This is a genomic window from Amycolatopsis marina (genome assembly GCF_900111885.1).
GTDB classification, from domain to species: domain Bacteria; phylum Actinomycetota; class Actinomycetes; order Mycobacteriales; family Pseudonocardiaceae; genus Amycolatopsis; species Amycolatopsis marina.
Genome location: NZ_FOKG01000010.1, coordinates 115,344 through 173,014, shown reverse-complemented (window position 1 = coordinate 173,014; position 57,671 = coordinate 115,344). Strand labels below are relative to the sequence as shown.

Genomic DNA, 57,671 nt, shown 5'->3' with positions numbered 1-57,671 from the left:
TGTGCACCTCGTCAGGCCCGTCGCCGATCCGTAACGTCCGCTGAAATGCCCACATCGCCGCGAGCGGGAAGTCTCCGGACACTCCCCCGCCTCCGTGGACTTGAATCGCTCGATCGAGGACTCGCAGCGCCATATGTGGTGCGGCGACCTTGATTGCAGCGATCTCGACTCGAGCATCCTTGTTACCCGTGGTGTCCACCAACCACGCCGTCTTGAGAATCAGCAACCGCACCATCTCGATTTCCACGCGCGACTCCGCGATCCAGTCTTGAATGTTGGCGTTGTCGGAGACCAGACGGCCGAATGTGGTTCGGGATGTCGCACGAGCGCACATGAGCTCGAGCGCCCGTTCGGCCGTGCCCACCGCCCTCATGCAGTGATGAATACGGCCCGGGCCAAGTCGGGCCTGGCCCATTTCGAATCCTTGACCGGGTACGCCGACCAGGTTGTCGATCGGAACACGTACATCATTGAACTCCACTTCCCCGTGCCCCTCCTGATCCTGGTAGCCGAAGACGCTGAGGCCACGAAGTACCTTGACTCCTGGGCTGTCGATCGGCACGATGACAATGCTCTGTCTCCGGTGTCTCGGCGCATCCGGATCGGTCTGTCCCAAGACGAGCAGCACTCGGCAGTTCGGATGGAGAACATTGCTGGACCACCACTTCCGGCCGTTGATCACGTACTCGTCGCCGACACGTTCGATACTGGTCCGAATGTTGGTGGCGTCCGAACTGGCCACGTCGGGTTCTGTCATGCAGAACGCGGAGCGGATCTCGCCTGCCAATAGCGGTTCCAGCCAGGCCAGTTGTTGCGCCTGAGAACCGAAGCGACTGAGGATCTCCATGTTCCCCGTGTCCGGTGCCGAGCAGTTGCAAGCCTCGGGGGCGATGGAGCTTCGACCCATCACCTCGGCCAGGTAGGCATAATCCACGTTGGACAGACCCGATCCCCATCTGGGGTCAGGGTGGAAAAGGTTCCACAAACCCCGTTCGCGGGCTTCCGCCTTGAGCTTCTCCATGATCGGCGGCTGAAGGTTCGGGTCTCCCGACCTGAGGATCTGCTCTTTATACACGGCCTCCGACGGGTAGATCCACTCCTCCATGAACTGGGTCAAGCGTTCGAGAAACGTCTGGCCACGCGAGGATATCGCGAGTTGCATGACATACCCTTTCCTGTTTCGGCATGATTCGGTCTATGGGCTTCCTTATGGGGACTTAGCGAGGAACCACGACGCCGGCGGCCTCACTGTCCCAGGTGTACGAGGAATTGCCACGCTCGCGAAGTTCGACCTTGCGAGTGCGAAAGGTCGCCTCGGTACGGGGGAGGTCATCAACGAACTCCACGAATCGGGGAAGCATGAACCGCGGCATCCGTGGGATCAGCCAGTTCACCAACTGCGCCGGCGTCAGTTTGCTGCCGTCCACCCGCACGACGACAACCTTCACCTCATCCTCACCCAGTTCGGACGGCGCTGCCACGGCAGCGGTGGCGGCCACGTCGGGATGTTCGTTGACGTAGGCCTCCACCTCGAAGCTGGAGATGTTCTCGCCACGCCTGCGTATGGCGTCTTTCAACCGGTCGACGAAGTAGTAGTTGCCTGCCTCGTCGACACGGAAAGCGTCACCGGTGTGAAACCACCCGTTGAGCCACGCGCCGGCAGTCCGATCCGCCATTCCGTAATAGCCAACATTCATAATCCACGGGTGATGACTGCGGATGATCAGCTCGCCAACCTGACCGGGCGCGACCGGGTAGTCGTGATCGTCCACCACGCGAACTTCATAAAAGTCGTCCCGGAGTGCGCCACAGCTGTCAAGATTTGCGAGATCGATACCGTCGGACGCGAATGGCAAGCCGACCTCGGTCATCCCGTAGAACGTGTTCGCACCTTCGAGCCCGAAGCGCCGGAGGAAGTCGGGCAGGTGGTCCGACACCGGCGCTGTGCCGATTCGCCGCAGCGAATTGTCCACATCGTCCGCCTGAGGTGCAGCGTTCAACAGCATCCGCAGCATCGGTTCGAATAGAACCGCATGACTGACTTCGTAGTCTCGAACATCTGACCAGAACCTCGATACACTAAACGTTTCCCGCATCACCATGGGGATATCGTGCAGAACAGCACCGTAGTACAGCACCTTCCCGCTGTTGTGATGCGGCGGAAGAAAATGATAGGTCTTATCCCCATTTTCGACCACGCCGCTGAGAACATGACAGAAGCTGTACATCTCCGCCCAAGGAACCAACACCCCTTTCGACGGCCCGGTCGTACCCGACGTCCAGATCATGCAGCAGACGTCCCACGGAGCCGGTTCGTGAACACCAGCGGGTAAGGATGGGGCGACGCCGGAGCAGAGATCGGCGGAACGAATCAGCCGTTGCGGCAACGTCGGCAGGCTGACGTCGTCAGAGCCGACCACGATTATGGTCCGCAAGGACGGCAACTCATCCGTCACCTCGCCGACCCTCCCCAACAGATGAGCAGGAACGATGAGCAGTTTGGCGTCTGCGGTGCCGATCGTGTAGCTCAGCATTCGCCCGCGATAGTCGGGGCTGAGGCTCACTTCGACGGCGCCGAGCCAGGAGAGGCCCACCCAGATGTGGTAACTGTCCGGGCTGTTGGGAAGCAGGCTCAGCACGTTCTCCCCGGCGGTCACCCCGACTCCCCGCAGGGCATTCGCCCACAGGAGGCTCGCCTCATAGGACTCCCGGTAGGTCAGCGACGTGCCGTCGACGTGCCGCAGGTACACCCGGTCGGGGCTTTCCTCGGCCCGACGTCGCAGAATGTGCGGGAGCAAGTCGTTCCGCTGAATCCACGTCATCGAGTCCATTGCCTGACCCCTCCTGGTGCTCTGGATACCGCAGCACCGCCAGGGCCGATCACGCCGATTGGCGGCGTGGCCAGTGCCCCACCATCGATCACCATGGTGTGCCCTGTCATCCACGCCGACGCCGCGCTGGAAAGGAACAGCACAGAAGCGGCGATGTCGCGCGCAGCTCCCAACCTTCCCAGCGGCAGGGCAGAGGCGATGCTGTCCTCCCGGTCTTCCCACAGAGTTCGGGACAACTCGGTCTTGACCAGCCCCGGAGCCACCGCGTTCACCCGGACCCCGGGGCCCAACTCGGCCGCGAACTGCCGGGTGAGGTGGATGAGCGCCGCTTTGGTCGCCGCGTACATGCCGGCGCCCTGTTCCACGATGAATGGGCCGATGGATGCCACGTTGATGACCACACCACCGTGCTCACGCATCCATGCGCTCCATGCCTGCTGGATCCAGAGAATCGGCCCTAGCATGTTCACCTGTGCGGTTTTCTCCGCACGCGGCATGTCCAGTCCCGACATCGGCCCGTAGTACGGGTTGGTCGCGGCATTGTTGACCAGGATGTCGATCCTGCCCAGATCCGCCATAACCCGGCCGATTGTGTCGTCCACCTGGTCGGCGCTGCCCGCGTTGCACGAGTACTTGTGCACGCGATCCGCACCGGCGATCGCGGTCAGCTTCTCCGCCGCCAGAGCCAGCCGTCCCTCGTCCCTGGCTACCAGTACGACGCGGGCGCCGGCTTCGGCCAGCAGCGCCGCACTCGCCAAGCCGATGCCACGAGATGCCCCGGTGACGAGTGCTACATGCCCACTGAGGTCGAACAGTTCGGGAAGGGTGGAGGCCGCGATGTCGTCGGAGTTGAATTTCCTCATGGACGGTGGGCCTCTCGAAGCTCGACGACGCTTCCGATGAAACTGTCCAGCTGGAGTTGCCCGGCCGAGCCGGAGGACCACGTTTCGAACGAGCCCAGCTGAGTCTCATAGCCCAGGTCGCGTACGAGTTTCGCCCACTTTTCGTGCGTCTCGACAACACCTGCGACGACCGCCTCGCCGTCGTCCTTCTCGCCTCTGACCGAGTCGATGACGGCACTCTGGTGTGCGAGCATCCTCTCCCGTAGATCATCCCGCCACGAGTGGAACTGCACTCCCGCATCGGCGGCCTGCGACATCGTCTCGGCGACATCGTTGAGGTATCCCTCGGTGATCGCGGGGAGGTACGCCTCCCCCGCGGTGTCCCAGAGCACGCGCTGGGCCTCCACAGGCAAGGTGTCCCATGTGGACTTCGACATGGACAGGTGGAACGAAGAGAAGCCGCTGAAGCCGGCCTGCTGGTCCAGCATCCAGTGGTCGATCACGTCCACCAGACCGAGATCGCGAACATCCTGCGGGGACATCACCGCACAATCGACAATGCCGCGCTGCACGGCCTCGTACAGCTCAGCATTGGTCGTGGCGGTAGGTGTCATGCCCAACGCGGTCGCCTCCGTGCCGTGATGCTCGCTCGGTACTCGGACGCGGATCCCCTCAGCCTCAGCGAGAGAGCGCACCGGCTCATCTCCGCAGACGAGTTGCATCGACGAGATCATGGCGGCCGGCACGAGAAGTGGCTTGAGCCCCTGTGCCGCGAACTGATCCTCCGCCCAGCCGCCCAGCGCGAACTCCGTCTGCGCTCCGAGGCCTTGCAGCGTACCGAGTGGAGCAGGCTCGACCAGGGAATTCAACCGCTGAACGGTACTGTCGTGCGGAAACTCGGCAGGGCTGTAAGCGGGAACGTGCGTTGCGATGTCGACCAGACCTGACGAAAGCGCCTCCTCAACCTCGTCAAGCGGCGCCAAAGCCCCGGCGTAGAACATCTCGAAGGTCAAGCGTCCATCTGTCGCCTCTTCGACCGCTTCCTGCCAGACGGTGAATGCCCTACTCGGCGCCGTGTCCGGAGCATTCGCCGACTGGACCCGCAGTGTCATCTCAGGTATGTCGGCGAACCGGTCGGCGCCGGAGCCGCGATCGGCGCCCCCCGTTGAGCAGGCAGCCATCATGACGGTCATGACGACGGCGACGATATACAGCTTCTTCCCAGCACGTGCCGGAGAACTCGCTACTCTCATTTGATGCTCCTTCCTAGAGTGCGTTGCCGTTCTATCAGGAACAGTTGAGCGGTAACCTGCGCACGACACCTTCCGCATGGCAGATACTTACTGCCCCGACATTCGCGGGATAATCTCCGCGATCTCGGGTACAAAAATCAGCAGCACGAGCACCGCGATTGATATCGGAATAAACCACAATGTCCCGGCATAGATTTCGCCGAGTTTGATCTCGCGGTTTATGCCGATATCCTTGGCTTGGGTTATCTTGTGCACAACAAAAGTCAACATTCCAACTGGCGGAGTGACAACCGCAAGTTCGCCCAGTAGTACAACGAACACGCCGAACCAGATGAGACTGACATCCAGCGACTGAAGTATCGGCAGCAGGATCGGTACGGTGACCAGTATCATGGTCAGTGAGTCGAGAAACATGCCGAGTATCAAATACATGGCGAGCAGCGCAAAGAGGAATTGGTACCGACTGAGGTCCAGATCGCTGACCGTTCTCACCATCCATGAGGCAACACCGCTCAAGGTGAGAAACCGGCTCAGAACCGTGGCGCCTATAATCAACGCGAAGATCGCCCCACAGGTCTTCACGGTATCGCCGAGGGCCTTCCCGACCGCCGATCGGATACCAGTCCGGCGCAATGTCGCGACAAGCAAGGCGCCAGCCGCGCCGAAGGCTCCGGCTTCAGTTGCCGTGAAGAACCCCAGATAGAGACCGCCGAGCATGCCAATCGCAAGCACGAACAACGGCCACACTCGACCCAGCGACGCCCAACGCTGAAGCCAGGACGAGCGGATGGCGCCCCTGTCGGTCTCGGGGAATCTTCCGACCAGGCGCGGGGCGGCGACTCCGATGGTCACCAGCAGGATCCCATATACCAGGGTGAGAATTATCCCAGGGAGTAGACCGGCCAGTAACTGGACGCCTACCGGAACGGATGCGATACCCGCGTAGATCACCAGCAGGATACTGGGGGGAATGAGCTGCCCACCAGTACCCGCCATCAGTATCGTCGCTGTGGCCAAGCGGGGGTCATAGCTGTGGCGTAGCATTTCCGGAATACCGATCCGGCCCAGCGCATAGGTGACGCCGAGGGTGGATCCGCTGATGGAGGCCAGACCCGCGCCGGCGAAGTTGGTACCCACGGCAAGGCCCCCCGGGAGCCACCCGAGCCAATGTCGGGAAGCATCGTAGAGGCGCTCCGTGGCTCCCGAACGCCACAGCAACAATCCCATGAAGACGAACATGGGAACTACACTCAATGGCCAGCTGGCGACACTGGAGAACGGTACGGTACGAAATGTCGATCCCAGGACATCCAACCCCGTCAGCGCCCAGATGCCGACACCGCCAGACGCGATCATGGCGATCGCGACAGGTATTTTCATCACCAGCAACCACAGCATCAGCCCCAGCCCGAGTGCGCCGATCGTCTCACGACGCTGGTCCTGGAACATGAGAACGGTGACCAGGCAAGGGAGTCCGTAGTTCAACAGCCTGAGCATCCACTCGCCGGTTTTTGATTTCCGGCCATCTGCCACCTGTCCTGATGAGATGTTTTCATCGGACCGCGACACGTGTTGCCGAACGAGGAGGCCAGCGGCGATCTCGATGACGCAGGCGGCCGCTCCCAGCGGCACGAGAAAGCGTGCCGGCCAGAGCACCACACCAGCGGCCGCACCACGTTCACCGATTTCCCACTGCCGTACGGCCTCCTCCCAGCCCCACACGGCGATGGCGATCATTACCACCGCGAACAGCACCTTGGCGATCACGATCAGTTCGCGCCGGATCGGTCCCGGCAGTCGGTCAAAGACGATTGGGGCGTCGATGTGTTCGCCGTGGCGCTCGGCTAGCGCGAGCCCCAGGAAGCCGATGGCCGTCATGTACCAGAAGGAGACGTACTCGATCGTCCCCGGCAACGGCTTGCTGAAAGCGAACCGTAGCGTCACGTCGACGAGCACGGTCGTCAGCAGGAGCACCACGGCGACTCCGCCGAGCAGTCCGGTCAGCTGCCCAAGCCAGCCGAGCCGTCTCGCCGCCAAGATCCTCCCGCGCATATCTCGCTGCCCTTCTTGGCTGGCGTCAGTTCCGATCTGCTGTGATCGCGGCGAGAAGCTACCCCGACACTGAATTCGAGTTCAATGCGCCGACGGCACGACCCCTGGGGTACTGCGCGTTGACGACAGCGGAGTTCGTTCACACGAAAGACGGTCGACTGTGGCGGCTGGTGTCCTAGTGCGACACGCCATAGGAGGAAGCATGCAAACGTGGAAGCACAACCTCACGCCCGGAGCCAAGGCCGGCGACGTGGACGGACAGAGCTCGCCATCGGGTCGCCGGGCATTTCTGAAGGCGGGTGCCACCGCGGCCGTGGGCCTGGCACTACCGCCACTGATCACCGGAGCCGCGGCTACCGCGGCACCTCGGCCGATAGGTGGTCAACAAGAGCCCTTCCGAGGACCGATCGACGACCAGCCGATCTCGCTTGAGTTCGCCCAGCGGCGATGGAACGAGCTGGGCATCGGTGACGAACGCGGCGCTCTACGCGAGATCACTCCCGAGAAGACGACCAACGCCCTTCGAATGCTCCACAAGGGAACGGCGCACGTATACGACCTGGGCGACAAAATGTTCCCTGGAGTTCCGGCTTTTCCCTCCGCGCCACCGCGTCGCTGGGACATGTACATCACTTGGTACGACCTGGGTGGCGAGAACCGGCTGACCGGCTTGGAGGAACGCTTCGCGGCGATGACGTTCCAAGTGGGAACGCAGATCGACAATCTGAATCACATCGGCATCGACGATCACTACTACGGTGGATTCACCCGAGATGATCTGCTACCGATGCCCGAGCTCGTCGACCCCGCATCGCGCGCGGCGAAGGCGACTCAGGACTCGCAGGCCGACCACCACGGCCCTGGCAGCATACTGCGCGGGTGCCCGCATCTTGGGGCCGAGCACATCGGACCAATCGTGACACGCGGGGTATTGGTCGACGTACTCGCCTACATGCAGTGTCATGGGAGGCACGAGGCGCTCTCCGAAGGTCGGGACACACTGGCTCCCAACTACCGGATCACCATCCAGGATATCGAGGCAACACTGGGCTGGGAGGGAATCAGCAGACTGGATCCCGGCGATGTGGTCATCTTCCGCACCGGTTGGAACAAGCTCTGGGCGGACTCGGCACTGTGGAGCCGATACCTCAGTAGCGAGCCCGGCATCTGGCTGGCGGAGGCACGCTGGCTCGCGCAGTTCCGGCCGGCGATCGTCGGAGGTGATACCTGGGGATTGGAGGTGTTCCCGTCACCGGTACCAACCAGGTTCGGTGAGCCACACCAGCTACTGCTCGCACAGGAAGGGATCCGGATCGGCGAAGGCTACGTCACCGATGGGCTCTCGGAGGCCGGGAAGTACGAGTTCGTCTTCATCGACACTCCGCAGCACGCTGTCGGGGCGACCGCGACACACAACGGCCCGGCCGCCATCGCCACGAGCTGATGATCGTCACCGGTCGGCCTCCCGGGATTCCCGGCGAACCTGTCGCGGTTGGACCCCGTAACGACCGCGGAACGCGACGGTGAACGCACTCGCTGACGAGAAGCCGACGGAATTGCCGAGTCGGGCGATGGTCCAGTCGTCGTAGCGCGGATCTTGCAACCGCTCCCGTGCCACCCGAAGCCGCTCGTCTCGGACCACGTCTCGCAGCGTCGTTCCCGACCGCTGCAACGCGTTCTGAACAGTTCGAAGTGACCAACCCAGGGCACGTGCGACGGTCTCTCCGCTCAATCCGGGATCGGCGATGTGTTCCCTGACATAGCGGCGGACCATTGTCGCGATGACCGGCCTGGTGCTGTCGCCCGGCCGGTCATCGCCTGTCGCCAGCATGCACAGCAGTTCGACCACCTTGTCGCACACGGCATCGAACTGCGCACCGGTGAGTTGCTGTCGCTGGCTGAACGCGCCCATCACCATCATGCGCACCACATCTCCCAGACCGGAAGCCATGTCGACTACCAGGGTGGCGGGGTCCGAAGTGCGCAGGCGGTGTTCGATCTCAGTCCGCGGTATGGTCAGCACCAACCCGCGATGATCGGAACTCTGCCACAGGTCGAACGGTTGCTCCAATGTCAGCAGTGTCGCAGAACCAGGATGTAAGGCCTTCTCCTCCGCACGTTGTCGGACGACAACCCGGCCGTTCACCGGCAGTACCAGTCGGTAATCGCCATCCGGGTCCGACTTGATCTGCGAGGCCGTCCGGTGGATCCACTGTTCGCGCGCTTGCCAGGCGACGAGCTGGTAAGTCGGGCTGCGCTGCAGAACTGTCCGGCCAGAGAAGCCTTGCGGGTTCGCGAAGTCGTAGGCGAACTGGCACTGGTAAGAATTGATCACCTCTCGCCAGTAGTCCGTTCGCTCTCGCGGATCCACGGTGTCCGTCGAGCTGCTTGTCACGACGTATCCAGCTGGTGCCATCGAGACCACCTTCACAGGGCGCAGTTCGAGACTAGGTGCAGTCACGGTAGTTCAGCTGAGTTCGTTGAGGTAGACACGATTGTGTCACCTAGCGAGCCCCGCTCCCTGAGACCGGCGGCGACCGGGTGGTGCCCCGGCCGGTGCGCGAGAAACACCACGCACCGGCCGGGAGGTCAATCGTGCGTCAACCAGTGGGCCGACGCACGGTGCAGCACTGTGGTGCGACACGCTGCGCGAAGGCGGGCTCACGCTCGTCACACCCCGGGCACACCGGCAGTTCGGCGAGATACCCGGCTCCAGCGGGGACACAGGCGGCCCCACACGCGGCGCGGTAGGCGATGCCGTCGCGGTATCGAACCGGCTCCGCGCCGATCGAAACCCAGTGCGAACACCGGCGGCCCTTCTCGGCAACACCGCCGAGCATGACGTGACCGGAGGTAACCGCGGGTAGGTCAGTTCCACCTGACGTGGACGACGTGGTTCGGATGGTCGCTGTCATGGTTGTTCACCCGCCACGGCATCTCCGCCTAGTACGGCGAAAGCGGCGGCGAGCAGATCGAGCACCGTGTCCCCCGGCAGGATCAGTTCTGTAGGGGTGCCGGGATCGAAGCACAGGGTGTGCCCTGGGCCCGGCCAGTTGGCCAGCACGGCGAGAAACGAGACCTCGACCCAGTGTGGATCCTTCCTGGCGGCCCGTCGCAGTGCGGTCGTGGAACTGAACAACGGGACGAGCGGGGACTCGTCGTCACCGACGATCCGCCACGGAAAGTCCTCGTCGTGAATGTGGTCCGGGTCGGACACCGCGCGCTCGGTCAGCACGACCACATTGGAGCTGAGGAGCGTGAGCAGGAACGCGTCATGGTCCTCTTTGGCCAATGCCTCCCGCAACTGTTCCTCCAGGTCGTTGACCGGTTCCGTGTCGGCGGGGTCCGGCTCACCGCCGAGACCCGTCTGGCATTGTCGACGAATTCGCGCCACCGCCTCAGCTGCTATCGCATCCTGCACATCGTCGATGGCGACCAGTGACCGTTTTTCCCGTGCGAGGTCGACCACCGCATCGATCGGCAGAAACACGCCGATCGGAGCACCCGGATTGACGGCGAGGTGATAGTCGCTGTCCTGCCACAGTTCCCACAGCGATCCGAAGTCGATCTCCCGGTACTCCGCCGCCGCCGCGCCGAGCGACCAGGACAGCGAGCCGGGAGAGGTGAACGTGAGCACGTGTTCCCGTTGCAGCGGGAGCTCCCTGGCCAGAGCGCGCCGCTGCTCGGTGTCGGGATCCGGCAGCGTCGGAACGTACAGTGGCGCCTCCATCAGCAAACGCGCGTAACGCGAACCGTCTCCGGCGGTCAATGCCTCGGCCATCGCACGCTCGACGTCGTTGTCCGGCTGCCACTCGGCTCGCACGGTGATCACCTCCTCCCATTCCATGAAACCTCCCGGGTGCAACGGGTGTCGTCCTGCTTCGCCACCGGTGCGGGTACGGGTATGGTCACCTTCGATGGCACGCACCCTTTTCGTCGCACCCGGACAGCGCGGGGCGCTTGGCAGCATCGGCGAGGCGCTGGACGCCGCCGATGACGGCGCCACGATCTCGCTGGCGCCCGGTGAGTACAGCGAGACAGTCGACCTACGCGACCGCAGCATCACGATCACCGCCGCCGAACCGGGCACGGTGACGATCAGCTCGTCCTCCCGCGACGCCCCGCTGCTGCGGGCGACCCGGTGCAGGCTCGAACTCCACGGGCTCGTCCTGCGCGCCACCGACGAACCCGGGATTGAGGTGCGCGGTGGCCGGGCGAAGATCACCGGCTGCGAGGTGAGCACCGAGCAGGCCGCGGCGATCAGCATCGTCGACGGGGCCGATGTGGAGCTGAGCGGCACGAAGGTGACCGGTGGTCGCTACGGACTGGTGATCGAGGAGTCCGACGGAGTCGTGGACCGCTGCGAGTTCCGCGACATCGCCGATGACGGCGTGATCCTGCGGCTCGGAACCCGCGCGACCGTCCGCAACTCGACGCTGGCCGGGTGCGGTTTCCGGGGGATCTACCTCTACCAGGCGGGCAACTCCGGCGTCGAGCGCTGCGAGATCTCGCAGACCGGCGACGCCGGGATCTCCGTGGCCGACCAGACCTCTCCCACCATCAGCGAATGCTGGATACATGACACGCAGGGGGTGGGGATCAGCGTCGGCCGCGGCTGCGGCGGTGTGGTGGACAGCTGCCGGGTCGAGAACACGGCACCACCAGGCGTTCTTCTCGCTGACGGCGCCCGTACCGAGGTCAGGGAGGGCGAACCGGATGCGGCCACTCCCCATGTCGGCGCCGCCGCGGCGACCAGCGGCAGGCAGGACCTCGAACAGGTGGAGAAGCTGCTGGCCGAGCTCGACGGGATGATCGGGCTCGCGGGCGTCAAACACGAGGTCCGCGGATTGATCGACGAGTTGCAGGTCAACGAGTGGCGGCGCAGCGAAGGGCTCAGCGTCGGCACGGTCAGCAATCACCTGGTCTTCGCCGGGGCACCGGGCACCGGCAAGACCACGGTCGCCCGTACCTATGGGGAGCTGCTCCGGGCCCTCGGGGTGCTGCCCAACGGCAAGTTCCGCGAGGTGTCGCGGCGGGACCTGGTCGGCCAGTACATCGGGCACACCGCGGAGAAGGCGGCGTCGGCGTTCGACGAGGCGCGCGGTGGGGTCCTGTTCATCGACGAGGCGTACGCGTTGTCCCGCTCCAGTGCCGGCAGCGCCGACTTCGGCCAGGAGGCCATCGACACCCTGGTGAAGCTGATGGAGGACCACCGCGACGAGATCGCGGTGATCGTCGCCGGGTACACCGGGGAGATGGTGGAGTTCCTCGACGCGAACCCCGGACTGGCGTCCCGGTTCGCGAAGACGATCGAGTTCGAGAACTACTCGCCGGAGCAGCTGGTGCAGATCAGCCGCCATATCGCCAAGGGCGAGGACTACGTGCTCGACGACGACGTGGACTCCGCGCTGCTGGAGTGGTTCGCGCACATCGAGCGGGACGAGAACTTCGGCAACGCAAGGGAAGCGCGCAAACTGCTGGAACGGATGCGCAAGTCCCAGTCCTCCAGGCTGCGCTCCCTCGGTCACCGGCCCAGCCGTACCGACCTGCGCACCCTCACCCTCGACGATCTGCTCGACGCAGTACGCAGCGAAGGCTAGGGCGCCGAGTGGCGAACAGCCAGCTCGATGGCGGAGTCCAGCCGCATCAGGTCCCGGTAGGCGTGCAGGAGGCGTTGCACCATCGCGCCCTGGTCGTCGACCTGGCCCGCGTACTCGGCGACCACATCGGCGCTGAGTTTGGTCTGGTTCTTGCCACCGCGTCTGCGCAGCTCGGTCTCCGTTTCGGTCCGGTGGGCCGAACGCGGGTTCCGGTTCGCCGCGACCGCTGCTTCGGCTGAGGTTCCCATCGCCCAGACCAGCGCGAGGTTGATCCGCCGCCGCACCACTTCCCTGTCGGCACGCCGCTGTTCCTCGGCGGTGCCGGTGTTGTCGTGGTCGATCAGGTACGACCCCAGCGCGGTGCTGGCGGCCAGGTATGCCGCCGCCGCGGACACCGTGGTGACACCGGCGGCCCTGACGTACTCGCTGGTGTCAGCGGCCGCGGCCGCCTGACTGCCCTCTCGCTCGGTCACCTCCACCAGCCTGCTCGCCACCGCGAGCACGCGCTCCTCGGCGGGCGCGGTCATGTCGAGCAGGACCTTGTAGGTGTGATCGGCGTACTCGCGGCCGTCGATGGAGGACAGGGTCGCCGCCGGCATTCCGGCCGGTGGCGCGTACACGGGCTCGAACTCGATGTGGGCACTGCGATCGTTCGACAGGTCGAGCCGCCAGCCGTTGTTCTTCATCGCGGTCGCACGTCGGATACCGAGCCGGATCCACAGCGCGGTCTCTGGATTGTCCGGCACGGTTCCACGCGGGCGCTCCATCAACCGGTCGATATCGCGCATCACCTCACCGAAGTCCGGACCTCGGAGGTCGGTGTGAATCCCCTCCGCCTGCGCGACAAGATCGGCCCGGACATCCGGATCGGCGATCGTCTCCGCCTTGCGCAGGACCTCATTGAGCGTCCGCCGCAGCGTGGCCCTGGTTCGTTCCAGGACGTCGATCCCCGCGTCCTGCCTGGTCTCCAGGACGTCCCGGGTGATCGTGTCGCGCAGACGTGCGGGAACGACGTCGTTCGCGGCCAGCGCCGGGTTGCCGTACTTCCGCTCCCGCTTGGTATGACTGGAAAGGGCGCTGGTCAACGCTCTGACCAGCGGCGATGACGATCCGCTTCCGGCGGCCATCCCGTCGGTCATGGACAGCAGGAGCGTGGCCAGCGGGAGCCGGACCGCCCCGCCCCACACACCGCTCCTGCTCTGGTCCGCGACCTGCCGAACCGCGTTGTCGAAGCGCGTCGTCTGCACCGGGATCGTGTTCAACATCTTTTCCACCACCCGGTCGAGGCCCTGGACAGAACCCGCTCCGGCATCCCGGTCGACGACGACCGTGACCCCGTGCGGGTTCTGCCCCACCACTTCGGCCTCGTTCTGCCGCGCGAACTGCCGTGCGGCGTCTTCGATCAGCACCAGCCGTACCGTGCCCGCGGCGAGCCCGTCGCGCAGCGTGCCGAACCGGGCGGTGATCACCACCCGCCGAATGCCGTCCGAGCCGGGCCGCAGCAGGTTCACCGGCTCGTCGGCCGTCCCGCTCAGTGCGGCGTCGCTGTCGATCCGCACACCACCCGCGCGGTGCTCCCGGCCGAACACCGCACCATGCCGTTCGTTGAGCAGCGGATCGTCCACGTCGATGGGGCGGACGTCGATCTCGAGGTGGTCCCGGACCCGTGCGGGCAATCCCGACTGCCGCCGCAGGCCGTGCCACACTCCCGCCGCGACATGTGCCGCGACCGCCGCGAACGAGTCGTCGCTCACCGTTGCCGCATGGTCCGGGGCGGCCAGCGCCTCGTCGATGGCCGCCGACGCCCGGAGCATGGCCGCGTGCGCACTCGCCAGGAAACGTGCCGTGTCCTTGACGAACCGCGCGTCGGGAATCTGGCCCTGTGGGAAACGTCTGCCCTCCTCGTGCGCCTTCTTGGCCTGCTCGGCGCGCGGTTCGAAGCCGAGGTTCGCGGCGAACTCGGTGACCGCGCGGGTGGCGGCGTTGATCGCACCGCCCGGCGCGAATGGCGAGCCGACCGTGAACGCCTGCACGCCGGCCGCTCCCAGACCGGTGGCACCACGCATACCCGCCCACAGCGCCTGGTTTCCCAGCTTGTGCACTCCGCGGAAATAGCTCTGCCGGATCTTGACGGCCTCCTTGACCAGTGCGGCCAGCACCTCGCCGCGGTCCGCCCGCCCGGCGACGTCCTCGGGCACCAGCACGCGGATCCCGCGCCCCGTATGGAACACCTCGGACTTGGCGACGACGTCGGCCGCCCGGTCGCCAGGCTCGATCGCGCGCCGTCCCGGTGGCGCCGCCACGAACTCGATGTCGAGCTGTGCGGCACCGCGCATCCGCCTGCTGACCGGCACACCAGTGGCCCTGCGGTCCTTCGGGTCCTTCCAGTGCGCCACGGTGAGTCGCGGATTGGGCGGCGGGTCGATCGTCTCGTTCGTTGCGGGAAGGATGCGGGTGTCGGCCCGGTCGCGGACCGCGGTGACACGGGCCGGCCCGAGCACTGTTCCCCGCTGGACCTCCGCCACCGCCGAACGGAGCCAGCCGATCGCCGACGCGCGGCGGCGCGGATCGGACGGCGCACCCTGTTCCGGCGGCGGGGCGGGCGGCTGCGCGGTGACGTCGTAGCCGCCCATGGCCGCCCCACTCACCACGCCCCGGTCGCCGAGTTCCTCGTGCAGGCGGCGGGCACGAGCACCGACATCGGTCGCGTCCCCGTGGATGTCCGCTTCGGACAGTTGCGCATAGGGCCGACCCGGTCGGTTCGCGGCGATTTCCCGCGCCTGCGCGTGCCGATTGATCAGCCCGCTCGACTGCAGCCTGCCGATATACAACGGGCTGGTGATGGTGTGCAGCAGCGAGCTGAGCAGGGCGCCGGACATCGCGACCGCGGGCAGGACCTCGATCTTCGTCGTGGCGATCAGCAGGTGAGCCAGCCCCGAGTCGGGCAAGGTCGCCATGGCCACGCCTGCGGCGACGGTGGCCACCGCCGCGGGGATGGCCTCCTTGGCGTACAGCTCGATGAGCTTGACGGTCTGCGCCGGGTTCTCCCGCAACGCCAGCGCGTGCAGCTCGCGCAGCTTGACGTCGATCGCTCGCTGGACGTCTTCCGCGCGCACGTCGGTCAGCGCCCGCTCGTTGATCCACAGCACATAGTGGCCTCTGCTGAGCCACTCGTGGGCGACCGGCTCACCGTGCGGGAACAGTTCGGCACGCCGATGTGGCTCCGGTGTGTGCAGTTCCACCGAGAAGCCCTCCCAGACCGCGCGGGCCCAGCGCAGCGGCGGGCGGAACCGGTACAGCGGACGCATCAGTCGCGCTGGGTCACGGTCCGCGGGCCGCTGGACGTCGGTGATGTCGGCCGGTGCGAGCCGTACCGCGGGCATGGATTCCTGTGCCACGGCAAGGTTGTCCACATCCGCTCCCGCGACCGCGCGTTCCACTGTGCGCAACCACGGGTTCACCAGGTCGTCCGGGTCCGACGCGTCGTCCAGCAGTCGCCGCGCGGTCGGCGAGAGCTCCGCGACGAGTCGCCGGTACGCCCCCGGCGGTAGTTGCGTGGCCGACAGTGCGGGGTCGACGAGCCGGGTGGCGAGCGTGTGCGCGAGTTCCCGCTGCCGGTCGCGGTCCGCCACTGATTCGGTGGCCGCCTGCCGAGTCGCGTGCTCGTGCAACGCCGCCAGGTACTCCACGCGCGCGATCTCGACCAGGTCCTGAGGGGACAATCGACCATGCTGCCGGCCGCCGGACACGGTCCGCACCCGTGGGTCGAGCACACCGCGCGGCCCCGGCCGGTCGGACATCCCGAGCCGAGCGCGCGGGCCCGCTTCGGCGAGGCCGATCCGCCGGGCCAATAGTTCGGCCACCCGGACGAGCGCCTCCGGAGTGAGCGGGCCGCCCGCATGCCGGCCCAGCGCCTTGAGTACTTCGGGAGCCAGTGCGAGCAGATCGATCCGGCGTGGTTTGCCCCGTCCGTTCACCGGCCGCACTTCCAGTGTCGCCTGCTCGGTGACTCGTGCCAGCACCGGGCCGAACCGGCCCGCCAGATCCGTGTCCGGATCCACGGCGGTGGCCCGGAGCATGGCGGCGACCTCGGTCACGGCCGAGAGCACCCAGCGCTCGCCGCGACGCAGCGACACTCCGTCCCGGGTTCGAATGGTGTTGTCGATGGCGTCCAGATCGGCGTCGCGGGGCACCGGTCGAGTCAGGACCCCGGACCGCTTCGGCTCGGGTGTTGCCGGGAACGGGCCGAACCGGTGGCCTGAGCGCGCCGTCACGACCTCGTCGACCAGCACGCGCACCTCGGGACCGAGAATCCGTGCCCAGAATGGGCGCAGCCGCGCGCCGTCCGGATCCACCAGCCCGGCCCGGTACGCCTGCTCAGCCACCCGATCGGCCACCCGGGCACGCTCGCGGACGAGATGATCGATTCCGGGAAGGTCCTCGCGACGACGGGCAAGCCCCAGTTCGTCGACGAGGTGCCGGTCCAGCGCCGCCAGCGCGGTGAGCTCGACCGCGACCTCCCGATCACCGTCCGGCAGCTGGGCATGCGCCAGTTTCTCGGCGGCCAGCGCCGGGGCAATGCGTTCGATCGCCGCGGTCACATCGCGGTCCCTGCGCCACGTCTTGCTCCGGCCCGCGACCTCGGGCACCGAGGCGAAGGCGGGGACGCTCAGGTGTCGCCCGCCCGACGACCGGAGTCGTCCGTCGCCGTCGAGCGTCACCCCGCGCGCCAGGCCGGCCCGATCCGCGTGCAGTGCGGCCAGTGCGCGGTGCACGGCGGCGTGCTCTCGCGGGGACACCCGAGGGGTCCTGCCGGTGAGGCGGTCGTACAGCACCTGCGCCGGACCGGGCAGCTGGTCCGCGTCGACGGGCTGCCGATCGGCGAGCATGTCGCGAAGCAGCACCACGACGCGGCGCCGGGTCGCGGTTTCGCCGATCTCGTGCGCCGCGGCCAGCACCCGGAACCGGGCGGTGGTCTGGTCCAGCCCGTCCCGTGCGGCCACGGCGTCCGCGATGTCCGTCAGCACTCCCAGCGGATCGGCGCGCAGCCACGCGTGCACATCCGTGTGCACCCGCGCGGTACTCGCGATCAGCGGTTCGGTGCCCGCCGCGACGACCACCTGGTGGGTGCCGTCCCCCGCGTCGACCACGTGTACCGCGGCGGCCAGGTCCGCCCCCTGCACGGCCGGGGTGAGCACGTCGCGGGCGATCGCACGGGTCAGCGCGACCTCCACGGCGGGCAAGAGCCGGTCGATCACAGCGGGAGACAGGGCTCGGCGCAGCGCGAGCATGGTGCCCATGTCCGTCGAACCATGGTCGGTGAAGGCGTTGTGCAGGCGTGCCAGCGCCGTGCCGACAGCGAGGTGCGGCGCGGTGCCGGCCGCCTCGGCGAGGACCCGCGCGTGCTCCTCGGCGAGCCGGACCACCTCGCCCGCGGCGTGCTCGACCTGCTCCGCGCTCAGCGCGGTGTCGACGGCGGGGATGTCGAACCGCCAGGCCTGCGCGTCCAGGGCGGTCGTACCGTCCTGTCCCGGCCGCGGTGTGCCGGGCGCGACGATCTCGCCGAGCACGTCACCGACCTGTCGTACCCGGTCCCCGCGCACCGAACCGACCGCTACTGCCGGTGTCGCCGTTGTCTCGATGGAAGGCTGGGTGTTGCCGGCGGCCAGCGGGCGACGAGCGGCGAACCGGCTGTCCGCGTTGGCTTCCCTGCGCGCCTGGCGGACGAGGCGGACCAGCGAGCGGTCGGCCAGTTCGCCGCGCAGCACCTCGAACCGCCTGCGCGAGCGCAGGGCCCCCGCCTCGTCGAGTGCGGTGCGCACTCGCTGCCAGCTCCGCCGCAGTTCCGCCGATTCCGTGTCACCGTGGGGGCGTTCCTCGAGCGCTCGGTGCCGGTGCAGTTCCCAGCGGATGCGCGCGACGTGTGCGGCGTGTTCCGGGGTGACCGGCGCGGTGAGCGGGCTCAGGTAGTGCAACGGCGCGTCCGAGCCGAGGGCGTCCATGGCCCGAGCCGCGATCGCGGGCTGGATGTGCTCCTCCGCCACGGCTGCCATCGTGCCCACGAGCGCGGCGCCGATGTCGCGCCGGACAGCAGGCCGTGCACTCGCCTCGCCGAGGTCGAACTCCCCGACGAGGTGGCGTCTGCCGGTGGCGTCGATGAGGTCCACCCGGAGCAGCCCGGTCACCTCGTCCCGCTCGTAGTCGAGGATCCCCTCGACCGGTGACCGCCGGTCGACGTCGGTCCAGACGTGAAAGCTGATCTCGTCACGTCCTGCCGCCACGTCGGTCCGCAGCGACACCTCGGCGAACTGGTGGTACGGCTCGGCCTCGATGGTCTCGGCGATCGCCCGCAGTTCGGTCCGCACCGCCTTCACGTCCCGGTCCCGCGCGGTGTCGGGCAGGGCGTCCAGTCGCCACGGCGACCCCTTCCAGCGCGGGATCGCCTTGTGCAGTCGCCGACTCCGGGGTACCCGCCCCGCGGCGGGAGGTGTGGAACTTTCCACGGGCCGCGCGCCGGCCGTTTCGACCAAGACCGGGGCCGGCTCTGGCGCGATTATGCGATGCCGCGGAATGTCCTGATCGGACAGTTCAGCCTGTGCGGTTCGGACCATCCCGGCCAGCGTCACGTCCAGCATCACCAGTGCGCGCCAGATCGCGGGTTCGAGCAGGACCGCACGATCGGCCGCCTGTTCCGGCACCCGCAGTCCGATACGGGCCGGTGCGGTTTGCACCCAGCGGCCGTCCGCGGTCAGTCGCAGTTCCGGCGCCGCCAGCCATGGTTCTTCGGCCGCGTGAAACTCGACATTCACCTCCAGTCCATGTAGCATTTGAACCTGATAGGCCATCGCGTTGTGGCTGTCGAGACGGAGGCCGACGAGGCCCGTCCCGTTCTCGGCCTGCCTGGTGAAGAACGACTCCAGCCAGGGAGCAAGCGTCCGCTGATCAGCGGTGGAAAAGACACCCAGCCTTTCATAGGCCAGGCTTGAGAGTGTCACTTGCTCGCCTGCGAGAGTGACTTCCGGTACCGGCGCCTCCGGTTGTGGTGGAGCTGGACCGTCGGGTCTGTCCGATCTGGCTCTCCCGGGAACGGATGGCGGCGAAAGCCCCTCCCCGCCCATACCCGCGCGTCTGGGAGTTACTCCCCCACCATCCGCGTGTTCCACATTGGATAATCGAAGCGTCGGCGGCGGTGTGCTCCCGTAGTGCGCATCCGCACCGCGTGTGCCGCGATCGCTGTCCGAACCGGGTGGCGGCGCCGGTTCTACCGGTGGGCCGTGTCCCGAACCGTCCACCGCTCGCGGCGGCAGCTCTCCCGCCGAACCACCACCTCCGCTGTCGATCGGCTTCGGCCCGTCGGGCGGCGGCGCCGATATGCCCCCGCCGGGCTCCGGCCCGTCGTCATTCGACGAAGCAGCTGCACCCAGCAGGAACTCCCAGCCGGCCTCGTTTCCAATGCGGCCACGAGCCGTCAACGGCACCCGAACGATTCGATCCCTCACCCGTAGATAGGCCCACCAGAACCCGATCGGTCCCTTGTCCGGCGACGGCATTTCCGGGCCGACTCGTACCTGTCCATCGGTGGTGATCCAGACCTGATCCGAGGGAACCACCAGGACCCGGGTCGTGGGAAGCAGGGCAAAGAAGCCAGCGACTGTCTGCATGTTCGCCGGAATCGCGGTCCCGTTTTCGCCGAGCAAAATTACTCCCTCGACATCCACCTGCTCCCGCAGCGAATCGAGAAATCCAACGCGCTTCGCGGCCTGGAAGAATTGCGGCCACGACACGTTGTTGGCCTCCCCCAGCGGGTCCGGCAGCACGAGGCCGCGGTGGTCGGCTGTACCGACACTTAGCACGTGCCATCCGGCCACTTCGGGCAGTTGCGCCACCGTGTGCCGGGCCGCTGCCCCCGTCATCCGGCTGATCAGGGACGGCTTCTCCGGTACGAGACCGATTGCCGTGCCGGCGGGAATCTTCGTCGCGGGCCTCTTGAGCGAGCCCTCGATGCGGTCGTCGTCCAGCCACGGATACGGTTCCGGTGGTTTCGTCTGAGGTTCCAAATAATGCCGCTCAAGCGGAATCTCGTCGCTCGTCAGACGCTCCGCGCGCCCTGGCTGTCCCAGCACATACCAGGCGTTCGTCGTCGAATCGTACATCGCGAGTACTGGACCGTCCCCGCGTTGAACGACCGCGTAAACGTAGCCGTCTCCTTCCCGCCACAGCAACCTGCCGCCCGCGCCGGATCCCAAGTGCAGCTCGAGCTTCCCTCCATTGGAGACCCACCTGGGTTCGACGTGGCCATCAAGACCGATCGGCGAGAAGGAACTGGCTGCAATACGAGGGTCCCACGTCTCAGGAGCGATCAGCTGCTGCCCACTCATCGAGACACGCCGCCGGCCCGACACAAAGCTGCTCTTCTCGTGGACGCTCTCGGCGGCTCGCTTGTCTGCCAGGTACTCCTCGATGGCCTGATGCCACCACCGTGCGGACGCCGCCTCCGCACGGGCTCGCCGCGCCTCCACCGCGGCCAGCACCGCCTCCTGATGCGCTCGATCAACCTCAGCAAGGCCGCTGTGCCGGTCCTTGTCGACCAGCACTGCTCGCCTGAGGTCGTCCTCGCGACGAAGCCACTCCGCCACCGCACGCTCGGCCTCGTCCGCGTCCCGCTCACGCGCCGCCGCCGTGGCGCTGAACTGCTGGAGGTCCATGCGTACTTGGTCAGGCAGGACCGCCACTGATCGAACGTGGTGCTCGTCAACGAATTCCTGATAGGTCAGATACCCGTACCGAGCCTCGACGACAGCCAGTGAGTCGGCGGTGGGATGCGGCGACCCATCGAGCCGAAGCGCTTGACCCGGCAAGAAAACAACCTCACCGCCGGGGAGTTCCGCGCCCCTGGCGAACATGCCGTCGGGCGTTACACGGGAGCTCGGCTCCAACTTGTGCGCAAGCGCGACCGTTGTGCCGCTCCTCGAATCTGCCAGGACCAACTCACCCGGGACATCCGGGTTGGTTCGCCACTGCCACAAATCCCTGTGTCTCACACGGGTAAGACTGAGGGGATGAGCCGCACGGCCGGCAACCGGGCTCACCGTGGACGACACCCAGTCACCGGCGGCGTTTTGATACCGAATGCGCGTGTTCTCGGACAAAGCCAACTCCGTTTGGACCAGGAAGTCGGCGACCTCCTGGCCGATGACCGCAGTGCTCGGGTACCGCTGCGTGCCCACGGTCACCTGCACGACCTCTCCCTCGTGCACGGTGATGGTCCCGACCGCGATCACCGGGTCCACCGCGGTCCACGCATGCACACGACCGTCCAGGTGCCGACCCAGATCCAAGTGCAGCGTCCGGTCCGCTCGCAACTCGAAAGGCGCGACCCCGTCAGCCAGTACTCGCGTATCCAGGATATCCGCGGCACTGTCCAGCAATCGCCCGTCTGGCCCGATCCTCGCCCGCCGCCAATCGGAAAGATCCAGACCGGTGGGAGCGGAACCCTCGCCCTCGAACAAGGGAAACACCAAGCGTGGCAGTCCGGCACGACGATCTGCCACACTTCCCAGCTGTTCGGGGTCGGGCAGCGGCGTCGCTGCCAGCGCTCCGTCCCAATCCGGTCCCGGGAACTCAGGAGCCGCCGTGTCCTCGCCGGATTGCTGCCGCACGATCTCATCGGGTGGCGCGGGAAGCAACTCGCCTTGCTGATGCAGCGGCAGGACGCCATACCAGGCGTGCTCCTGCTGGTACAGGCCCAGTGTCCTACGCCCCAGTCCGGTATTGCCCCCCACGGTGTACACCTCGTACGGAGTGGGGAAGTCAGGCGAGGTGACACGCATCAAGTTGGCGCGATTCAGGAGGTCTCGTCCCTCGGCGAGATCTTCCCGTAGAGCCTGGAGCCGATCTATGTCGACCTCCGAACTGCCTTTCAGCCCCGCATTAAGCACTCCTACAGCATTTTCGGTGTCATCCAGTTCCTCCGCCAGCTTCAGGAGGACCTGCGCCGCCGCCTCCCGCCCCTCGTCGTCGGACTTCCAGCGCACGTCGCGCAGCGCGGCTCCGGCAAGACTTGGACCTCGTGCGGTGAACGACACCTCTCCGACGCCGGAGCGCGCCAGCCAGTCGTACAGTTCGGCGTGGAATGAACGCATGGCGTCCGGCAGCAGCGGATCGTCGTGCCAGCTCGTCAAAATCGGATCGTGGCGTACGGTCAGTCGCCCGCCATCCGTACGCTCCGCAGTCAACAACATCGTGCCGATCGCGCCGTCGTCGCGCTTCTGGTGGTCTGGATGCAGGATCAGAATGCGGAACTGCATCATTCTGGGACTCAATGGCGATTTCCTTGCAGGCAATTCCACCTCGACCCGGAAACCACCGGACTCCCAGCGCCGGAAAGCCTTTGATAGCTGCCGGGCGATAGCATGCTGCCACTTCGTGCCTTCCTCAGTGGTCAGCGGAAACAGCTCACCCAGCAGAGGCGGACGGTCCGGCGTCCAAGGTGGATTGCTCCACAACCGTTCCCGCACCCTGCCGTGAGAGAGATCCTCCCCCGGCATGACTACCACCGGAAACTGTGGCCGCGGGGGTAATTTCCCGGCGATGGCCAGAACCGAACGTAGATAGGTCCCGTCGGCGGGGGTCGGCCGCAAACGAAGACGTTCAAGAGCGTCGAAGACCAAGTGCAGCACGGCTTCTTCCGGCCGCCGATGACTGCGCAAGTAGGCTGCCACGTGCGTAAAGTCCTTTGAGACTTCATAAAGATCTCGGGCGAACCCCGCCACTTCCTTGCCAGCATAGGAGCGGAGGCTCTGTGGCTGGTTCATGGACTGGCCCAGGTCTTCTGGCCTGCCAAGGCCGACCCGGCCGGTAGCCGGATCATAGGTAAACCGGTCCAGATAGGAACCCTCAAAGTTCCCGCTGAGAACGATGCTGTCGAAAGCCTGCGTGGTAGTGGCCGCATCGAGCACACCCAGCAGTTTCTCGCGCAGCACATTGGGCTCCATCCCCACGGCAGCGAGGATCCGTGACTGGTGCTCCACTGGCCACGTGCCTACATCGAGCCGACCGCGCATCCAGTCGAACGAACGGCTGTCCGGGTGCGGCGTTGATCCGCCAGGGAATTCGTGAATGGCGGCGAGTACCTGCGCGACGGCTGCCCATGCGGTACTCAATAAATTCCGCTCGTCGGGCGTCGCTGTCCAGCGAGCGGCAAGGTCTCGCAGAGTATGTGTGGTTCCGGGTGACGTCACCAAGTAATATTGAGTGCCCGACTGGTCCCGTATCACAGCTCGGACACGGGGTACCTCCAGACCGGGAATCGGCACGTTCGCGAGACGATCCAGGCCAACGAGAGCGTTGGCGAGAGCGCCAGCCGAGATGAAGCCCCTTGAGGTCACTGTGCCCGCATCCAGTCCCACGGCTCGGGCAACGCGCGGACCGTTCACATCCGGGGACGTGGCAACGCGCAGCCGGTCCAGGTCAAGCACAGGCAACCGCGCATTGAAAATCCTGAGGTCTTCTTGCTCCGTGCGTTCGTCGCGAAAGCGGCGGCTGTCCACCACTGCCCACGCGGCATCAGTCACTTCGGCCAAGCGGACATGGTCAAGCAAGTTGCCGCTAACCGAACCGAGATCGCCGGTGGTCTCAGACCGCCCCGCACCCTGCCCGCCGGGAGCCGAAGATTTCGCCTCTCGCTTCCCGCCCCAATCACCACCAAACAGCCGACCGTGCGCCTGATCGTTCAGTTTCGGGAACATTTTATGGTCAAGACCGCCGCCGCGACCATGCACTTCGGGCGCGAAATCTGTGTCTCGCGTACCGCCAATTACCACACGCCCTGCGTGAGCCCAACCCCCACCATCTGTCTCCGTAACACCTACAGGAACGTCACCACGCGACTCCACAACAGTTTCTGATGCATCGGTTCGATCGACGATGTCCGGACTTCCCGTAACGCGGGCTCTCTCATCCGATTGGCTGGCGCCGGAATCGGCGACAAGTGGGGCAGTCGCATCCTCAACACGTGGGGAACTCCAGCCGACAAAATTCGGGTTAGCAATCCACTCACCGAGCGTTCTGTCGTCGTTGATTAAATACGCGCCTTTGATGAACTCGGACCGAATGCCGCCTGGGAATGCGACCTCCTGCTCCTGCGCATTCTTCGGCGCCCCGTCTTCGCCCACGGTTGCTATTACATCTATGCCACCTGGTGCATCGATCACATACCAGTAGTTCTTCTGCGATTCCCGATATAGTTCTTCATTCCTTGTGGTGCTTACAAAAGCAGAGCTATCAGTTGTCATCAAGTGGCTGTAGAGATTAGTATAATGGCCCGCCGGAGCAAATCCTTCCTCGAACACTTTCCCCGGACCACGGTACTCCTGCCGGTACAAAATCTCGGAAGTCGCACGCCACACCGGTTTATCTGGCCAAATTCCGCAATCAAAAGTGCCGTCCGCTTGCTCAAATCCGAGATCGACCTCTTCCACCGCAACACGATGGCGCCACTCAGAAGGAGAGATGTCGACCACAGCAGGGTTCCGGCGGGCCACCATTTTACCTTCAGGCGAAGTCGAACCACCGTTGGGCGTGGTGTGGTATACAACCTGGCCAGGAATTCCGCGATCGTCGGAAGACCTCGGTGCCGGTCGGTTGACGATTCCCCTATCGAGCTCCAGCAAAGATCGCAACGTCCTCGCATACAAGGCAGCAAGCTCTTCCCACCGCTGCGCGTCCGGGCCTCCGTCGGCCAGCCCCCGGTAAGCCTTGGCGAGCCGCTGTACTACGTCGTGAATCGTGTTGCTCTTCAACACTCCGGGCAGAGAGGCCGTCCGCACGGCGCGCTCGTACTCCTGCAGGAAGAAGTCCTGCAGGTGCGCGGCACGGCTCACCAGTAGGGCTATGGCATACGACCTGACCTCGCGGACCGTGGACTCACCACGAATCGCCCGGCCACGGCTGTCCAGCGAACCGTGCACTGTCTCCGGGTCGATCATCGTGACAGCACCAGTGTCGGACGACCAAAGCAGGTTTCCGCCGTGCGCGTCACCGTGCCGAACGGCAGTCCATTCCGGCTTTGCCTTCGTCGCGGCCGTGGCCAGATCATCGAGCGCAGTCACCATTGCGCCGTCCACGAGATCAAGTCGTCCAGCATTGCGGGCCTGCTCATGGAGCTCGCGAAGCTCGTTCAGCGCCCGAGTAGTCCAGTATGATCCTGCGGCACCTTGTGGTAAGGGCTGAGCGTCCTGTTCCCCTCGGAGCACTGCACCTCGGCTCTTCCGACTTGATCCTGGCCCTCGCGGCGTCTCGGGATGCATGGTCAGCAAGTGCAACTCGGCCAGTGCTCGTGCGTGAGCAGCCACCGCGTTCCGAAGGTCGCCCGGGTCTCGGTCTCCGCCGGCGATCTCGTCAACAATCCTGGAGATCGACTCGCCCTGGCCAATCTCCATTACGACCGCGCCCACGGTCACGTTCCCGTTGGTGACCTTGCCGGCCGCCACCACATCGGCGAGGTTTACGTGTTCGAACGGGACATGCCGCAAAAAGTCCATGGCGGAGAGGTGCCGTGCGAAGCCTTCGGGAGTCTCATACATCCGCACCAGCCAAGCCGCGCCACTCGTGTGCTGTACCCGGTAGACCTTGTGATACACCCGCCATTCGCCATGCCGGGTCACGGACAGCTCGTCCGGGTCGAGGTCGAGTTGCCCGGCAACGAATGTGCCCAACGCGTCTCGGTGCTCGGCGCCGAGATCTGTGCTGGTGTCATCGCCCATCTCTTTGAGGAGTTTCTCCCCTGACTCAAGCTGAGGCAGGCCGGCGTCCAGCTCGATTCCGGGGATGTCCGGCGTAGCGGCCAGTAGTTCCGACAGCCCCGCCTGCGAAACCACTGCTTCCGGCCGGGCTGGGTCCTGCTCGTCGACACGCGTCTTCCTGGACAGCCGCAGCAACGGCTCCACGGCAGGCGATTTGGCTTCGGAGAGGGTGGCACGCAGTGACTGCACGGCGAGTTCGCGGAGTGGACTCCATCCCTCGGTGATCTTGCCCGTCGAGTACAGCGATATCGGCATCACCGTGTGGTCACCGAATAGCATGAACGCGCGCCACACGCCTTCGCCCTTGGTACCGACGAGCAGGTCCGCGGTCGGTGGTGAACCGAAGGGCTGGTCGTTGACTCGCGGTCCGACAGCCCTGGTGTCCTCGCTCGGCACGACCAGGATCCGCAGCTCCGGGTGGGTGCGCGCCAGTTCGGTGACCACGGCCGGAGTGCCGCTCGCACCCACAGCCACACCATCCAGTACCCAGTGTGCGGTGGCCTCCGCGCTCCTAATTCCTTCCCCACCGGCAGCACGCACACCCGCGTGGACTCGCGCGATCTGTCTCCAGGACACGCCCACCGTGCGCCCGTCAGAGCGACGGAACGTCATCCCGCTCGCATCGGCCCCCGCGAAACTCGTTCGGTCCCAGCCGGCCTCGACCCGAATCTCGGCGTTCGCGTCACGGGCGACCGCGTTACGCGCGCTCTCTATCGGGTGCCGGGCCACCTGCAGGGCGCCGCGCGCGAGCGATGACAGCCAGTTGCCTCGCGAAACTTCCTCCCCTACCTGCTTTCCGCGATAGACCTCACTCGTCCGCTCCCGCAACAACGCCGCGACCTCGTCATCGGAAATTTCCTCCAGATGCGGCACGAGGTCTCGCTCCGGCTCCAGATAGAACTGTTGTCCGTTTCCGGTGACATCAGTATCCGTAAGCAGCCGCACGTCACCAGTTGGTTTCACCTCGACCCAGTGGTGTTCGGCACGGCCGCGGAGCAAGTGCCCCAGCGGCAAGCGCATCACCAATACCTGCTCACCATCACGTTCGATCCAAGCGAAGAGGCCGCCCTCGCCTTCACGCCACAGCACCGTCGCCCTGGTGCGGGACCACGCATCCTGGGCCAGCCAGCGCAACTCCTGGCGGCCCGCGACTTCGACCCAGCGCGCTTCACCGGCGCCAAGACCCACCATCGGCAGACCGGGTTCGTCACGCATCAACACGAACTGGCTCAGCCCCGTGGCCCACTCCCGAACCAGGTCACGCGCTCGCAGATCAGCTTCGAAAGCATCCAATGCCGCCGACCACCACGATGCCGCGGCGACCTCAGCGGGAGGACCGGCCTCCCGCATCACACGCTCGAAACTCTCCCGCAACGCGGCACGCTCAGCCGCGGACAATCGGCTATGCCGCGCTTCCGCAGCCAGCACGGGATCAGCACCCGCGTTCGCGGTACCGTCCGGCCAAACCCCCTGCCCGGCTGCGAACGCCACCCGGCCGTCAGCGAGCCGGACCGCATCCAAAACACGTCCGTCCCGCGCCACCTCGCGCACCATTTCCGCATCACGTGCACCGGCGAGAACCGCACCCGTAGCGGAATCCACCAGCACCGGTCCCCCGGCCTCCGGACGCCACACGGCCTCCGGTCCGACCACGGGGGATGCCAATCGAGAATCAGCGCCATCTTCGGCAACATCGCTCTTATCGCGGTAACTTTGGACCGCATCCTCGGCAGCTTCACGCAGTTCCGCAGGGGAAGCCGGTGTTAATGGATCGCTGGTCCTGCTACCCCGTGCCAATGGAGTATCGACATTCTCCGCCGCGCGGAACGACAGGGTGTACTCATGTTCGGAACCCACCGTATCGGTCAAGGTAACCTGCATGAGCGCAGGAACTTGCACAAACAGATTGTCGAAGACGCCGGAACTAGGACCAGTAGGCTTGACCTTTATCTGAGCGAACGGACTCAGTGTCCCATCTGCGTGTCGAAGTACTCCCTGGTATTCTCCGGTCGTCGCAGTTCGTTTCAGCTCGGCGTCCAAAACCAGCGTTCCCGCTGACGTCTGGACCTCACCCCGAACTGCCAACGGTTTAGCCAAGTACTCGTTCACATTGCGAACATCGACGAGCACTCGACCCGTCGACCCGTCACCTGTAGGAAGTTCTCCGGCGAACACCCACGCCACGTGCTTTCGCTCGAAGGTATCCGCAGGCTGCCAACGGGTAACGGCGAACAGTGCAGTCGCTTGCTCCTTAAGCACCAAATCGTCCCCGAAGAGGGTATCCACAAGAGCACGGAAACTCTGTGTCGATTCCTGCCACTCCTCCTGCGAGTCACCATCAGCGTGATCAGCAGAGAAACGCTCGTAATGATGGCCGATACGCTCGACACGGTCCTTGTTAGGCGGCCTATAATCCGCGTCTCGAAGGGCAGCCTCGACCATAGCCAGACTGGCATTAATACGCGCCTGAATGACACCGAGGTCGAATGAAGCGTCCCATAATCGGAACTCAGCGCGATCATTGTCTTCACCCCGAGCTGAAGACAAATTGACTGTCATGTACTCGGTGTTCGATAGGTCAGCGACCGATCGATATCCGCGATCCGGAACCTCGACCGGTTCGACCATAAAGCCGCCGCGATGATGTCCGACATCAGGGTCTGCAGCCAACCGAAGAAGAACATCAGAGAACCCACTTGCAAACCTCAGGAGCCGATTGTGATGCCTGATATCGCGACCATAGTCACCAATAGAAACGTTGACATGCAAGGCGGCACGCGGGGTGACAATACCGCCGTTTCGGCGAATAATATCAATTACCGTCGACAGATCACGCCACGTCTGAGGAGTGTCACGCAAGATCGGGGAGACAATCTCGCCGGCCACAGTAGTGTCGCTTTCCAAGCGCCAACCGTCGCGAGCGCTACTGTAGCCCTGAACCTTTCGTTCATGATGCGCCGGGACCATCTTAGTTTCGACACTGAGGCCAGCAAGGTAGAGCTCGTTGGCAATGGCCTGCAGCGCAGCGTCGCGACCTTCCTGCGAGGAGCTCGCCAGATCGAACTCCAGTTCGACACCAAACCGGCGACCGTTACCGTCCCCTCCCGTTGCAGGCTCCGTTATGTACGGAATCAGAGCCTTGCCGAACATCGCACGACCACGGTAGTTCTGGTAAACCTCATCAAACAATTCAGGGTTGCTGAGATAGGACCCGCCCTGCACACCATTGCCGACATGCCCCGACTTGTCGTCATCGGTCGGCAGGGAGCCACCGTGTTGGCCAGTTCCATCATCATCGGGGTCGGGTTGCGCCCCTTCCGGGTTACTACCCCAATTACCCCCACTGAAGTGCGTCTTAGCCTGATCCCGCAGACTGGGAAACGCGCCCCCCAAACGACCGCGGGCACGGCGCTCCTGCCCCTCCGAGACACCGCCCGCATCGCCGAATGAATCCACCCAGACCAATCGACGCCCTACCTGAGCACCGCTCGGCTGGTTGCTCCCGACACCATCGTCAGACTCGCCCACCGGGGCTTCGGACACCGACAGCTCGGATGAACTCCGGCTAACAGCGCCGGCCTGGTCCCGGTAGTGCCGCACCGAGTCCAGTGCGGCCTCACGCAACTCCTGGAGAGACGCAGGACGCACTGGATCGGCATGACCGCTGTGCTGCAGTACAGCTGGGTCAGGGTATTCAGCTGCCCGGAACGACAGGATGTACTCGCGCTCGGTCCCTGTCTCGGCGGTCACGGTGATCTGCATAAGCGTGGGCATTGAATAGAACAGACCCCGGCCAATACTGTCCGCACGGTCGGCAGTCTTGACTTTAACGTGAGTATAACCCTCTAGGCTGGGATTCGCGTAGCTGAGCTCGCCCTCAAATTCATTGGTGTCCGGGTTCTGGATCAGATCGACATCCAAGGCCAACGTGCCCTCTGGAACGTGGAGCTCACCTCGGACCGCGAGCGGTTTGTTGAAATGCACCAAAACATTAGGTTGGATATCTATTGCTACCCAGTCTGTCTTTTCGGGCACATCCGACAACTCCCCGGCATAGACCCACGCCAGGCGTTCACGTCCGAAGATATCCGCAGGCTGCCATCGAGTAGTGGCGAACAACGCGGTCGCTTGCTCTTTACGCGCCGTGTCCTCTCCGAAGAGGGTATCGACCAGAACACGGAAGCTCCGAGTTGATTGCCTCCACTGCTCTGGCGGCAACGCGTCGTCACTCACGCCAGCGAAACGTTCGTAATGATCACCGATCTGCTCTACGCGCCCCTCGTTCGGTGACACAACTTGGCGATGCTTTCGGGCCGCTTCCACCATAGCCAGGCTGGTGTTGACGTACGCCTGAATGACTCCCTCGTCAAGCGATGCGTCCCATCCCCTGAACTCGGCCCGATCGCCGTCGCGGCCGTGCGCATGAGCCAGACTCACGGCCTGGTTTCTGGTCACACCAAGCTTGTGAACCGAAGGATATCCGCCGTCTGAGACCTCGATTGGCTTGGCGTACCTGGTGCCGCGATGTTGACCGGACGTGGGATCTGCGGCCAACCGGTAGAAGACATCGGAGAAAGCTTGACCGAGACGCAGTAGCCGGTTGTGGTACCGGACCTTGCGCCCATAGTCGTGTATAGAAACATTTACATGCACCGCAGCGCGCGGAGTTGCGATACCACCATGCCGACGGATGATATCGATAACTGCCGATAAGTCCTGCCATGTTTGGGGTGTGTCTCGAAGAATTGGCGACACAATTTCTCCGGAGACAGTATGATCTTGTTCCAGTCGCCAGCCGTCACGAGAACTGCTGTAACCCTGGCTGGCGCGACCATGATGATAGGGGACCATTTTTGTTTCAGTACTCAAGCCAGCCATGTAGAGGTCGTTCGCAATGGCTTGCAAATCAGCGGAGCGATCTTTTAGCGACGAGCTCTTTAGGTCAAATTCCAGCTCGATCCCAAATGGGCGTGTGTAACCAACACCACCTGTAGCATCGTTTAGAAGATACGGAACCACAGAACGACTGAAGCTCTGACGGCCACGGAAATTTCTATAGACTTCTTCAAAAGATTCAGGATTGTTCAAGTAGGAGGAGATCGAAAAGCCGTCGGCCACACGCCGCTTCGAACCCCAATTACCGCCGAAGATTCCAGGCTGCGCCAGCTCGTTCAGCTTCAGCGCCCCTATTCTACGACCGGCACCTCCTACATGTTCCTCGGGAGCGAAATCCCTTTCGGACGAGCCGTCGAACGTCGGACGCACCACCCGAGCGCCAGCCGGATCGTTACTCGAGGAAATCGTTCCTGGCCGCGCGAGGTTCTGCTCAACTTCGCCGGTCGTGTGGTCCGAGGAGGCCTCGATCGTTGCGCCGACCCGCTCACCTGCCTGACTCGGCACGACAAAATCCTGTGCCGGCCAGAGGGGACGGTCCATCAGCCACTCGCGCCGTTCCTGCGCGGTCCACAGGCTACGATCGGCCGCGAGTTCCACCGCCAGGCCAACGAGATGCTGACGTCCAGCGAAGCTGAGTTCGTCGAGCAACCCCGCGTGCATCACCAGTTCCTGGAAACGCGCAACATCGCCGGGCCGAGTCGGGTCGAGCCCGAACAGGCCCAACACCTGCAACTCGTCGGGCACCCCCACCGGCGCCTGTCCGCCGATGAGCGCGAGGTTGAACGCGGCCGGAAGTGCGTCCGGGTTGTCAGCGAAGCGCTCGTGCAGCGAACGAACGCGGACCATTCCGGCCCTGCCCGCGACCCGCAGGGCTGCCGGGAACTGTTCGGGCCCGAACAGTTCGTAGACCTCCCGGACATCCACCTCCGGCGCGCGCGGATCGACAAGCTGAGCGACATCCACCGGGCGCGACAACGCCGACCACAGCGCTTCCCGCCTTCCCCAGGCTTCGGCCGCGAGATCCGCACGGGCCGGCAACGCATCCCGGACGGCGGCCCGGAAAGACGCTTCACCGGTGTCGTCGGCGACAGTGGCCGCGTAGGGCAGTTGCTCGGTTGACGGCCGCGAGTCCTGCACGCCCGTCATGTGGATCCGCGCGTCCTCGGGACGGGTTTGGTCAGCGGCCGTGGGAGCGTTGGCGGTGGCTGCTTCACTTCCACCGGGCGATTTCGGCCGTGCGCCCCAGTCGCCACCGTTTAGGCGCGCCTTGTTCTGCTGTCCCGGCCTCGGCAGCACCCCGCGTTGACGCGGCTCGGCGTCATCCTGGTCAAGCTCAGCCGGACGACCACCGCCGTGTCCACCACCCCGCCTGCCCGGACCGTCTTCGGGCGTGTGCACCTGCTGCTGCCCGAAGGACCGTGGCGTGCGGTCGATCTGCTCCTCGATACCGAGGATCTCCGCGACCGCGAGGTAGTCGCTGTGCAACTGTTCGGTGAGTTGGTGCACCGCTGCAGCGAAGTACTGGGCGTACTGATCGCGCATCTGCGACATCGGCGCGCCGTCCCAGGCGAGCGTCTGCCGCAGAAACTCGCCGGCCTGGAATGCCACCCGGCCAAACTTGGCGTCGTTGGTTATCGACACACCCGCGGACAGCACCGACACGAGGATCTGCTGCAGCAGAACAGAGTAATCAGGGGACCCGTCCAGTTGCTGGACTCCCCGGCGGACCAATCCCGCGGCCCCGCCCGGTCCGAACTCCGGCAACAGATACGCGCCCTTCCCCGGCACACCGGTGGGCCCGGTGCGATACCAGGTGGCAAGTCTGGTGAGCTGATCTATCACGCCGGTATAGCCTGCCTTGGCGTCTCCGGGCCCGACGAACAGAAGAGCGGTACTGTCACCACCGTTCGGCAGCAGCAGGGTGTCCATCCCCGGAATTCCCGGCAATACACGGATCGTGACTTCTTGCCGGTGCCGCCCTCGCACCGTGTGCGTACCGGGCCTCGCCTTGTCGATTTGGAGCCGCAACTCGCCGGGGCCGATCTCCCAGATCCCGTGTAGGTTCGGAACCCGGTCCACCAGCTCGCCGTTCTCCACCAGCCGCCCGACCCCGTCGACGAGCTGCTTCGGTGACAGCTCCGTGAGCTGAGCCATTTCCTGCCAGCGGTCTTGATAAAATTGGAGGTTGCCCGCCAGGTGCTGCGGCGCTTGTTCCAGCAGCCGGGCAAGTCCGCTGATCCCCGCATAAAGCCGGCCCGTCCCGAAGTGCATCCAGTCGTCCATGGCGCGGCCGGTAGCGGTATCTGCGCCGATCGCCTTCACGGTCTTGTCCGCGGTCTTCTCGGCTATGTTCTTCGTCGTCGCCGTGGTCACCGCACCGTCGATAGCTGCCCGGATGACATTGGCCCCGTCCTGGACAGCACCGGTCGGATTGTCGTTTGCCGCTGCGAGCAGGGCGCTCGGGAGGTCGCTGCCCGCTGCCCCGATGGCCGTGTTAACGGCCAGCCGCCAAGTGGCCAACGGAAGCAGAAAACCCTCCCGCGCGAGGATGCTCGTCAGTTTCCTGCCCACCTCCTCGCGCAGTGCGTGCACTGTGGAGAAAGGGGGCACGGTCATGGTGAAGCCGCGCTCTATTGTGCGGTAACGCGTGTGCACGAGCGAAGGCGGGAAGTTCACGATCTGGTTCGGGTTGTGGTCCAGGGTGATCCGCATCTCCCGAGGTAACGCGGTCCAGGGCACGGCCGAAATGACCACTACCGGATCACCGGATTCCGGATCACGCTCCACCGTGATCCCGCCCACTCCCGGCGCGGCAAGAGCCTGGTCGCGAATCTCCTCTGCGACCTTGTCCAGCAGTTCCTCCCGAACCGTCGGCAATGGGTCGGCAGAAGTTGTACCGGCTGAGTCCGATGGCGGCGGCGCATGCCGCAGGATGTCCTCGGTGACTCGTCTGCTCATCTCCGCTGCCGCGGCGAGAAGCCCAAGCGACGTCTCTGCCATCTCGTTCCTGGCGCCCATCCCCTCCAGCTGCGCGTATCCGAGGCGTGCCCGCATCTGATTCATCCAGAGGTTGCCCGCAAGTTGATGCGTCCGCCGATTCGTGATTCGAGAGGGAACCGCGCCCACACGCGACCCGGCGCTCGCCCCGATGATCGGAAGAAACATCTCAGGCTTGCCCAGCTTCACGGCGAACCCAAGTGTCACCGGCACCTCAAAGAACAGCGTGAAGAGCTCTTCCCAAGCAACCTTGCCCAGTGATGGGTCTGTTCCCCAAACACTTTCACCGTAGAGGAGCACATCGACTATCTGCTGGGTCAGCTCGTGCCAGAGCCGCGCGTCATCTGCGGCAAGCAGCTTCGGCGAGTAGACAACCTCGTACACCAACCGGGAATCGGACGCGTCGCCCGCGACCAGCCACTGATTCGAGTACGGCAACTCGCCTGGCACGAACGACACTTCCAGTCGCTCACCGGTACCCAGTTCAATCACGAGGTGCTTTTTCTTGGCGTCCTCCTTTTTATCTTTGACTTGCCACTTCGCGCTCTTGATGTTGTTGACCGTCTCGCGCATTCCTTCGCTCGGCAGGAGTGCGGCCGGGATCTGGCGCTTCCCCGCACGATTTGGATCGAGCGCGTCAGCGATATCTCCCGCCATTTCCCGCACCCGGGCGTCGAGCTGCTCGTGCTCGGCCTCGGTCAACGCGACCGCGGGCCTATACGGGGGCGCACCTGGCAGGTTGATGCCCATTTTCTCGGCGAGGACCTGGAGCTGTCGCGCGGTGTCGTGTCGGCCTTGGGTCAACGTAGGGATGGTGGGACCGGTACCTCCGCGCCAGGTCGCGAAGTGCCGACGCATCCGGTCGCCCGCCTCGACGCGCTTGCCCGCCAAAGTGTAAGCCAGCGGGACCTCCGTCAAAGCCCCGTAGAGAAGGCCTGCCTTTGAGCTGATCAATGCCATGGGGTCCATGCCCAGGCCGAGAAGCAGACTGGCGCCCGTTCCAAGCAATTCCCCTGCGGAACGCCCACCGGACCGGTAGGCCGTCGCCCGTACGAAGTTGGACACCGGCGATTGCCGGGAACGGTACCGCGCGACCTCGGACGTGATCATTTCCCGCAGCGCTGCCTCGACCTCGCCCAACGAGGCGTTACGGTCCACCAGCACCAGTCGCTGCCCGCCTTCGACCCAAGTCTCGGCCGGATCGAGCGGCCCGAGGATCTGGCCGTCGGGGAGGTCGGCGACCCGGAGCTGCAGGGTGAATCCGGGACGGTAGAACATCATGCGCCCGGACCCCGACCACCAGTGCACGTTGTAGACACCGTGCAGGGACGGTTCGCCGGCCGCCACCGCGTCCGGCAGCTCGTACTCCTGAACCGGGAACGTGCGTTTGGCGATCGGGAATTCGGTGGTCGCAGTGGTGACGATGCGACGCAGGTCGTCCTGGGACACGCCCTCCTCAAACGGATCGCCGAAGGACATGTGCTTGAGCACCCACTGCGCGTTCGCGTAGCCCGGGGCGGGGTGTTCCTCGGGCCGACGCAGGTCGTCGACGAGGGCCAGCCCGTGTGGGGTCAGCCGGTCGGCCAGTAGCGAATGCCGCATGGCCGCCTCGAACCACCGGCGGCGGCGCTCGCTGCCGTGCAGCGATTCGGACAGCCCGAGCCCGTGATCCTCCGGCCCCGTCCCGTTGACGGCACGTCGAATCTGCTCCTCGATCTGGTGCAGCCGGGAGTTCCTGGCCGACAGAACCTCGGCGGGAAAGTCCGCGGCACGCCGCCCGGCGAACCCCTCCGCCCGCAGTCCGGCCGCCTCCTGCTCGTGCTGAGCGAGGAGGGTGAGCAGCCTGTCCAGCGCCACCACATCGCGTTCGGCGAGTCGAAGACGGTAGCCGGGGCTGGGGTCGGCGCGGAAGGCGCGTGGCCGGTCGGCCGTGGCGTCCACCGGCTCGTCCGGTTCGACGGAATCGATCGCTTCCGGTCCGAGCAGTTGCGCCAGCACCGCGCTGATCGGGCCGAGGGTCCTGGACAGTTCCAGAACCTGCTGGTCGATGTCCTCCCTCAGCAACTCAACCAGCGCCTCCGCGTCCTCCGCCTGCTGCCGCAGCTCGTCGACCACTGTGTTCGTCTCTTCGCTCTCCGGCGGCGGGGCGCCCTCGTCCCCGAGCGCGATGAGGTGGCCGGCCGCCGCTTCAATCGCGGCGGTGCGTGCGTCATCGGCGTACGCGAGCAGAAGTTCCGTGTCTCGACTGCCCTGGGCAAGCTTGCCGAGCGACGTTGCGACGTGCCGGTGGGCGGCGGCCAGCCGGAGATCGGCATTTGTCAGCCGGGTGTGTCGGTTCGCCAGACCGGTCAACTCATCGGCGAGCGATTCTGCCTCAGCGGCGATAACCCCCGGTTCAATGTCGCGTTGTTCCCAACGCAGGGTGTACACCAGATCAGACAGGGCATCCACGACACGTTCATCGTGCAGCAGATCGGTGGCCGTCTTCGCAACGGTCCCTGTGCTCACCGGTGGAGTTGCCGTAGCTGTGGCCTCTCCGTTGCTCCTTGTCTCGCCTTCCCGGGCGTTGACCACCTCGGTCCGAGGGCCCAACTGCTCACGCAGTAGCCGGGGCAGCTGGTCGACTGCGGCCCGTAGCGGAACCCCCACCAGTATCGCCAGCTCTCCGCCCGTTCCCACCAACGGTGGGAACACGATTCGCAACGGGGAAAGCTGGTGCGCCTTGCCGTCGATCACCCGGAAGTCAGGTAGTTCCAGCCGAGGAGTGTCAGCGTCCGGATCGATCGCTACCACGACCTCCAGTTCCCGTCCGTCCACACGGAGCCGCCATACTCCGTCCACGTCGGTGGACGCGGCACCGTCGTGCCGTTGCAGGAACTTCTCAGCGGCCGCGTAGGTGCTCTCCGTGTCGGCGGTGCTGCTCTTTCCCTGTAGCACGGGCAATCGCACCGGACGGCCGGGTACGACCACACCCGAATCTGCGTCCGATTCGGGCTGCTCAGCGACCTGCTCGGTCTTCGTTGCCAGCGTCTGCGGTACCGGCGGAGACTGCTCAGACGACGGCGGCTCGGACGGCGGACCACCGGGGGGAGCGGGCGGAGCGGGCGCCGCTACCGGTTCCGGCACTGGCGGGGCCTCACCTGCTGTCTCGAACACAGGCATGTGGTGATTGCCGATTCGCAACAACCGCGCCTTGGCGAGGGGCACGGGCGGGCTGTGTTCGTGCCGCACGCCCGCCTCGTCGATCTCGGTGAGGTGTATCCCGTACCGCTGCGCCGCCAGCGTGGTCAGCTGTGTGGCGAGCGGGCCGTCCGCTGCTTCCTTTGGTTCTTTGCGCAGTGCTTCGAGCGCTTCTCGGCGTTTGTCGTCGGTTCGCAACTCTGACACCAACGACCACAGTGAACGGTCCGAGGCGGTGTCCAGCTCCTCCTCGAGCACTTGGAGCAGATCGGCACGGAACTCGGCCGGCGTGGAGATCCCGTACAACTCGTCCAGCAGCGCACGCGCACCGACGGGTAGTGAGTGGAACAAATTGTCCAAGCCGGGTGCCGTCCATGCGGTCCACCACCCGTGCTCGTCGAGGAAGCGCTGCTGTGCCGGGCTCGGTGCGTTCGGGTCGCGCACCTCGATGAGAAAGTCCTGCGTCGTGAGATCGCCGGTGTACCTGGACCCAGGGAGCTGGGTCGCCACCCAGGCCGCGTACGGCACCCCCCAACGATCCAGCGCCATGCGGATGTGCTCGACCTGGGCGCCCAGCAGGTCATCCCCTCGGTAGGAACGCTCCAGCGGGACGCCGTAGTAGTAGCGCTCGGCGATCTGCTGGACAGTCTTGTCCAGCTGCTTTGCCTCCTGCTCCGGCCTGCCGATCACCGGAGCAGGGTCAAGCACATCCAGCAGTTGCTCAAGGGACGGCCGGATCGTCGCCGCCGCTTCCAGCCATTCCGGGTTCACCTCGAGCAGCAACCGGCGCTGCCCCGGATCGAAAAGCCCATGCCGAAGCGCCAACTCGGCGGCCAACTGCTCCAGGCGGACCGCCTCCAAGCTGGTGAGTGGCACCTCGATTCCGGCCACCTCCAGGATCTGCCGGAACTGCGCCATGCCCGCAGGAGTCCGCGAGAACCCGAACAGCGGGGCCAACTCCCGCAGCGAACGGGGTGGGCTGCCTTGCGGCCGGACTCGCAGTTCGGCATGGAGCAGGTCGGCCAGGCTGTGCCGCCCGGTCAACGCCTCCTGGTGCAACGCGAAAAGGTCGAGCCCATGGGCGAGCGCTCGCCTGAGGTCGGCACCGGTGATACCTGCGTCGAGCAGAGCGCGGTGGAAGGCTGGGGCCTGCGCAGCCCAATTGGCCTGAGCAGTCTCGGCCGCACGCTCCAACTCCCGCACCGGATCCTGGGTCCGCCTCATGTCGTCGGTGCGGGTCGCGTGAGCTCGCACCAGGATCGCGTCCACATCGACGCCCGCCAGCGCGGCGCGGCCCAGTGCCTGCGCACGCTCCCCAGTGCGCGCGTCCTCAACCACCATGTCGATCGGCTTACCGAGACGACGTGCCTCTGCGGTCAGTTCTTCCGGGTCCAGTCTGCGACGGGCCACCAGCGAGGCCAGCTCATCCGGTATGGATTCGTTCGCCTTGCTGACAACACCGCCGGTGGGCCAGATCCGGTACGGGGTCACGGAGCCGTCCGGCTCGGTGTGCTCCAACACGATCTCCACACCCAGGGTCGCCGCCATCCCCCGACCGGTCTCCACCAGTCCCTCGGCGCCCTTCCGGTCGGGCGGAGTCTGGAGCCCCTCCAGCGTGACGTCGGGGTCCCCCGCGATCTCAGTGGTCAGCTGCTGCGCGGTGGCTGCGTCGGCGAGCATTCCCTCGGCGTCGGCAGCCGCCGCGATCCAGGCCTCGTGGGCCTCGTCGAACCGGGTGCGTGCATCGCGCAAATCTTCCCACGCGGCGGCTCGCCATTCCGGAGTCGGCGATGTCCGCCAGTGCCGATCGGCCTCGGACACCGTCTCTCGCGCGGCCAGCAGCGCCGCGCCGCGGTCACGGATCTCGGCAGCGGTCACCCGGGCACGCGCGGAGGCCCGCGACGCCTCCACCATCGCGCGATGATCGGCCAGGGATTCGGCATCGCGGCCGCTGCGGACGAACTCCTCCACCCGCACGCTCACCGCGTTCATGCTCCGCGTGACGTGCTGGGCCGCTGCGTCGTGCTCGGCGATCCAGTTGGCGGTGGGATCGACGGTCAGCCGCAGCAGCGAATTGGGCGCGATTCCCTCCGGTACCGCCTCCCTGGCCGCCTGCGCCGCGTGGGTGTGCGGATGTCGGCGATCGGCACCTTCCGTGAGGTCGGTCAAGCTGAGTACCGGCGCGTTGCGTTCTCGCGTCGCCAGCAGCAGCGGTATCGCCTCCGGGCCATACTGCTCCCGCAGCGCCGCAAGCTCCGGGTTGGTCCATTCCCGGGCGCTGTTCAGCTGCTCCAGCCACCACGGCAGGTCCCGCTCGAAAACCTCCAGGTTGAGATGGCCGCGCACATTGCGCTCAGTGTGTTTCTCCCCTCGCACCCGCGCATGACTGCCGTACTGGATGTGCTCCTGCACGCTGACGTCGGCCGAGTAGGCCAACCTGAGCAGGACGATCGTGCCTGCGTCCTCCCTGGTCATCTCCTGGCGCTGCCCACTCGCGGACTCGACCCCGACCCCGGCCTGCGCACCTATTCCGACCGACACGCCCGCGTTCAGTTCGCCCAACGACTCTTCGACGCGGCCCAACCGCTCGGTGACCCCGTCACGCAGACGATCGACAAATCCGTCCTCTTCGGACTTGGTCTCAATCGCCTTGTTGTAGGACCACGGGATCGGCCTGTTCCGGTTCTCCACATATCTGCTCAGCTTCTGCCACCGGTTCACCCGGCCGAGGTTTCCGGCATACTTGCCCCACACCTCGGGCTCGCTGAACGTCATCCGGACGTTCCCGACGGCAGTGCGTTCGGGAGCGCCTCGGAGTACCTCGTCCTGCAACACGTCGTGCCCGGTGCTGCTGGTGAGCAAGCGCAGGTTGCTCGGCACCGAGTCGGCGGAAAGAACGGTTCCGACAACCTGGTCCAGTTGCCGGGCATCATCACCCCAGAGCTTACGCAACAGCCGTTTCATCGCCTTGCGCAGCGGCTTCCCCTGGATGGTGGCGACCTCGGAATCGACGGGGAGTCGGGAAATAGGGCTGTGGTCGATCCAGCGTGGCCGGTCGTCGGCGTGCTCGACGCGGTCGGTGACGACCGACTTGGGGATAAGCGCGATGAGTTCGACGCCCAGTCCCCGGTGCGCGAGAGTTCGGCGTCTACCCGCGATACGCACCTCGAACACGACCCGGTACCGCTGCTTGACCTTGTACAGCCCGCCGTAGTCACCGCGAATCCCGATCGCGGTCCGCTGGCTGCTGTCGGTGGTCGTGGTGCCCGCACCACGACCGGTGGAGGCACCGACACCGTGCGCGCTCCCATCCCACGACACGTCGGGTGCGGCGCCGGGATCGACTCCGGTCCGACCGCTGTGGCTGACGGACTCGTTGCGTTCGTTATAGGCGTACCGCTGATTCTTGAGACCACCAGCCCGTTCTCCGACAATCTCGGGCTCGCCGATCGGCTCGGCACGGGCAACCAGTTCAATACGCTCGGTTCGCCACGGGAATTTTCCTTTCGGCACATCCGCGGACCACAGGATGTGCCAGTCATCGCCGTCGGTGATCTTGTCCCACGGACCCCGCAACCGCTTACCCGCGAGTAGCGCATCGATACCCCGCCGCAACCCTGGCAGGTTGCCGATTGTGGCGGGTACGTCGCCGCTGACCCCTGTGATCAGTCCGGGCACCGCCTGTTCCAGCATCTCGGTCACCACCGCATTGGGTGCCACCTCCGTGTCGGCATCGTCGTAGACTCGCAGGTCGTCGATACCGCTGAAGCCGAGTCCCTCGCCTTTCGCCACGTGCTCGGGCAGTTGCAGTTCCCGTAGCTTGCGCGGCGGCTCCGGATGCTCGCGAATGAGCCTATCGACCTCGGCGACCAGTTCCGTGTGTCCGGCCTGTTCGGTGGACAGCGCGGTTTCCTGGTGCGGACCGGGCTCGCTCTCGTACTGACCGAGCACGGCGATGAGCAGACCCCGGTGTTCCGCGCCGCCCTCGGTCGATTCGGTCGCGAGGCGGAGCGCCGCGCGGGATACCACGAGGCGGTCGACTGTTGCATCGCTCTCCCGCCACCGCCGTAGCAAGACGGCCACAATCTCCGCGGGCAGATCGAGCAGCCCCTTGCCATACAGTTCGAGCGCGTCGGACTCGGCCAGCACCCAGGTCACCGAGGTGCCCACGGTGGTGCTTTCCTTCGCCACCTTCCCGAGCGCGGCCGTGGTGCCGTCCAGCCCCATCGTCAGCTCGGTGCGGAAGTGCAGGCGCAATTCGCCGAAACTGATCGGCAACCGTTCCTTACCGGAGATCTGGCCCAAGACGGATGTGGAGCCCCAGCCTCTGGTGTGACCGCCGCCTACCCCATACTCTCCAGTCTCGATCGTGTCCCCGGACTCGCTCAACTTCCCGTTACCCGACGCATTGGCGTTCTTGAACACATTGGTGAAGTACGAGGACATCCGGAAGGCGAAGTCCCCGGTGACCATGTCGTCAACCATCCCGAGGAACTCGGTCTTGCCTGCCTTGGCGTCGATCTTCAGCGCATGCCGCTGGTGTGGTCCAAATCCGGCGTTGAACAACTGATCGTTGTGAATGCCACCCTCAATCAGCTCGTTGAACTTCGCGGTCAGGAAGTTCACACTGCTCATCGCGTTGAGCGCACCCCTACCTGCGGCGTCCAGCTTGTCCGCGCCCGGCAGCACCTTGCGTGCGGCTGCGGCCATTCCACGCATGTCCGCGGACACCACAACGGCGGAATTGGGGCGGAACACCTCGTGCGAAGTGGACTCTCCGGTGACTGCGACCGGCGGGTCCTTGTGCAGAAAGTCATTCGGCAGGTAGACGTCGGCGCTCCCGCGAAACGCGCCCTCGCTCCCCTCGATCACGTCATCCCCCTGGCGCAGCCGCGTCGTGATGACGTGCGGCACCCGGAACACCGCGACCTTGCCCCCGTACTCGACCAATTTCACGATGTTGGCCCGCTCCGAGTTGCTGTATCCAGCGCCGGTGTTGAAACCTCCTCCGCCACCGAAGTCGAGCCCGCCTCCATGCCCCGGGCCTTCGGTTTCCACCTCGTCCGGATGAATATCCTGCGCGCCACTGGTCAGGGCCAGATTGTGCCCGGTTCCCGCATTGGTGGACACCGAGTCGCCGATGGCGCTGGTGTCGATGTGCAGGTTCACCACGGCCCGAGCGTCGGTCAGCCCGAGCCACTCGGCTTTGTCCACCTCCTGCTTCAGTTGGACCTCGAGCTTCACCACTTCCAGCTCGTTGGGCGACAACGGCTTGACGCGCACGAGCTCCAGACCGATGCCGTCCTGGCTCAGCTGGGTGTACCGCTGCCTGAGCACCTCCGGGTCGAGTTGACGTTCGACCATGACCTGGTTCAGCAGTTGCAGACGACGGCGGCTGGACAGCGCACGGGCTCCGCCGGAAGGGGCGGCGCTGTCCTCACCGGCGGCAACGGCGCGATTGTCAGGAATGAAACCCTTCTCACGCAACATCGCCAGGACCTGCTCACGCAGGGGGTCCAGCTTCGCCTCGCGATCACCGACACCCGCCGTCGCGGATTCCCCCTCCGCGGCAACCTCCTCCGGCTCGTACCGAAAGTTGTCTACTGTGGACACGCCGGAGCCAGTACCGATCCGTCGCCCATTCGCATCCTGGGTGGTGAGGTGGGCCGGGTACTCCGGGACAGCCTCTCCCTCGGTTCGGACGGGCACGCCCCGGACGAGATTTCCCCTGTCGTCAACCGCGTCACGAGAGACCGGAAGTCCGTACCGATAGGCATCGGCCTCCGCGATCCGAGTGATCATCGAGCCGGCGACCTTTTCCCGGCCCAGCTCCAGCCCCTCGGCGTCGAACACGGAAATCTCATGCACCACCCCCGGCTTGTCATCCGGGTTGTCCCGATCACCCCAGACATAGGTCTGAACGTGACCCTTCATCCGGTCGACGAAGACCTCGATGTTCGTGTGCTCGGCATACAGCCCGCTGGCGTCCCCCCCGCTTAAGGAACTGCCCCCGTTCAACGACACGCTGAGGAAGTTGCGCAGCGGATTGCGCCACGAGCCAGGCTCACTGGAGTCGGTGGACTCACCCTGGTACCAGTCCAGGATCCGCCTTGCCTTCAACAACCCCTTGGAGGCATTCACGCCTCGGCTTCTGGAAGTGGATATCCCGGCGCCACCATTGGTCTTGTTCCACTCGGTACCGACCTGTTCAAGGTGGTCCTGATTGCTCGGCACACCCTCCGGCCGAGCGTTTGCCAGCTGGGGAATAGCACTGTGTCGTACCAGGAATCTACGACGACCGTCGCTGACCAGCAACGGTTCTCCGTTTGGTTGGTTCACCGAGGTGGTGAGCGTATCCGCCATCGCGAACACATGGGTGGAAACCTGATCGCGAATGTTGTCGTTGATCGGGTGTCCCGATCGGGCGATAATCTCCAGGATCTGCCGCTCAACTTCGCGACGGCCGGTCAGCTCCAGGGCCGCGGCATGAGGGAACTTTGTTGCCCGGTCCGGATTCCCCTCCGGGAGTTGGACGGTCTCCTTGAGTTGCCGGTAGTAGCTGTCCGGGACCGCGATCAGTGCGGTACCTGCTTTAGTACCGAGTTCGTCGGTGGAGAACGTGACCGGGTTCACGGCCCTTTGCTCGACCGGATCCCACTCGGCCAGCTCAACAACCGCGACAGCTTCAGTCGGAGTGGCCGGGCCTCGGTTGTCCGCCACCGCGAAACCGGTCTCGGCGAGTTGCGCCGAACCGGCGTTCTGGCTCAGCGTGCGGCTAATCTTGAACTCCGCGCCGCCCGGTGCGCCCGGAAACAGCAGTTGACTCACCTTGGCGAGCGCTCCGACGGAGATCGTACTGCTTCGCGCGGTGTTGAGTCCCGCCACACCCCACAGACCCTGGCCCAGGTTTCCGTGGATCTGTTCGTGGTTGCGGATCGGGGACAGAACCGGCTTCGGGTCGGTGAGCACCAGCCGGATCAGGAACTGACGCTTGCCCCTGCCGAGCGTGACGACATGGCCGTCGACCGAGGCGATGTTGCGGTAGTTGGCAAGCAGGCGGTCATTCAACTCCTCAACACTGATCGCATCGTCCTCGTCCAACCGGGTGTCGCGGTAGACCGAAAGCTGCTGATCGTCCAATTCCTTGACGTTGGTCGGATCGGCATCGTTGACTCGCTTGTTGACGTACGAGGCGATCTCGGCGAGGTAGGGAAACTCGCCCATCGGCACGCCAGCGAGCAGCGCCTCCGGTGAGACGGTGTCCACTTCCACATGATTCGGGCCTTTACTCTCCGGAGCACCAGAGGCTGCGGGCACATCCGCTGCGGCGTCGGCTTCCGGCGGACTGACCGATTGGCTCGCGTCAGCGGGCTCGGCGATCTCGGCCAACTGTCGGACACCGTCGCGCAACCCGGACCAGTTCCGCAGCATCCAGTCGGTCGGGGCCTTGGGCAGTTGCTCCAGGCGCACCCGGACGAGCGGGCCGGGCGAGCCGTCGGGACGCGTTTGCGCGGTCTCCACCTGCCAGCCGCGAACGTCGGGATCATGCACGATCTCCAGCGCGCCGGTGGTGCCGTCCTCGAAACGCACCTGCCACAGCACACCCGTGTCCGAGGCGTCGGCCAGATACCGTCTGCTCGCGACACCGTCCAGCTTGCCCTTCTTGAAGAACCGGTTGACCTCCTTGATCACGGCGTAGGCGTGCTCGCCCAGCGGCACCGGTCGGGACTGGCCGGAGTCGGGCGGGGCGGTCGGTGGCGCGGACGCGGGAGGTGACTGCCTGGGCTGGCTGCGCCCTATTTTGGTGCCATTGATCGATATGACGTCCCCGGAATCGACACTGTCGATCCGCACACCGTGCCCACGCAGCGTCCGGCTCACCTGTTCCAGCGGAAGCCCACGCCCAGTTCCGATGTAGACAGTGCCGCGCACCGGAACGGCGTCGACAAGCGCCTCCAACATCCCGATGTGCTCACGGGACAACCGCTCGTGCGGCCACTCCGCCAAACGCACCCGTGTCGGCACGGTCGCGGCCTGCGCACCGGCCACAGGCCCGTTACGGTGGTACTCGGCCCGGGCGCGCGCGCTCGACGCCACCGCGGCATCGGTGGCCCGGTTCGCGGCATCCGCATAGCGAGCCGCGTATGCGCCCGGATCTGCAGACCCCTTCTTCGCGGTGATCACGACCGCCCCGTCGGCCGCGTCGGGCCAACCGATCGTGACATCCGTGGCGCCGAGCGCAACCAGGGTGCGCAGCACATCGGGCAAGTTCTCGTATACTTTCCTGCCGGTCCTGATCTCCAGCAGCCCGCCCGTACGAAGCGCGTCCATACCATTGACCAGACCGGTGATCCGGCTCTCGGTGAACTCGGCCGCGTTCAGGTACTCGAACCGGACCTGGTCGAAGTGATTGTGTCGTACGGGACGGGCGGCGAAATCGGCCACCTCGTCCGGTCGGCCGGTTTCCCGAATTCTGGCGGCACGCCCGCCGTCGACGACGAGTGTGCGGAGGCTACCCAGTTCGGCCGGGTCTCTGGTGACGGACAGTGAGTCGAGCGGCGGGCGCGGAATACGCCGCCCGAGCCGTTCACTCCGCTCCTGTCCGAGCGGACTGGTCTGACCGGTCCTGTCGTCCGGCCTCCGGGTGCGATTGGAATCCGACGGCATAGCCGGATCGGTGCCAGGATCGGCGGGCGTTATGGCGCGCGAATTCCCGTCGGGCTCCAGCCGCACCACCGGCATGAAGTGCTCGCCGTCGGATCCGGTGCGCAGGAGAGTCAGTTCGGGGCCGTCCGGATCGCCGACTATGTGCGCGCGTCCTGCCCTGTCGACGATCCGCAACCGCAGCCCCAGCTCGGTGGCGAGGGTGGCCGGCGCGGCCGCGGCCGAGACCCCTGCCAGGAGCTGGTTCAAGCGCGTCAGGGAGGGAGGCTCGGCGAGCTGACTCCGTGCGGCCCGGTGGATCGCCAGCGCGAAGGCGCCAGCTCCCCGGCGCGCCCACTGGGCCCGCGCGTCGTGCTGGTTCAGGAACCGACGTTGTGCCGGGCTCAGTACGTTCGGGTCCCCGGACTCGTGCGCCAGGTCGCGTCCCGACAGTGCGGCGGTGAACGCGGTGCCGGGCATGCGCGAGGCGAGCCAGGCGCCGTATGCCACGCCCTCACGGTAGATCGCCGCCCGGATCTCGGCCTCGATGCCGGGATCGGTCTCCAGCGTGCTCAGTGCTGCCAGATCCGCCGGGACACCGTGGTAGTACAGCTGCAACACCCGCTGCGTCGTGTCTTTCAGCTGGGCCTGGTCCGCGTCGGGCAGTTGAGCGACCTCGGCGGAGACCGCATCGGTGAGCACGGCCTGTGACGGACGCATACGGAACCCGTCACCCAGCCAACCCGGGTCGTGCCGCAAGACCGCCCGGCGCTGGGCACCGGTGGTCAAGCCGTGCCGGAAGAGCTCACCGGCCAGCCCCGACAACGCCGCCCGGTCCGCGGCCGCGAGCTCAGCGGCAATATCCGCTTGCGAAAGCGCCTCACGGAAGGCCGCGACCTCCTCCGACACGGCTGGGTCGAAGCCGAACAACCCAGCAGTCTCGGCGAAAGTGGCGGGCAAACCGGGGTTGCGGTCCATTCCCTCCAGTGCGGCACGCAGCCCTTCGGAACCGTGCTGCCAGTAGATCGCCCACAGGTCAACGTCCCGGCCGTGGGCCAGCAATTCGGCGCTGTCCCGACCGGCCAGCACCTCCCGCAGAACAGCCTGGAACCCCTCACCGCCCGCTGCCCGCTCGGAACGCGCGGCCATGGCTCGTTGGTCGAGCAGTTGTCCACGGGGTATCCCGGTTCGTCGGGCGTCCCTCGTCGCCGCGCCGATGTCCACACCGGCCCAGGCGGCCTCCAGCAAGGCGGTGTTCGTCGCGGCGGGCACGGCGGAAAGCAACCCGTCACGACCCGGGCCCTCAGGCGCGGCGGCCTGCCGGAGCGCCCCGGGAGCCTCGCGCAGTGCTTCCTCTCGAGGTACCGGCGGTCCGGCCTGTGCCGGCGGAAGCACCAGCTGAGCGACCGGCTCTCCGAGGACGGCACCCGCGTCGCGGGGCAGCACCGGCAGGAAGTGTTCCCCATGGCGCAGCAGGACCGGCGAGCCCGGTGCCAGCTCCCCGATGACGAGGTCGTCGCCCACCGCGTCAACGACCACCAACCCCGGCAGGCCGATCCGGCGAACCGCTTCGGCAGGCAGCTCCTGCGCCTCGACACCGCCCAGGCGCTCGGCGATCTCGGTCTGGGACGGCAACTCGCCCGCCATCCCCGTGGCACGGTGCAGCGCCTGCGCGAAGGCTGCCGCCGTGCCTTGACCGTGGTCCACCCAGCCGACGTCGCGCCCGAGGCGGTTCAGGTACTCCCGCTGGTCGGCGGTGACACCCACCGCCGTGGCGCCGGCTGCGGCGGTCAACCGTTCGGCAGCCAGTCCGGCCTGCGGCCGCGCACCGGGCATCCGGCGGGCCACCCAAGCGCCGTGTTGCGGACCGGTGGCGAAAATGGCTGCCTGCACCTGCTGGATCACCCCCTCCGGAGTCGGTGACGTGGACTCGTCCGACTCCGTGGGCATGCCGTGGTAGTGGATGCGCAGGATCCGCCGGGTTTCCTCCTCGAGGGCACGCCTTGTGTTCTCGTCGAGCCGGTCTATCTCGGCAAGCGTTGCGGTGGTCCGGTCCTCCGGCGAGCCGGGCAGGGCGGTCAGGGGGTGCAGGTGTGCCGGGCGCGCGTGCCGGGCATCGGCCAGCCACCACGGGTTCAGCTCGATGAACGCCCGTCGCTGCGCCCCGGTCCACAGGTCGTGCGCGACGGCCAGCTCGGCCGCCAGCCACCGCAGGAGAGACCGGTGCACGGAGCTGAGCTCCGCGGGCCATCCCGCGCGACGCAGCAGGCCCGCGAAGCGGTCGACGTCGGCGGGGGCGGCCGGGTCGAACCCGAACATCCCGGCGATCCCTGCGGTGTCGGCGGGCAGCGGCGGTGGCGGCGGCTGGTCGGTCCCAGCCAATACGAGGCGCAGCGCGGCGTCGACGTCGCCTCCGAGGTCGCGATGCAACGCGCGCACCATGTCCACACCGTGTTCGAGTGCGATCGCCAGCACACGATCCAGGTTTTCCGCACCGAACTCCCGGTACAGCTGCCGGACGTCCAGATCCGTGCCGTGCGGGAGGAACCGATGGATTTCGAGCCCTGCCATGGCGTTACGCAACGCGAGTTGGTAGGCCTCGCCGTCCTGGGCCGAGGCGGCGATCACCTCCTCGGTGCGCTCGGCCACCACGTCACGGACAGCGCGCTGGCCTTCCCACGCGTCCTGGTGTGCCTGGTCCACGTCCACACCGACCCAGGAAGCCCGCGCCGCCGTCTCGTTTCGCGCCTCGAGGATCGCGCTCGCGAGGGGCTGACCCGGCCGCAGTTCCGCGTACAGCGCGGGCAGATCGAGCCTTTTTTCCATGGCCAGAGCGAACAGCTCGGGCGGCAACGCGGCCAGCGCGTCGAGCAGTCCGTCCTTGAGCCCGTCGCCTGCGGACGCCGACTCCAGCGACAATCTGGAACGCCGCGCGCCGATGATGCCGGCTTGTTCCGTGACTACCCGCAGCGCCTCCCGCAGCAGTTCCGCGACCTGCACCTCGCCGGCCGTGGGCGGGACAACGACATACACCACGTTGTCCAGCTGATCGCGTCGTCGCGCCGACCGCACCACCCTGGCCGGTTTCGCGTCCGCGTCGACGATCACCCGAATCGTCGCCCCGTCTGGTGCTTCCGGCGTCAGCACCGTCCATTCCGACTGCGAACGCTCCGACAGATCGGGCCCACCCAGGACGACGAGGCCTTGTGCTTCGCCGAGGAAGGCGTCCGCTGCGGCGAGTACGCGCTCGCGTCCCAATAAAGTAGCCCGCTGCAGCGCGTCCGTGAACTGCCTCGTGGCAGGCGCATCCGCGCGGACGCTGCCGTCCTCGTCGCGCAATCTGCCGTCGCCGGTCATTCGGACTGTACTGCGAGTGCCGTCGGCGGCCGTGGCGTGCAGGACGATTTCCACGGCGGCCTGCTCACTGTCGGACAGCTCGGCGGCCACGCTGAGCATCAGTTGCTCCCTGCCCTCGCGCAGCCATGCAGGGTCGAGATCGAGCCGCTCGACCTGCGAGAGCCAGTTCCCTCCGGTGAGGCGCTCGGCGAGCCACGCCGCGTCGGCCGCGTGATCCAGCCCGGTCTGCGCACCCTCAGCCTCCCGACGCAATGCCTTCTCGGCCGCATCGGCTGCGTGCTGCAGGCGCTGCACCTGCCGGTCCAGCTCGAGCAGCGCCTGCCAGGCCCGCTCCGTTTCGGCACGCGCCCGACGCTGGGCGCGGTCGAGCGGCATCACGGTGCTGGTGTCCACAGCGAGACGAGTCATCAACTCGACCTGCCGCTCGAACTCCCGCCCCGCCCGCAGGGCTTCGGCACGGGCTTCGCTCAGCCGTTCCCGCGCGTCCAGCAGCTCGGCCAGCCGCGCAGGGAGCTCGTTGGCGCCCAGCGCCTGTTCGGCGTCCCGAATGGCGGCCAGCAACCGAAGGTCGGCAGCGTCGAGATCGAGATCGGCGGCGGTGGCGAACCGGGCAGGCAGGCTCGCGTCGAGCCGGTGCAGCAGGCTCTGGGCTTCGGCGACCACCTCAATCCTGTGTTCCGCAGCGGCGCGGGTGGGGTCGGTCGTGGCGATCAGCAACGCACCGGGCTCAGCACGCCGAGGGTGATGCCGACGGATGTAATCGGCGAGATTCCGCGAGCCAGACCGCTGGCCGGTACTCGCCTTCATCGCCTCGTCCAGGTTCACCGGGTCGCGCTCGGCCGCGTCTCGCCGGCGTCGTAGCTCGCGCTGGACCCGACGCGGCAGGTCCTCATCGCCGATGTCGTACGGCTGAGCCCATGGCTGCTGCCTGGCCAGGTGCCGGTCCAGCACATCCAGGTCATGCGCCCACATCTCGAAGTCGGCGTCAGAACTGGTGTAGCGCGTGGCCTCGCCGAACACGGTCACAGGCTCGGCCGATCGACGGTCGCCCTCCCGAACGCGGAGATCGATCCGCACACGCATCCGAGTCCTGACTCGGACCGAACCACTGGTACCGGGAATCAGGCTGATGGACGTTTGCCCACGTCCCCCAGTCTGTGCGGCTGTCCCGCTGCCGATGCCCCGGCTGTGCCCCATCCGGTATCCAGGAAGAGCCATGCCGTCCTGCGCTACGGAGAAGCCTCCACCGAAACCGGTCCCCCGGTTGTCCCCCACGGAACTGGTTCTGGTGGTGTCTGACCGCTTCGACTCCGACAAACCCCGCACGTAGGGCGTGAAGTCCCGCATCCGCTCCCAGTCGTAGCCCCCGGTGAAGGTCACCGAGATGTCGAGATACCGGGTCTTCGCGCCCTCGATCAAAATCGGAATCAGCAGCGGCTCACCCCGACTCAGTCTGGACCACGCCGACATGACCTGTTCTCTGTGCAATGTGGACGGCATACTTCTCGCCAGCCGGGCGGCTTCGACCTCGTTCAGCGTCCCTTGCCCGACCAACTGCTCCAGCGCATGGTCAACGGCGGCATGCAGCGGTTCGACGCCGATGTCGTGTGCCGTCGTCTGCCAACTCCGATCCAGGCGGTCCAATACGCGCGGATCCGGATCGGAGAAGGTGTTGTCTAGTTCCGCCGACGGGTGCCCGTGGAAGTACTCAAGCGTGCCCGCGGCGGCCGCCGTTGCCGTCCGAGGAGAAACTGAAGTGCTACCGACCGCGGCGCGCGCCACCTCCGCCCCCGCCCGCACAAGATCCGCCGCCCCACCCAGCGCGCCCTTCGTCTGGGAGGGCTCAGTAATCCACGTCACGGTAAGGCGCAGCTCATAGCGCTGACGGAACCGGACGCCGCCATCCCAGGACATGGTGCCGGCGGTTTCCGTCTCGGCCGTGGAATCGGTAGTCGTGTTACTCCGGCTGATGTTTCCCGAAGCGTCGACGTCTCCCCTGACCGAACCCATTTCGTCGCCGTCCGCCGCGCCGCTCTCCGAACCGCCGTATTCGTCGGTTCCCGCAGCGCTGCCGGACGCGGACCCACCCCGCTGGTCGGCCACGCTGGTGGCCGTGGAGTCCTGGAACCGGCGACTGACCACGCCGTAGCCCCCGTGGCCCGCCACCACAGGTGCACCGACGGCAACCATCTCGGCATTCACCCGTAGATATCCGCGCTCACCGGCGGCGTTGACGGTTTCTTCGGCCACAAGGTCAAACCCACCGTGTTGCATCGCCCACCGCATGGTGCCGTTCAACGGCGGTCCCTCGGTGAGCGCGGTGTGCAGGTACCGGAGGGAAGGGAAGTCGTCGTTGCCGAGTCCTCCCGTGACCTGCTCGATCAGCTTCCGCGCCAGCCGAGGCAGGGACGGCCCGGAATCCTGACGCCAGTCGGTCACCCTGCCGTCGCCCAAGCCCCGGTTGTTCTCGGCGTAGCCGGGGATCCGATAGTTCCGCAGCGGCGCGGGAGGCTCCGGATGGAATGCGCGCGCCGCGGCCAGGGCATCCAGCATCGCCAGCACCTCAGGGGCGGCCTGTCCCCGCATCGCCGCCAGCTGGGCTCGCTCGCTGTCGAGCGCACGCCGTACCGATTCGGCGACGTCGCCAGCTGCCACTGGCGGTTCGTCGTCGTACTGCGCGAGCACGTGCCGCAACAGCTCTGTGTCGACCCGCTCGCCAGCCCGGAGCTTCTGCATCACCCGCAGGTAGGTGGCTTCGGCCACGTCGCGGCGGTCGAGGTCGCGACGTCGGTCGCCAGGATCGTGACTGGGTTTACCGCTCTCCTCTTCGAACTTGCGATCGTTCGCCCAGTTGTCCAGCCAGCGGTCCACCAGCTGTGGCGGGATGGCTCCTTCCGGCAGTTCGCCCTGCCAGTACAGCCGCAGCGCCTGAGGTACCGGCTTCACGAACCGGAGACGTCCCTCCCCCAGGTACTCGGTCTCGTCGGAATCACGGGAACGGGCAAAATACGACAACGCGGCGTCGATGACGACGACCTCGCCGAAGTGCAGGCCGGTCTCACTGGGGCCGTACGTGACGCTTCGTGTTTCGCTGACCGTCGTGCTGGCCTGGCCACCCCCATCCGCGCCCCCCTCCGCGGTGTCCATTCCCCTACTACCGGCACCATCCGCACTGTCGCCACCGGCGGGACCCGCCGTTTCGTGATCACCAACTTCGGCCGAGCCGCCGCCGTTTACCGAAGCGGCATCGGCCGTCGTGCCAGATCTGCGCTCTGTCCTCGTGACAAGCGTGGTGCTGGTGGTTCCGACCTGAACGCTGTCGGGACCCAGTTCGTTCTTGCCCATCGTGCCCTTGAACGCGAAGCCGTCGACCTTGGCGACAACATCGACATCGCCCACGGGGTAGCCGTCGGGACCCAGCAATTCCGTCGCATGACCTAGTACGGTATCGACCTCGACCTCATCTGGTGAGATTCCGGGGCGAAAGGCGAGCGTCGACAGATTCGCCGCGTCCATCCATAGCCAGGCGACATCCTGACCAATCACCGGCACCCAGTTCCGCTTGCTGTCGGATACCGGGAGATCCTCGCTTCGCAGGTCCGGTCGCACGTCGGTCCGCTTGTCCGATGAGCTTTCCAGCTGATCGGGGCGGGTGTAAACCCGGCCCACGTCGGAGAGCCACGGTGCGTGGAACTCGAGGAACTGACCGGTTACGGGAGCGGCGGTGACCACTTCGTCAGCCAGTTCCAGTGACACAGTCCAGGCCAGCGGAGCCCGGAACCGCTTGACCCACCCCTGGTAAGCGACCTCGGTCCCGGAATACATTCCCCGGCTGTGCGACTCACCGAACGTCGCTGATCCGCTGCCACCGGCACTCGCCCCTAAAGCGCCACCGCCCAAACTCCCGTCGCGGCTGCGCGTCGCGGTCTTCGCACGAGAATCTCCGTCGGTTGTGACACCGAGCACGGTCGCCACATGGCTGGTGTTGTCGGCGCCGCCAATCTCAACGACGCCGGCCTGGTCCAGGTCCAGTCGCACCACGACGGTGGCTCGTCGCACGCCGGTGTCGCCGTATGTCTCGACGGCGATGCGAATGCCGTTTTGCGCGGCCTTGTTGATCTTGTTCGGTAGCAGGAACGCATCCCTGGTCAACTGCTCGGCGACCCGCCGTAGGTTGTCCAGTTGCACGCGCCGCACGGCCGGGTCCGTGCCCTTCTGCGGCCGGAGTTTGCCGGTGTCCGGGTCGATCGGCGGAACGAAGCCGTGATCGGCCAGCATCTTCAACACACGCCTGTGCACCTCATAGTGGCCGGTGATCTCCAGCACTCGGTCGAGGAAACTGAGGCCACCCGGCTCGACCACATCGGGACGGGCGGGCAGTTCCTGGTCGGCCGGAATCTCCCACCACGAACGGTGCATCAAAGGCTTCTCGCGCCGCTCATGGCCCCAGCCGCCGCTCACGGTGGGGAGCTTGCCGTGCTCGTCAACAGCGTTGCCGTGCTCGTCGAGCGTCGGCACGCGCACTTCGAAGGTACGAATGTCGCCGGTGCTCTCGTGGCGCTCGAACGCGCCTGCGTCCACTGGCAGGCCGTTGGCACCAGCGACCTCAGCGGCGACCTGGAAATATGCCTCGCTCGCCAAGGAGAAAACAGCGCCAGAAGGTTCCGGATCGGACGCAGTCCGCACAGCAGTGGCCGAGGAAGTGGACTCCGCACGCCGACTTTCGATCCGCCCGCTGGTCTTGAGCGTGACCGCGTTCGTGGTCTTGTCCCGGGGGTCGAGGGCATTCTGGCTCGGCATGTTGCCCACGCCTCCGCTCCTGCTCACGGTCGCGCTGCGCTGCCGGGCACTCACGTATGCGGCGATACGCGACAGCCCCCTGGTCAAACTCGCCCCGAACGTTTTCTCGTCGGTGTGGCTGGTCGTGACCGCTACCAACGCGCTCACGGCGCTGCCATTCCAGAACCCTGGAGCCGCAGGGTGCAGGGGTTTGGCGGTATCCCAGTCAATTTCCGTGTTCAGCGTGATCGAGTAGATTAGTCCAGTTTTCTTGTCGAGGAGATCGCCCGTGTAACCCCGGCCCGGAGTCAGTTCCTCCCGGCTGTAAATGTTCCTATCCTGCAGGTAATCCCACAGCTGCCGTCGAACCTCTCCGCCGGGCACCTGTGCCGAAGCGGGCAACTTCTCCAGAATCGTGTCGAACAATTCACGTGATCCCAGCCCGAACAAGCGACCCGCCGCGAGCAGTTCAGCCGGCTTGCGCTCGGCGCCGGAGAAGCGGTCCCAGTCAACCGCATCAGGCGCCTGCGTGAAGGCCACCGGCGTCCGTATCCGCAGCCAGTCGTCGCCTTCCGCGACCGCTCGCTCCCCACTTCCGGACGGCGAGCCCGGCTTCAGCACCCGTGTGGCTCCCTCGGCACCTTTCGCCCTGACGTTGAACCAGATGCGCGCGGGCAGAGTGACCAGTACCGCTTTGCCCCAATACTGGTTTGTGGCACCGACTCGCGTGGTGCTGACTCTGGAGTTCGTCTGGGTGTACGAATTGCCACGGGTCACCTCGGGGGTGAACACGCTCGCCGCGATTAGCTGCCCGGCCTCACCTGAATGGCCGTTCGCTTCCTCCGCTGCCCGAACCGCATGACCTGCTACGGGAGCCAAGGGAATCCGCACCGAGTGTGACTGCGCCTCCGTGGTACCGAAATCCGTCCCCAACTGGCGCAGGGCTACCTCGGAGTGCCCCATCGCCGCGTTCTCGACCGGAGATGGCACCACCAGAGCCTCACGCACCATGTCGGAGTCGTCGAGGCCGGGGACGGTGAAACCCACAGTCACCTCGGCACCACCGAAGTGCATTACGAGGCCGTCCGGGTGAAACAGCTTGCTGATCTTCGCGGCCAGAATATTGTTGAGCTGTGACAGAGTGGGTGCCACTCTGGCAGCCTCGTCCGCGCCGAGCGCTTCGACCAGCTCCGCGCGTATCTCGTCCACCAGATCCTGCGCGAGCGGAATACGGCCCTCGGCGAGGTATCCGCTCTGCAAACCCGCCAGGTTCACCGAGACGCCTTCGCTCCCGGCTTGAAGCCCGTAGTCACCCCCGGGTCGGGTCGACTGCGGTGCCGCGGTCTTCCCGATGAAGTCCCGAACGTGCTCGGCCACCAGTGCCGCAGCCTCGGCGTCCGTCGCCGCCTCCGGGAAGGGCGCCGCGTACCTGCCGTCGCTGCTACTGCCGGCGTGGCGAGGATCCCGCATACCCATGCCGAGTCCCATCGGGCCCATGCGTGAGTTGTACTCGTAGAGATCGACGTGGAAGTCACTTCGCAACGCCAGCACGAGATAGCGAGCGTCGTGATAGCGAATCTCCAGCTCCGCCTCGCCATCGGAGTGTTCGTGAATGGCGACCTGAAGGTCCGGGTCGTCCGCGAGCGCCGTCTTGACGTCGTTCTCGATGGCCTGGAAGAGGCTCGGAGTGCTGCCCTCTCCGGGCTCCCGCCGGGGGTTGGTGTGCCCGTCCCCGTCGAGATACTCCACCCCGAAGCCGCCATGTCTCCGGCCACGCTCGTCGAACCATGGTCGCTCGAGCCCCGGCACCCTCGGGGGCCGCCGTCGGGATTGGCCGATCTCCGAATCTGTTTCCGGCCGCCCCAACTCACCCGGCAACCGGTGTTCCGACGGTACTTCACCACGCGTGTGCTCTGGCTTCACGCTCGAGGACGACTCAACCTCTCGTTGCTGTTCAGTAGATATACTGTTAGCTGGCAACGCAGCAGGAGGCTTGTCGACGCTCGCGACCGAAGCCTCACTGCCGACTGTCTCCGGCACATCGTCGAACGGCCGATCCGTGACGTACGAGTTGACTTCGGTCCGTCCCGACGATTTGACGAGCTTGACACCGACCACGCGAACGCCGCCGTCCCGAAGGCGCTCGATGAACTGCTGGGTGAAATAGTGGGACGGCTTGTAGTGGCCGCTGGTATTGGTGGCGACCTTGAGTACACCTTGCACGACGTAGAGATGTCCGGCAGCCGCCACGTCCCCGCCCGCAAGAAAACTTTCATGGCCAATTTCCTGATCGCCATCACTAAGCTGAGTTGAAGCGTATACGTTGCCAGTGTCGTCCATGACGAATATCGCCTCGCCACCAGCATCACCTCGGATATCAGATAGCCGAGTGTCGTAAAGATGACCACCAGAATCGTAAAGTAGTCCGTCTGATCCAATCCTAAGTCGAAGTTCTTCCAACTCTGCGGCATTGAAAACTTTTACTTCTTCATCGAAGTCCTGAACAGCGTCCTCGGTCAGCGATTTAGTTTGGTATCTAGGAGCTGTTACAGCCTCATCGAGTAGTTGAGGCCGCCCCTCTATGTCAACTCCTCCGTCAGCCTGATTTTCCTTGGTGACGGCAATTTGGATCTCGACGGGGGAAATATTGTCCGAAGCCCACTCAACGACACCGTCTTCCGTCTCGCCGTTAGGCGCGGAGTCCGTGAAGAACTCGCCGCCGACCCCACCTTCGGGCAAACCTCCAGCGTATGCCCATATCGAGGACAATGTGAAAAGCTCAGCCGAACCTCTACCTTTGATGATCTGCGACTGTTGAATCTGCCGCACCCTCTTCGCAGAGTAATCCGGACCCGCCAGCCAGTGAAATGGACCATACTTCTTTGTATTTGCCGATGATCCCGCAACCGACGTCGCATTTCCCTCGTCGGAGTGGCGCGATGGAACGTATTGGTCGTCGGCAGGCTGAAGCAGATCGGGCTGAACGGACCTCATGACTTTGCTCGCGACCGCCGCGATGTTCTCCGGGGTCGCGTCGGGCAGTTCCAATACGGCTATACCGGCGCCAGGGCCGCGAGTGGCCCGGTACTCCACGTGGTCCCACGCGTTCCGGTCATCACTCACAACGCTTCGGTTTACGACCAACACCGAGTGAACTCGTCCGCTGCCGCCACGGGCGACATTTACCCGTAGCACGCCTGGCTGCTCGGTGTGCACGTCGACCGTCGCGTCGCCTAACCGGCCCTTGATCGCCCGCGACAACCGGCGAGCGAGATTGGCATCGCCTTCCTCGGCATCAGAATTCGGACGGGCACCGGAACCGCCACCCCAGAAGCCATCGGTGTAGCGGGCGACAACCTGTTCGCCAATTTTGGGCAGCACGTTACGCGTCGAGTTCTCCGTATCCTCGGAGACCGGGCCTCCGCCGTCGCGTACTCGC

The 57,671-nt window shown here is 65.7% G+C and carries 11 protein-coding genes (2 of these 11 cut by a window edge); 2 read left to right on the top strand and 9 right to left on the bottom strand.

Going from position 1 to position 57,671, the window contains the following annotated elements; all coding sequences use genetic code 11:
- The 5 genes in view from BM199_RS17825 to BM199_RS17805 are tightly spaced (at most 55 nt apart) and all read right to left on the bottom strand, a layout consistent with a single transcriptional unit that may run on beyond the window.
- Positions 1 to 1,162, bottom strand: partial view of an acyl-CoA dehydrogenase family protein gene (locus BM199_RS17825; protein ID WP_091674387.1) — the 5' portion only. 65 nt of this gene lie to the left of the window's left edge; the window shows 1,162 of its 1,227 coding nt (coding positions 1–1,162); the start codon lies at positions 1,160 to 1,162; its stop codon lies off the left edge, out of view.
- A gap of 55 nt (positions 1,163 to 1,217) precedes the next feature.
- A complete protein-coding gene (locus BM199_RS17820) occupies positions 1,218 to 2,831 on the bottom strand; it encodes an AMP-binding protein (protein WP_091674386.1) in 1,614 nt (537 codons plus the stop codon).
- A complete protein-coding gene (locus BM199_RS17815) occupies positions 2,819 to 3,694 on the bottom strand; it encodes an SDR family oxidoreductase (protein WP_091674385.1) in 876 nt (291 codons plus the stop codon). Before BM199_RS17815 ends, BM199_RS17820 begins: the two co-directional genes overlap by 13 nt.
- Positions 3,691 to 5,004, bottom strand: coding sequence for a TRAP transporter substrate-binding protein DctP (gene dctP / locus BM199_RS17810; RefSeq protein ID WP_091674384.1), 1,314 nt, complete (start codon positions 5,002 to 5,004; stop codon positions 3,691 to 3,693). The genes BM199_RS17815 and dctP overlap by 4 nt, the downstream gene beginning before the upstream one ends.
- A 9-nt stretch (positions 5,005 to 5,013) precedes the next feature.
- A complete protein-coding gene (locus BM199_RS17805) occupies positions 5,014 to 6,963 on the bottom strand; it encodes a TRAP transporter large permease (RefSeq protein ID WP_177242669.1) in 1,950 nt (649 codons plus the stop codon).
- Positions 6,964 to 7,180: 217 nt separating this feature from the next.
- On the opposite strand from BM199_RS17805, the gene BM199_RS17800 reads away from it, so the two are divergent.
- Positions 7,181 to 8,422: a cyclase family protein gene (locus BM199_RS17800; protein ID WP_091674382.1), complete on the top strand. Its 1,242-nt coding sequence runs from the start codon at positions 7,181 to 7,183 to the stop codon at positions 8,420 to 8,422.
- Positions 8,423 to 8,428: 6 nt separating this feature from the next.
- On the opposite strand, the gene BM199_RS17795 is transcribed toward BM199_RS17800, so the two are convergent.
- The 3 genes from BM199_RS17795 to BM199_RS17785 all read right to left on the bottom strand — a co-directional run bounded on the left by BM199_RS17795 (position 8,429) and on the right by BM199_RS17785 (position 10,825).
- Positions 8,429 to 9,394 carry an AraC-like ligand-binding domain-containing protein gene (locus tag BM199_RS17795; protein ID WP_143101854.1) on the bottom strand — a complete coding sequence of 322 codons (966 nt, stop codon included), beginning with the start codon at positions 9,392 to 9,394 and terminating at the stop codon, positions 8,429 to 8,431.
- A 184-nt stretch (positions 9,395 to 9,578) separates the two neighbouring features.
- Positions 9,579 to 9,893, bottom strand: a complete 315-nt coding sequence (locus BM199_RS17790) for a hypothetical protein (RefSeq protein ID WP_143101853.1) — start codon at positions 9,891 to 9,893, stop codon at positions 9,579 to 9,581.
- A complete protein-coding gene (locus BM199_RS17785) occupies positions 9,890 to 10,825 on the bottom strand; it encodes an SseB family protein (RefSeq protein WP_177242668.1) in 936 nt (311 codons plus the stop codon). The genes BM199_RS17790 and BM199_RS17785 overlap by 4 nt, the downstream gene beginning before the upstream one ends.
- Before the next feature lie 70 nt (positions 10,826 to 10,895).
- On the opposite strand from BM199_RS17785, the gene BM199_RS17780 reads away from it, so the two are divergent.
- Positions 10,896 to 12,578, top strand: a complete 1,683-nt coding sequence (locus BM199_RS17780) for a right-handed parallel beta-helix repeat-containing protein (RefSeq protein ID WP_091674379.1) — start codon at positions 10,896 to 10,898, stop codon at positions 12,576 to 12,578.
- On the opposite strand, the gene BM199_RS17775 is transcribed toward BM199_RS17780, so the two are convergent.
- Positions 12,575 to 57,671, bottom strand: partial view of a scabin-related ADP-ribosyltransferase gene (locus BM199_RS17775; RefSeq protein ID WP_091674378.1) — the 3' portion only. 11,096 nt of this gene lie beyond the right edge of the window; only the last 45,097 of its 56,193 coding nucleotides appear in the window; its start codon lies off the right edge, out of view — the gene reads right to left on this strand; the stop codon is at positions 12,575 to 12,577. The genes BM199_RS17780 and BM199_RS17775 overlap by 4 nt on opposite strands.

Bases quoted from the DNA above. Each gene is read 5' to 3' on its own strand.
- BM199_RS17780 (WP_091674379.1), top strand. From the start codon at position 10,896: ATGGCACGCACCCTTTTCGTCGCACCCGGACAGCGCGGGGCGCTTGGC.
- dctP (WP_091674384.1), bottom strand. From the start codon at position 5,004: ATGCGGAAGGTGTCGTGCGCAGGTTACCGCTCAACTGTTCCTGATAGA.
- BM199_RS17820 (WP_091674386.1), bottom strand. From the start codon at position 2,831: ATGGACTCGATGACGTGGATTCAGCGGAACGACTTGCTCCCGCACATT.
- BM199_RS17795 (WP_143101854.1), bottom strand. From the start codon at position 9,394: ATGGCACCAGCTGGATACGTCGTGACAAGCAGCTCGACGGACACCGTG.
- BM199_RS17815 (WP_091674385.1), bottom strand. From the start codon at position 3,694: ATGAGGAAATTCAACTCCGACGACATCGCGGCCTCCACCCTTCCCGAA.
- BM199_RS17800 (WP_091674382.1), top strand. From the start codon at position 7,181: ATGCAAACGTGGAAGCACAACCTCACGCCCGGAGCCAAGGCCGGCGAC.
- BM199_RS17785 (WP_177242668.1), bottom strand. From the start codon at position 10,825: ATGGAATGGGAGGAGGTGATCACCGTGCGAGCCGAGTGGCAGCCGGAC.
- BM199_RS17790 (WP_143101853.1), bottom strand. From the start codon at position 9,893: ATGACAGCGACCATCCGAACCACGTCGTCCACGTCAGGTGGAACTGAC.